The 52,734-nt window shown below is 50.2% G+C and carries 38 protein-coding genes; 17 read left to right on the plus strand and 21 right to left on the minus strand.

The features are described 5' to 3' along the window. Window positions 1-271 precede the first annotated feature (271 nt). Window positions 272-3,694, plus strand: a complete 3,423-nt coding sequence (locus tag BM123_RS22050; RefSeq protein WP_139212044.1) for a CHAT domain-containing protein — start codon at window positions 272-274, stop codon at window positions 3,692-3,694. Here the strand turns inward: BM123_RS22050 and BM123_RS22055 are convergent. After that, window positions 3,689-4,807, minus strand: coding sequence for a hypothetical protein (locus BM123_RS22055; protein ID WP_090173005.1), 1,119 nt, complete (start codon window positions 4,805-4,807; stop codon window positions 3,689-3,691). The two genes, BM123_RS22050 and BM123_RS22055, sit on opposite strands and share 6 nt — an antisense overlap. 840 nt (window positions 4,808-5,647) lie before the next feature. Here BM123_RS22055 and BM123_RS22060 point away from each other — a divergent pair. Together BM123_RS22060 and BM123_RS24080 are read left to right on the plus strand one after the other, a co-directional pair. After that, window positions 5,648-6,142, plus strand: coding sequence for a hypothetical protein (locus BM123_RS22060; RefSeq protein ID WP_090173007.1), 495 nt, complete (start codon window positions 5,648-5,650; stop codon window positions 6,140-6,142). A gap of 427 nt (window positions 6,143-6,569) precedes the next feature. Continuing rightward, a complete protein-coding gene (locus BM123_RS24080; protein WP_139212046.1) occupies window positions 6,570-6,914 on the plus strand; it encodes a hypothetical protein in 345 nt (114 codons plus the stop codon). Window positions 6,915-7,441: 527 nt separating this feature from the next. Here the strand turns inward: BM123_RS24080 and BM123_RS22070 are convergent. The 4 genes from BM123_RS22070 to BM123_RS22085 all read right to left on the minus strand — a co-directional run bounded on the left by BM123_RS22070 (window position 7,442) and on the right by BM123_RS22085 (window position 12,786). Then, entirely contained in the window at window positions 7,442-8,668 is a 1,227-nt protein-coding gene (locus BM123_RS22070) for a hypothetical protein (protein WP_090173011.1), read from the minus strand. A gap of 371 nt (window positions 8,669-9,039) precedes the next feature. Further along, window positions 9,040-9,765, minus strand: coding sequence for an MBL fold metallo-hydrolase (locus BM123_RS22075; protein ID WP_175489511.1), 726 nt, complete (start codon window positions 9,763-9,765; stop codon window positions 9,040-9,042). A 114-nt stretch (window positions 9,766-9,879) separates the two neighbouring features. Beyond that, complete coding sequence (galE, locus tag BM123_RS22080; protein ID WP_090173015.1) at window positions 9,880-10,890, minus strand: UDP-glucose 4-epimerase GalE; 1,011 nt, start codon at window positions 10,888-10,890, stop codon at window positions 9,880-9,882. 114 nt (window positions 10,891-11,004) lie between these two features. Beyond that, complete coding sequence (locus tag BM123_RS22085) at window positions 11,005-12,786, minus strand: MutS-related protein (protein WP_090173017.1); 1,782 nt, start codon at window positions 12,784-12,786, stop codon at window positions 11,005-11,007. Between the two features lie 150 nt (window positions 12,787-12,936). Here BM123_RS22085 and BM123_RS22090 point away from each other — a divergent pair, with 150 nt between their 5' ends. Both BM123_RS22090 and BM123_RS22095 read left to right on the plus strand, forming a co-directional pair. Further along, complete coding sequence (locus BM123_RS22090; RefSeq protein ID WP_090173019.1) at window positions 12,937-13,995, plus strand: trypsin-like peptidase domain-containing protein; 1,059 nt, start codon at window positions 12,937-12,939, stop codon at window positions 13,993-13,995. Between the two features lie 341 nt (window positions 13,996-14,336). Beyond that, a complete protein-coding gene (locus tag BM123_RS22095; RefSeq protein WP_139212048.1) occupies window positions 14,337-16,283 on the plus strand; it encodes a histidine kinase in 1,947 nt (648 codons plus the stop codon). A gap of 183 nt (window positions 16,284-16,466) precedes the next feature. On the opposite strand, the gene BM123_RS22100 is transcribed toward BM123_RS22095, so the two are convergent. The 4 genes from BM123_RS22100 to BM123_RS22115 all read right to left on the minus strand — a co-directional run bounded on the left by BM123_RS22100 (window position 16,467) and on the right by BM123_RS22115 (window position 21,098). Further along, window positions 16,467-17,894, minus strand: coding sequence for a T9SS type A sorting domain-containing protein (locus tag BM123_RS22100; protein WP_090173023.1), 1,428 nt, complete (start codon window positions 17,892-17,894; stop codon window positions 16,467-16,469). A 118-nt stretch (window positions 17,895-18,012) separates the two neighbouring features. After that, the gene (locus tag BM123_RS22105) at window positions 18,013-18,582 is read right to left on the minus strand and encodes a DNA-3-methyladenine glycosylase I (protein ID WP_090173025.1); all 570 of its coding nucleotides are present in this window, start codon (window positions 18,580-18,582) and stop codon (window positions 18,013-18,015) included. A 6-nt stretch (window positions 18,583-18,588) separates the two neighbouring features. Beyond that, window positions 18,589-18,879 carry a hypothetical protein gene (locus tag BM123_RS22110; protein WP_090173027.1) on the minus strand — a complete coding sequence of 97 codons (291 nt, stop codon included), beginning with the start codon at window positions 18,877-18,879 and terminating at the stop codon, window positions 18,589-18,591. 407 nt (window positions 18,880-19,286) lie between these two features. Next, entirely contained in the window at window positions 19,287-21,098 is a 1,812-nt protein-coding gene (locus tag BM123_RS22115; protein ID WP_090173029.1) for a T9SS type A sorting domain-containing protein, read from the minus strand. 199 nt (window positions 21,099-21,297) lie between these two features. Here BM123_RS22115 and BM123_RS22120 point away from each other — a divergent pair, with 199 nt between their 5' ends. The 7 genes from BM123_RS22120 (at window position 21,298) to nspC (ending at window position 29,732) form a co-directional block, all read left to right on the plus strand. Continuing rightward, window positions 21,298-23,709: a TonB-dependent receptor gene (locus BM123_RS22120; protein WP_090173031.1), complete on the plus strand. Its 2,412-nt coding sequence runs from the start codon at window positions 21,298-21,300 to the stop codon at window positions 23,707-23,709. Between the two features lie 104 nt (window positions 23,710-23,813). Further along, window positions 23,814-24,467 carry a transposase gene (locus BM123_RS22125; RefSeq protein WP_139212050.1) on the plus strand — a complete coding sequence of 218 codons (654 nt, stop codon included), beginning with the start codon at window positions 23,814-23,816 and terminating at the stop codon, window positions 24,465-24,467. 34 nt (window positions 24,468-24,501) lie between these two features. Continuing rightward, entirely contained in the window at window positions 24,502-25,704 is a 1,203-nt protein-coding gene (locus BM123_RS22130; protein WP_090173035.1) for a sensor histidine kinase, read from the plus strand. A gap of 73 nt (window positions 25,705-25,777) precedes the next feature. Then, window positions 25,778-26,533, plus strand: a complete 756-nt coding sequence (locus BM123_RS22135) for a LytR/AlgR family response regulator transcription factor (RefSeq protein WP_090173037.1) — start codon at window positions 25,778-25,780, stop codon at window positions 26,531-26,533. Window positions 26,534-26,803: 270 nt separating this feature from the next. After that, a complete protein-coding gene (locus BM123_RS22140; RefSeq protein ID WP_090173040.1) occupies window positions 26,804-27,328 on the plus strand; it encodes a GrpB family protein in 525 nt (174 codons plus the stop codon). A 226-nt stretch (window positions 27,329-27,554) separates the two neighbouring features. Further along, window positions 27,555-28,592, plus strand: a complete 1,038-nt coding sequence (locus tag BM123_RS22145; protein ID WP_139212052.1) for a hypothetical protein — start codon at window positions 27,555-27,557, stop codon at window positions 28,590-28,592. Window positions 28,593-28,616: 24 nt separating this feature from the next. Further along, window positions 28,617-29,732, plus strand: coding sequence for a carboxynorspermidine decarboxylase (nspC, locus tag BM123_RS22150; protein ID WP_090173044.1), 1,116 nt, complete (start codon window positions 28,617-28,619; stop codon window positions 29,730-29,732). Window positions 29,733-30,013: 281 nt separating this feature from the next. On the opposite strand, the gene BM123_RS22155 is transcribed toward nspC, so the two are convergent. Further along, on the minus strand, window positions 30,014-30,922 hold the full coding sequence (locus tag BM123_RS22155) for an EamA family transporter (RefSeq protein WP_090173046.1): 909 nt from the start codon (window positions 30,920-30,922) through the stop codon (window positions 30,014-30,016). Between the two features lie 93 nt (window positions 30,923-31,015). Here BM123_RS22155 and BM123_RS22160 point away from each other — a divergent pair, with 93 nt between their 5' ends. Then, a complete protein-coding gene (locus BM123_RS22160) occupies window positions 31,016-31,624 on the plus strand; it encodes an OmpH family outer membrane protein (RefSeq protein ID WP_175489512.1) in 609 nt (202 codons plus the stop codon). 68 nt (window positions 31,625-31,692) lie between these two features. Here the strand turns inward: BM123_RS22160 and BM123_RS22165 are convergent, their stop codons facing one another. The 10 genes from BM123_RS22165 to BM123_RS22210 form a co-directional block, all read right to left on the minus strand. Continuing rightward, window positions 31,693-32,307: a hypothetical protein gene (locus BM123_RS22165; protein ID WP_090173050.1), complete on the minus strand. Its 615-nt coding sequence runs from the start codon at window positions 32,305-32,307 to the stop codon at window positions 31,693-31,695. A 7-nt stretch (window positions 32,308-32,314) separates the two neighbouring features. Next, window positions 32,315-33,994, minus strand: coding sequence for a hypothetical protein (locus tag BM123_RS22170; RefSeq protein ID WP_090173052.1), 1,680 nt, complete (start codon window positions 33,992-33,994; stop codon window positions 32,315-32,317). Window positions 33,995-34,003: 9 nt separating this feature from the next. After that, entirely contained in the window at window positions 34,004-34,555 is a 552-nt protein-coding gene (locus BM123_RS22175; RefSeq protein WP_090173054.1) for an RNA polymerase sigma factor, read from the minus strand. 293 nt (window positions 34,556-34,848) lie between these two features. Further along, window positions 34,849-36,162, minus strand: coding sequence for a hypothetical protein (locus BM123_RS22180; RefSeq protein WP_090173057.1), 1,314 nt, complete (start codon window positions 36,160-36,162; stop codon window positions 34,849-34,851). 149 nt (window positions 36,163-36,311) lie between these two features. After that, complete coding sequence (locus BM123_RS22185) at window positions 36,312-37,019, minus strand: hypothetical protein (RefSeq protein WP_090173059.1); 708 nt, start codon at window positions 37,017-37,019, stop codon at window positions 36,312-36,314. A 228-nt stretch (window positions 37,020-37,247) separates the two neighbouring features. Further along, a complete protein-coding gene (locus BM123_RS22190; protein ID WP_090173061.1) occupies window positions 37,248-38,132 on the minus strand; it encodes an NAD kinase in 885 nt (294 codons plus the stop codon). A 6-nt stretch (window positions 38,133-38,138) separates the two neighbouring features. Then, window positions 38,139-39,587: a BamA/TamA family outer membrane protein gene (locus tag BM123_RS22195; protein WP_090173063.1), complete on the minus strand. Its 1,449-nt coding sequence runs from the start codon at window positions 39,585-39,587 to the stop codon at window positions 38,139-38,141. A 29-nt stretch (window positions 39,588-39,616) separates the two neighbouring features. Continuing rightward, window positions 39,617-40,513 carry a DMT family transporter gene (locus tag BM123_RS22200; RefSeq protein WP_090173065.1) on the minus strand — a complete coding sequence of 299 codons (897 nt, stop codon included), beginning with the start codon at window positions 40,511-40,513 and terminating at the stop codon, window positions 39,617-39,619. 25 nt (window positions 40,514-40,538) lie between these two features. After that, window positions 40,539-41,561: an FAD:protein FMN transferase gene (locus tag BM123_RS22205; protein ID WP_090173067.1), complete on the minus strand. Its 1,023-nt coding sequence runs from the start codon at window positions 41,559-41,561 to the stop codon at window positions 40,539-40,541. 330 nt (window positions 41,562-41,891) lie between these two features. Next, a complete protein-coding gene (locus tag BM123_RS22210; RefSeq protein ID WP_090173069.1) occupies window positions 41,892-42,668 on the minus strand; it encodes a LytR/AlgR family response regulator transcription factor in 777 nt (258 codons plus the stop codon). 304 nt (window positions 42,669-42,972) lie between these two features. Here BM123_RS22210 and BM123_RS22215 point away from each other — a divergent pair, with 304 nt between their 5' ends. The 4 genes from BM123_RS22215 to BM123_RS22230 all read left to right on the plus strand — a co-directional run bounded on the left by BM123_RS22215 (window position 42,973) and on the right by BM123_RS22230 (window position 50,094). Next, window positions 42,973-46,101, plus strand: coding sequence for a sensor histidine kinase (locus tag BM123_RS22215; protein ID WP_090173071.1), 3,129 nt, complete (start codon window positions 42,973-42,975; stop codon window positions 46,099-46,101). A 261-nt stretch (window positions 46,102-46,362) separates the two neighbouring features. Further along, window positions 46,363-47,229 (plus strand): M15 family metallopeptidase, encoded by an 867-nt coding sequence (locus tag BM123_RS22220; protein ID WP_090173073.1) that lies wholly within the window; start codon window positions 46,363-46,365, stop codon window positions 47,227-47,229. 87 nt (window positions 47,230-47,316) lie between these two features. After that, window positions 47,317-47,661 carry a hypothetical protein gene (locus BM123_RS22225; protein WP_090173075.1) on the plus strand — a complete coding sequence of 115 codons (345 nt, stop codon included), beginning with the start codon at window positions 47,317-47,319 and terminating at the stop codon, window positions 47,659-47,661. Between the two features lie 102 nt (window positions 47,662-47,763). Continuing rightward, complete coding sequence (locus BM123_RS22230) at window positions 47,764-50,094, plus strand: alpha/beta hydrolase family protein (RefSeq protein WP_139212054.1); 2,331 nt, start codon at window positions 47,764-47,766, stop codon at window positions 50,092-50,094. Window positions 50,095-50,645: 551 nt separating this feature from the next. On the opposite strand, the gene BM123_RS22235 is transcribed toward BM123_RS22230, so the two are convergent. After that, a complete protein-coding gene (locus tag BM123_RS22235; RefSeq protein WP_090173079.1) occupies window positions 50,646-51,677 on the minus strand; it encodes a hypothetical protein in 1,032 nt (343 codons plus the stop codon). Window positions 51,678-52,734 lie beyond the last annotated feature (1,057 nt).

Genomic DNA, 52,734 nt, shown 5'->3' on the forward strand with positions numbered 1-52,734 from the left:
TAGAGCGAACAGTAGAAAATTCGGCAGGATTCATTCTAGCGGCCAATATTCAGATGGTTCTTTCGTCGATCAGTAGAAACCGAGACTCAAATTTTTAGACATGCTCTAAGGGTTGAAGGACAAACAATGAGCACTTCATACAGGTACACAAGAAAAGACACAATGAGCAGAATTTGCAATACTTGAAAAAAATACTCATATTACCGCTCTTGCCAGACACAAACATGTAAAAATTACTACTCGCCACTATTAATGGCCATATCCATGTATTGTGACTTCTGAAGCAAATGACGATTCAAAAGACTTTCGGTACTACTTACATAACAACGCCTTCGAAGCCGGGGGTGATGAACTTTTTAGTAGAGTTGAAAGCGAACAAAAAAAGCTTACTCCTAAATCTGCTCGTTTTCTGATTGACGCAATGCGCTTGTGGCTATTCGTTCGAGGCCCTGAGTACATAAAGGAGAAACTTATTCCCTGGCAAGTTCGCATTCGTGAAGTGGGCTTTCTGGAAGATTGCGAAGTTGACCTGCTGTTTATACGCTGTGCTTACCAAAAGGGGTTTCACTACCGTTCTTATAACCTTGCGAGCCATCTTGACCAAAAGATCGAGCAAGCGCTAATCGATAAAAGTATCAATCGAAAAGTGCTCCTTCAGTCTTGTCTTCTCCCCAGAGTACACATCATGGCTGCTAAAGCACTGTACCGGCGGCTCGAACATTCTCTGGCCAGAGTCCACCTAAGCAGGGCTTATGATTGCTTAATTGCCTGCACTGACGCCACACAAAATGAATATAAATACCTATTCGGGAAGATCTATACGATCTTTGCACGGTCGTATTTTGATTACCCGGATCGGCATGATGAAATCATTGCCCTTCTCAATCGTGGTATTGAGCGATATGACACTTACTTTGGAAATACCTCACAGAGTGAGCGTACACAGCTTTTCTATGGTGAAGTTCAAGAGCTAAAGGCTTTATACCTCATTGAACAGTATAAAGAGGGCTGGTTTCCTGAAGCGCTCATCAACATTAGCAAAGCTATTGACTTAACCATAAATGCGCTTGGGAGAAATACTCATCGGCGGGTAGCTCATCTTTACCGTTATAAAGCATTAACCTACCTTAACCGTGCCAGACAGTTAAAAAGCCTGGAAAAGGATTTCACTACAGAGGTAATTGAGCTCTTAAATGAGGCTCTTAAGTTGTACAATGAAGAGATAAATATTCGTCTTGAGTATTTTAAGGACAAGCCCCACCCTACTCTGGCCAGAGCCTACAACTATCAGGCGAGTGTTTTTTTACTGCTAGCTGAATCCAAACTAAGTGGTCTTTCCATCAACATTGAAGATTCAAAAAGATATATTTTCAATGCGCAATTATCGATTAAGAATGCTATTGACTTTAATGAGAAATCAAAAGTTGCTAAACTTGGAGACATACTTACTACCAGATTAGGAGGAGCGCGATTCACAGAAGAAATGCTATTTCTGGAGGAGTTTATTGACCCTTTACAACGTTTTACTTCATCGGCCAGGCAGCTGAAACTTTGGAAAATAAGGTACAAGATAAAGGAGTGGAGAGGAGAAAGCTTCACCAGCCGGCATGAAGACTACCTGGCAGCCAAGGAAACTTATAATACTTGCAGGGGCTACCTTAAGGCCTGTGATTTCAATCTTGTTTGGGAGGGCTCCAAAGAAACCACTATTGCCCGTTTTTTACCGGTTCAGGAATCTTTTCTTGAGATTGCCCAAAGTCACTTAGAAGCTTGCGACAAATACGTTGCCGGAGATGAAAAAAGGGATGCAATCATCAATGATATATTTCGGGTTCATGTACACGGAAAGAAAAATGAAAACTGGGATGACCGACTGCCGGACTACCCAACTTACACGAAGGATGTAAAACTTCGTGACCGGCTCGTTATTATGGCTTCTCTGCAATCATACAGCCTTCATCGGTTTTTGATTCGCGATAAAGAGAAGAAGCAAGTCAAAAGTCAAAAACAAAACTACGGCCATTTCCCATCCGACGTCAAGATTATCATCGACAGTCACTTTGCTTTGCTTAAGCAGAAGCATCACCAGAGAAAACCAGCATTAGAGAACCAGAAAAAAATCACCCTTGCAAAGGCTAATGACATCATCAACGTTTTTGATGACCCTGTATGTCCAGCCGGCTTATTGTCCTATTTCATTGGCAGCAAGCATGTATTTGTACTCATCGTTTTAGAAGGCGACAAATTCGGTAAAGCACCCCTCAAAACATCCATTAGGCTCAATGCAAAGAATAACAGTTTTGCATTCGTAAACCAGTTGAAGAAGAAGGCAAGAGATCTCCGCGATGCCATTTCTCGTATCCATAATACTTACCATGACCTAAATCAAGAATTAAAAAAGCTGAAACAAAACTCCGAGAAATGGAAGAGCCTGAAAGACACAATAAAGCATCTGATCCAGTCTCCGGAGTTAAATTTCACAGAGACTACCTCCCAGTCTCCTGGCTACCTAAATGCGCAATGGCTCTGTCTCGCCTACGAATTATACCAACTGCTCTTTAGTGAAATTCTTACGGAAGAAACAGCCCACCTGGAAAGACTTTACCTATGCTTCAATCACGACGCCTTACAACGTATTCCTTTTGGTTTATTACCAATAGTTGACCCAAAGACTACCTTTAAGAATCCGAAGAAGGCGCGCTACGAAGAGCTAATTTACTTTGGAACGAATTGGCAACACGCAGTCATTCCGTCCCTTGCTGAGTTATGGAGACTACGCAGACCTGACCCCAGAAGTCCTGATGATACCTGTAGCGCCTATTTTGGTAAACCTTTACCCAAAAAAGATAGTCTGAAAATTTTCACTGGAGTCCGTGGGATAGACCGGCGTCGCAAAAGGTCCAGTGGCCTGCAACTACAACAACTTGCGGCGGCAGGAACAAACCACTTCAATGAACTTTGGAAGTATGTTCTAAAGCCAAAAGATGGAATAAGCATTAGTCAATTAAGCTTTTTCCCCATACTTAAGGGAACCGGCAAGCACCTCAAAGGAGCTAAAGAGAGTATTCTTCGTGCAGCACAGCAATCACTTATTCTTTATTTTTTCTGTCACCTACGAATTGATAAAAATAACAAATTTGATCAAAAAAAAATCGAGCTGAATGAGCCCGACCCAGCATTAGGAGCCAGCCCAAAGAAAGGCCCGATTCTCAAATCAAATCCTGATTTTTTCCATCATGAGGAGATTGCCTGCAACAACTTCAGAAATAATTGGCTGGTGTTCATTAATGGATGCGGAGCTTCCGAAGGTCCGGGCAGACGGGGTTACCTCCCCTTTTCTATGATGACGTCCTTTTTGAAGGCTGGAAGCAGAGCTGTTCTGGGAACCCAATACGAAACCTATACCCAACCTGCTCATTTTTTTGCTGAGCGTTTTTTCACCTATTGGATCATTGGAGAGAAAATGCATGCCCCGGAATCAGGTAAAAAGCCTGTAGGCCACATCCCCCCTTGCACACTGGGCGAAGCCATCAGAAAATCCAGCAACCATCTACTCCATGGCGTTGACAAGGATTATAAGGAATATGCTAACCCCATTCACTGGGGAGCTTATACTTTACTGGGAGACACTACGATGACCTACCAGCAGCTCATTGATTTTAACAATGCTCACCCCTCCGACGCCTTTCTATAAATCGTCGATACTAAAGTTCTGATCCGGGACTGGCACAAAACTGCCTTTGCCATCGGGCAACATATTAATGCCTTCAATGTCTCGCTCTGACACTCCTACTATGAAAGGAAACTCATAGGAAGGTTCTTTTGCTTTCAGGTCATCTTCACTTTTAAACATTTGGCCTAAATATATTCCCGGAATAAGTACAGTGTCTTTGACTACATCAATTTTAAGAATACCATTTTTTATTGCTTTTAAAGAAAAATATAGTGCTTCTACTCTGAAACCATCCTTATTTCTTATTTCAAGAAAAAAGCCATCATCTGGTACGGTTCCTTTTACAAATGGTATGACGATTTCTCTATCATACTCTTCAGCATCAAACTCGTTTTTAACCGAAGTTTTTGTTAAATCAACCTTAGGGCCGGTTTCTTCTTCAACGTCACCTAGATTATGGCGAGCCCCCATTACAACTCCCGGGTTATCCAAGGACTTTTCTGGCTGAAAGCTTTTATAAGAATCCAAAAATTCACGATACAACTTATTTACGGCTCCCTGTGAAATATTTTTTTTGTTTACTGAAAGTATATTATTTTCCTTTAAAGCATTAACAATTTCGGCCTCAGTATAATGAAGTGCCTTAAGTTTAACAATAGCTGTACGTTGCCTTTTCCAGGGGTCATCAAATCTGACATCCTGAATTCGCTTCATTTCCTCCCGCAATATTTGTTCTCTCAATATTTTCTCTTCTAACCTAATATCATCATCCTCTGGAATATCGTCGTCTTTCGGAATATAGTGAGCAGCCGTCACATCAGCCGTTCGAGTAGGCAGCATGAATAATTCCTTCATCCTTTCCCTGAGCCGTAGTTCTTCCTGAGAAAAAGGAAAGTCATCATCAAAAATTAATTTAGTACTTGTCAGGGCTAACAATCGACTCAGCTTTTCTCTTTTCTTAGTATTACTTCTAAGAAATAACTGATTAACCCCACGAATTTTTATTGCGTCTTCACTATTAAGCTTTTTCTGTCTTTTATTTAATTCCTGTTCTACTTTTCTGGAAGTCGCGTCTGGCGATATAATTAATGATTCGACGGCATCCAATTGGCGGCCCTTATTTGCTGATGACATATTTTTTTAATTTTGAGAGACATACGAATATTTCAGCAGGTGCTATACACCTTAAAAAATACTACCGTAAAGGACAATGAACAGCACAAGAGAGAATATCTCTTATTGTTAATGTATCGGCTTTTTTGAGTAAACCTAAAATACTATTTATTAAGTATGCAGATAGTGGCCTGTCTGTTTAGGTAAATAAACTGACAATATTCTAAATAAATTTTCAAAAGCCGCTCACTAAAGCTTGGAGTTGACAAGTGGCAATTCATTTGAAAATTAGTTTAATTAAGAATTAGAACACACTACGAACTGGTAGAAACCTGAAACAGGCCTACTACAAACAGTCAGCATTTGCACAAATATAGTCCAATAACGCTAATGTTGCAAATTCTATTACAATATACAAAATAAAAAAACAAATTCAAAAACTCTATTCCTCTCTTATTTCGCAACTGTGTAAGGGTTAACACACAGGCTACTTTAAGTAGAGCACGTACTCAAAAAATAGAAAACCCCTGAAAATACAAATTACTTTAATAGTCATTTTCGCATAGAATTTGCAAGTTTGACATAAAGTAACTAATTTTGACACAGAAGGTCCACGCTCCCAGTGGAAACGCTAAAGAAATTTAGCCATTGTGTTACAGTGGTGTCCGGAGAATAAGTGTTGGCGCACGTGCTCAGGACTCGGAGGAAACGTCCCCCGATTTTCCCTTTACGGATCGCGGTTGCGGTCCGGGACCTTCGTAACTAAACTCCGCCAGGCGCAATTTAGCCTCTACCACAAAGTTAGTGCCTGGTCCGGAGATTTTATTGTTTTAATCTCTACACTCAACATAACCAGTACAGATGTCCAGCAAAAAACACATCATAGTGGCAAGCTTGTTGTTTGCCATCGGTGGTATTGCCTTTTGGTGCACGTTCAATTCAACGGCTAGATCTCACCGCACTCAGATTGCCTCCCTCAAGTTAGAAATAACTGACCTCCAGCGAATTATATCCGTAATATCGAAAAACCCGGAAGAGTTTAATCAGATTCGGTCCCAACGGGACTCACTTCTTGGCAGAGATGCTTCCCGCAACGAAGATGACATTCGTAGTTCTAACTACCTCGAAGACCTGGAGGAAGAATATAATGCCAACATTCAAGACAAAATTGCTCTTGAGTTGGCGTTTCTAGAACTTCAGAAGCGCAACGACCACTTGGTGGAAATTAATGCTGGCTGGCAAATTCACGAAGATACTCTTCGTAAACGGATCGAGCTGCTTACACCATATTATCACCAATACCTGCAACAGCTCCAGGCTAACAGACGAGTAAATAAGACCCCACTGACCCGATAATTTAATAATAGGTCTGGCGGCCCGAAAAGTTCCACAGTGGCAACAAAAGTCACCGCCTCTTCAGCTAACTGAGCACCCTCAGCCCTCACCGGGTATGACACGAAAGCCATCTCAAAGCGGCTTCGCTACTGCGTCGATCATGGGGCAACTTCATAGAAAACAACATACACGAACAACATGAATAAAGTCATCCTCAAAGGAACCTCCGGGAGTGGAGGAAGGGCTCCACCCAAACAAAAACAGCACAAAGAATAATAACGCCAGACTTCTGGCAACAGATTTTTTCAAGGTCGACCTGGCCTTGAACGGTCATTCCCATGCCCGTTCCCGGCCATTTGCTAGCACAACACCCTCCGGTGTGCACCCGGAAATCTCGTCAGCAGCCAACCTGCAGCAAGCTGTCTGTCAATCGATTACAAAAACAACCATGAAAAAATTCATCAATGCTACTCTTGTAGCTATCTCCTTCTTTTGCGCCACCCTTACCGTTCAGGCGCAGATCACTGCGGACCTTGTGTTAAGGCAAGCTGCGAACTCTGGTACCGTTAACCCGAGCTCGTCAGAAAGTATCGACGCCAGCCAGCTATTAAGTTGGGTTCCGGCAGCAGCGGCTACCAGCATAGTCGTTCTCCAATTCCCTGATGGTAGCTTGGTAACCGTTCCAGGTTCTAAGCTTGTTGAAGTATTAGCTGCGTCTGGCTCACAGTCTACCTTCCGATACTTTTACCATGTCGATAACAAGATCGTAGCAAGCGAAGTAGTGATCCAGTAGCAAGACCCCGCAGAGAGCAGTCCATTTTCACAGCGATTTGCTCCAGACTCCGTACAGAAATAGCCGACAACCTCCAGGGGTTGTCGGCTATTCTTAATTCAGCGCAGTTGTGCTTGTACGGCAGCAGTTTGAAAACCGAAATGTTCCCGTTCAAGTCTTTTGAAAAGATTCATCTGATGGCGCAAGGGGATATTCCAGATCTATGCTCCAAAGCTTGTAAAATTTGCTTCCACCTCCATAAAAAACACCCTATACGAAGGTGGTCTAACCATCGTACAGGGCGGGGATTCTATTTACGCTATGAACAATCCAGATAAAACAATCATGAGAGGTAGTGCTTATTTCCAGAGGTCTACCGGCTAAAAAATTGAATTAATGAGGGTTAGTAACTTTTGCGCAAAATAAACCGCTTCCAAAGGCCTGTTAGCCTCACGTATCTGCTTGCACAAAGACGGCCGCCACCCAGGGCAAAAAAAAGCCCTCAACCCACTGAAATTCAATTGTTTAATTCCGGAGAAAAAACTTACTCACAATGAAAGTCGCGATCCACTTTTACATCGCTTTTCCAACAACTCCAATTGAGTCTGCATCCATGGCTTCTCCATGGCCAATCCTCCCTTTAGAAGGCTTTCCCGAACAACCAGCAAGTACTCCTCAATTTTTGCCCACACTTTTTCTGGTGAATCAGAGCGATTAGCCAGTTCATAGGCTTTGTGTATTGCCTGCATTCGTTCCAGGGCAACCTCATGCCTGAGAAGAATGGCCCACTCCCCTTCCAGTTTTTTCTTCTGATAGGCCACCCTTTTACGAAAGCGTTCCAGAATGACCGATGGGCGCAAATTGTTTCGTCGCAGAAACTTTCGCTCCGCTGTAGTCCCGTGATAATGCATGCTAAAAACACAGCAATAACTGAAACGAAGCGGTGACAGGCTAAGGATCTGACTATCCGGGAAACGCAGTTCTCTGAAAATTTTGAAGGCCTTCAGGTATTCTTCTTCCTGAAATAGAATTGCGGCTTTCAGGTTTTGCTGATAGGGCTTTCTGATCTTCGGATCAAGGAACGGGGAGTAAATCCTGGAAAAGCGCAAACTCCACTCTTTCACCGTGAAATTAGTATTGTGAGCCGGCCATTTTACCACGTGATTGATTTCCGGCAGGCGGTTACGCGGTATCATTAGTAAAACGGCTATCGTCAGGCATCGAAACACGCTCGCACTGAGGTAGCCTTCCTCTTTTACGCCATCATTGCTGTATCGCAGACCTACCGTGCGCGCCAGAATCAACAGGCTGTCAATGCCAAACTCTTTTCGCCCGATGTTGGTAAGACTAATACAGTAGCTGGATGCCATCATCAGGAGTTCAATCTGTTCTTCCAGGCTGCAATCTCCGGCGTGCAGGTCATAAACTCTCAGGTAATTTTGCAGGTCTTCAACACTTACCTCTGAAGGTCGCCTGGAGAGGAAGTCTAATACATTGGTGTAAAGAAAAAGTCCCTGGTCGAGTCCCAGGTATTCCTTTTTGCGTTCCAGCAGAGCAAAAGCTTCTGCGGCATCCTCTTCCCCTATTTCCAGGGCCTGCGGGCTGGTTTGCGCGGCATACAGCAACCTCCGGCAATGGAGACGAAGCTTCCCCTTTAGAAATGCCAGGTCAAGGGCCTGGTTGGCGGGTTTCAACCGGGGCACACCTTCGCCGAAGCCTTTCTTTTCGCTGGCCAGCAGATTGGCGAAAGCCAGGTCGACATCCTTAAATTTCATGGGACATAGATTTTCCCTCTTCGGTGGGGCACAACAAACGGACAACGGTACCATTCGGCAAGCATTGGCGGGGCCGTGGTTCCTGCGCTTGACGAATGATCAGGTGCAAAGAAAAACGTTGAGGAGCAATATTTAATCAACCCCGCTCTGACACCTACCTGAGACAGCGGAATTGTACAATAGTGTTTTTGTCTTGCAGGCAAGTTGCTTATATAAAAAGGAATACACCCGCCAATGTTGGGTAATGCCGTCGAAAATATTCACGAGCTCATGCATAGTCAGCTACTGCTGATGAGAATTCTACCTGTCCTGTCTGGGCTTCTCCTCATTCCACCAGGCTGTTTCTGCGGGCGAGAGAAAATATCAGGTCGCTAACCATCTTGCCCTATATCTATCCGCAGTCCGTCATGCCCCATCTCCCGGCCCGCCGGCAGGCGGGCATTTATCGCGGCGGTCTTCCCCATAGCATGGCTGAAGTGAGTCAGTATACCCCGTTTCGCTCCTAATACGTCCAGATAGTCCAGGGCTTCGCCAAGCCCCAGGTGAGAATGTGTTCCTTTCTGATGCAGGGCGGAGATGATGGCAGTTGTCACCCCCTGGCATCGCTCAATGGTTTTGGGAGGCAAGACCTTTACATCCGTCAGGTAGACCAGTTCCCCCCAGCGGATACCAATAATTGGCAAGGTACCGTGAGTAACTTCCAGAAGTTCTATGTCTTGCCCGCCAAAAGAAATGGTATCTCCAAAATTCACCTCCCGGATGTCTAAGCGCGGTACTCCGGGGTAGTCACTAAAGGCATAGGCAAAGCGCTCCCGCAATTCCTTTGCCACCCGGGGCAGGCAGTAGACGGGCATATTGATCTTTTGCCGGAAGCAATAGGGCCGCAGGTCATCCAGGCCGGCCGTATGATCCGCGTGTTCGTGTGTTAACAACACCCCCGACAAAGTTTTCACCTGCTCGCGAAGCAACTGAGTCCGAAAGTCCGGGCCGGCATCAACAACAAAGTTCTCCACTCCGGCCCGCAGCAATCCGCTGGCCCGCAAGCGCTTATCCCGGGGATCAGCTGACCGGCAGACTTCACAGTCACAGCCTAGCACCGGAACACCCTGAGAAGTAGCCGTGCCGAGAAAAGTAAATGAACGCTTGATACAGAGTTTTTTGGGAAAGTGGAATGCTGAAGGAATAGGTACGGCCCACGGAAGGTTCTACCACTACATGCTTTTCTCCCAGGCCCAGGCGGAGCGCATAATATCTTCTACGTCGCGCGTTGGCTTCCAGCCTAGTTGTTTTTCCGCTTTGGAGCGATCAGCATAGACGGCCACCACATCTCCTGCCCGCCGGCTTCCGAGTTGGTAATTGAGCTTTTCGCCGCTTACTTTTTCAAAGGCATTAATGGCTTCCAGTACGGTCAGCCCCTCCCCTATCCCCAGGTTAAAGAGTTCCGGGTTAGTGGAAACTTTACCCTCCAATAAGAACTTCAGCGCCAGCGTATGCGCGTGGGCGAGATCTTCAACGTGAATATAATCGCGCACACAGCTGCCATCGCGGGTCGCGTAGTCCGTCCCAAAAACCGTCATGGAGCCACGCTTTCCGGAGGCCGTCTGCGTAATCACTGGCACCAGGCTGGTGGCCGGGTTACTCGGATCTTCGCCAATGTGTCCGCTGCTGTGAGCACCGGCGGGGTTGAAGTATCGCAGGAGAATGGCCGCAAAGTCAGGCTGTGCCTTACAGTAATCGGTGATGATGTCTTCGCCAACCTGTTTGGTCAGGGCGTAAGGGCTTTCTGCTTCCTTGCGGGGCGTAGTTTCCCGCACCGGTAACTCATCAGCGTTGCCGTAAACAGAACAGGAACTGGAAAACACCAGATTAGAGCTCCCCTGAGCGGCGAGTCCTTCAATGACGTTAATCAGGCTATTGAGGTTGTTCCGCATGTAAGCCAGTGGCTTGTCCACGCTCTCCCCCACCAGCTTATAGGCAGCAAAATGAATTACTCCGTCAAACTGCTCCTTCACAAAGAGTTGGCTCGTTGCATCCGCATCAGCCAGATCGATGGCGTAGTTCTTTACGCGTACTCCGGTAATCTTTTCGATACCATCCAGCACTTCAGGGTGAGAGTTGTGGTAATTGTCAGCGCTAACGACCTCAAAGCCGTTTTCAATCAGGTCGACAATAGTATGGGAGCCGATATAACCGGTACCTCCGGTAACGAGGATGCGTTTCATAGAGTTTCATTTAAGTGGGTAAGATACGATGTTAGCTGCGCCAGCTCCCAAAAAAACATTGACATTTTACTACCTGAATGGTCCATTTATTGATCAGGCAGGCTCTTGTCTTGCTCAATCGTGCCGCAGCCTGATCTCCTCCTCCGGAATGTCGATTCCCATCCGGGCCATCAGGGCGGTAGCGTTAAAGCTTTGACAGACGCCGGGGTGTAGTTTATAGTCGAAGGTCAGTTGATCACCGTCCGTTTGTACTTCCATCGCGTAGTTTTCTACGCGGCTTCCCGGTTCATTTTCCAGGGCAGCCAGCTCCAGATCGTGGGTAGCGATGATGCCCGCGCCCCGCTCCCGGATAAGCTGACGAATGAGCGCCCGGGAGCCCGTGTGGCGATCGCGCGAATTGGTTCCTTTCAGGATTTCGTCCAGCAGGAAAAACACTTGTTGGTCCGGGTCGCTGACGGCTCCGATGATGGCTTTCAGGCGCTTGAGTTCGGCGTAAAAGCTGGAGGTACTTTCGCTCAGATCGTCCTGGGTGCGCATACTCGTCCATACTTGCAGTGGGCGCAAACGCAGGTGCAGGGAACAGGTAGGGGCGCCGGCATTCGCCAACACGATGTTGATTCCGACGGTCCGAAGCCACGTCGATTTACCCGCCATGTTAGATCCCGTCACCAGGTGGATATGCCCATCAGTACGCATCGAGAGATCGTTCGTTACCCGGCCGGCGGGGGATAAGAGTGGATGCCCCAGAGAACGTGCCTCAAAGATGGGGTCTTCCGTCCATTCCGCATCCGTCCAGCCAGGGTGGTTATGGCGCAGGGTAGCCCAGCTGACGAGGGCATCCGTTTCAGCCAGCGTATCCAGCCAGCGGGGGAGCTCTTCCCGATATTCAGCCCGCCAGACATCCAGTTTGCGCAGCCACTGCAGGCTCCATAAACCGCCTAATTCCAGTAACATGACAAAAGGGTTGTAGCGCACATCGAGCTGGCTGATGCGATAGGAGAGGGTACGAAGGGCGGGGGAAACCCCTTCCCCAACCCGCTGCTCTCCCGGCAGAGTGGAGATGTGTTCCAATAAGGCTGCGTAGCGGCTCAGCAGCGTCCCCATCTCTGCGGTGTAAGCGTGCTCGCGGGGAATGATCTCTTTATACTTCCGCAGCATCAGGATGGCCGGAACGAGGCCCAGCGCGCCGACATACCAGGGCCCGACAAAAAGCATATACACTAATGACGCCAGACTGAGAAAAGGGGCAAGTAAGAGCGCGAGGCTCTCCCAGCGGCCACTAACTACTGCCGGACGATCAAGCCAGGTCAGTAGCCGTTCAAAATGCCGGATATCATCGTTCAACTCATGTCCGATAGTACGAAATCGAAGGCACCAGTCCGGCATGTCTCCCAGAACCTTCCCCTGCACCTGCGTCCGCGCCCGCCCCTCTTCCGTTAGCCCCGACAGCAAGTGCTCCGCCAGGCGAGCCTGCCCCGGTGCCGTTACCGTTCGGTTCACGTATTGAAAGAGGCTGTGGCGGCCGAATATGTCAAGATCTAAAGCGTAAGGATGAGCGGAATTCAGAAAAGCCTTACCGTCCTCAAAATGCCCGAAATCGTGGTTCAGCGCCCGGGATTCACCGTCCGCCAGCCCCGCCAGAATGCTGGCGTCCTCCCCCGCCCTGCGGAGCGCCAGGTGATGGCGCACTCCCCACACAAGAACCGGAACCGTCAGTATCAGGAAGCCCAGCCCCCAAAAAAAATTCGTTGTAATCAACACGATAACGGCCGCCAGCCAACCGATAAAAACAACGAGCCGGACCAGCGCCAGTCGCTCGTAGCGCTGGGTATATTTTTCGGCCAGGGAGGTTTGCTCCTGAAAGGTTTGGCGGTAAAATTCGGATGGAGAGGGCATGGAGTAGTCTTGTGGTCTTGTGGTCTTGTAGGCTCCGCACTGGGGAGATTGCTGGAGGTGTTGCAGGCTCCGAACTTTGCAGGGCAAAAGTAGCACAATCGAGCTCGATAGAACGGTAATTGCTTACCTTGGGGCTACTAATTTGTTCACATGCTTTCCGACTACGTTTTTCAGGTAGCCACTCCCTTCAGTACCGGCACGGGTGTTTACCTGCCAGCCCACGGCCTGGTGGTCACCAATGAGCACGTTGTTCGTGACAACGCTACCGTAGTAATCGGCAGCGAGAAAGAAGCCGAGCAGCTTGCCACCGTTGTCTACCTCGATTCTTACTACGATTTAGCTTTTCTGCGCCCCGCTAAATCATTTGAGCTCCCGGCGCTAAAGCTGGCCGAAGCATTACCTGCCGCCGGTGAGCCGGTTACCGCCATTGGGCAACATTTCGGGCATCCAATCCGAATCAGCGACGGAGAGGTAATGGAGCCCGTGCATGAGCATCACGGTATACCCTTCATCATGCATAATGCCCTGCAGAAAGCGGCCCATAGTGGTGGTCCGCTATTCACCAATGATGGCACCCTGGCAGGAATTAATATGTACGATCTGCACGAAGGAAAAGGCCGGGCACTCAGTCTGCCCGCTACAACCTTGAAGCGATCGCTGGATCGCTTCACCAGCGGCAAGGGCCGCTCCGCCGCCCGCTGTTTCAGTTGCCGGGAAGTCATTTTCGAGATTCTGCTAAATCCCAAAGGACACTGCCCAAACTGCGGAAGTGAACTCGTTCTTCCGGATATGCTGGAGGATTATACGCCCACTGGCGTTCCCTCTACCATTGAGTCCATCATCACCTCGGGAGGCCACGATGCCCGCCTTGCCCGCCGGGGCCCTAACCTGTGGAGTATCCGCCAGGGCAGCGCAGTCATTCAGCTGGCCTACCATGAAGACAGCGGGCTGGTAACCGGAGACGCTTATCTCTGCTCCTTACCGGAGCTGCCCAATGCGGATCTCTTCGCCTTCCTGCTCCGGGAAAACTACAAACTCCCCCAGCTCACCTTCAGCACCTATGGGCGAGACATTATTCTCTCCCTCCTCATTTATGATCGTTACCTAACCGTGGAAACGGCACTACCCCGCTTTCAGGAACTCTTCCGAAAAGCTGATGAATTCGACAATATCCTGGTGGAACGATTTGGGGGGAAGTGGCTCGCATAAGTTTGCCTTTAGGAATGACTGGTTTTCAGAGACCCCGTTGCGTGTATTACCAAATGCACTAAATGGTGCCCCTCGACTACAATTTCGCTTCGCGGCTGGCTTCGCCGGTCGGCTCCCTGCGGTCGCTCGATTTTCGCTTGGGGACCCCGTATGCGGGTAAAGCCCGTCCCTGTGGAGGGCGAAGCGATGCACTGAGCTTGCCGAAATGTCGAGAGGCTTTTTACAGCCGTTTGTGCAATTTGTTATTCACACAATCCCATTCTCCTGTCTTCTGCTAACCTTATTTTTCTTACATTTAGTCAGTATTGCCTCTCATTCCAAATTTAAACTTACCCTCTTAATTGGCACACTTACCATTAAGAATTAGCACAATATCTGCCTTTTTCTCATTTTTCGCGCTTCTTGCCTGTAGCGATGAGAAGGCAGTAAACTATGCCTTCTCCCAAGGCCCGGGTGAATCCTTCAGTAGTGCTCCGTTACTCTTTCAGGTTAAATCATTACCTGACAGCACACTGCTTGGCTCGGAGGGTTTTCTGGATTCTGCCAGAAGGGTTTTTGTGGAAGATGGGAACCACTATGCCCTCGCCGTAACTTATGACAGGCAGGCCGCTGTTGCTCAGCAAAAAGAGGAAAGAGAGAAATCTGCGGACCTTAGTCTATTGGCAAGCTCCGCCTATGAAACGGCTGACTCCATAAACCCGGCGATACTTAATGCCGGTATTGCGGGCATGAAATACGTAGAGCTGAGTGCTTATGCTAAATCTACTCAGGCACTACAGTACCGGCTGGAACTTGCCACTACAAAAAACGATTCCTCAGCCATTGGCTGGTCCCTTAATGCTCTCTCTCTGCCCTATCAGTATTCGAATAATATGGATCAGGCAAAGGACTACCTGATGCAGGCAAAGGAAATAAATGAAACTTTAGAAGATCAGCGACTCGAAGCTGCTATTTCGCTCAACCTGGGAAACGTCTATAGTGAAAAGGAAGAATACGAACAGGCTCTTACCTTTTTCAAGGAAAGTTATCGGATAAGTGATGCCGTAGGCCATGAAGGGATGAAGTGGCTTTCCCTGAACAATATGGCGAATATTAATCTTAAGCAATCCGAGTATACTGCAGTTATCGAAATGCTATCCGGATGGGATAAAGGGAGGTTTGATAATATCGCCAGGCAAAACAAGTCACTACTTCACTACAACCTTGCCCGTGCCCATTTAGGGAAGAATAATGTAGTGGAAGCTAACTACCACGTAGACCGCGCTTGCGAAATGGCGGCTGCCGTCGGTAACGAACGTGGTGAGATCGACTGTATTGAATTAAAAGCTTTACTGGCGGAAAATAAGGGAGACCTGGCGGCAGCCCTCTCTAATCTTAAGGAGTTTCATCGGCTGGAAGAAGAAACTACGGGGGAAGAAGCCAACAAACAGTTAAAGACTGTCCGGGAATCCTATGAGGTTAAAATCAGAGACCAGGAAATCGCCGAGCTAAAGGAGCAGGAGATCCTTCGCCAACAGCACGAAAAAAATCAGCGTACCGCCATGATCAGTTTCGTCATACTCACGATCCTTACCATTGCGGGCATTACGTTTAGCATCCGTTATTCTCTGCGGTCGCGGATTGCCCATCAGCAAAAGGAAATCGCCGAAGCACAATTACATTTCCTACAGGCCCGGATGAGCCCCCACTTCGTTTTCAATGCACTAAATGGTATCCAGAACCAGGTTTTACAGGCTGACCCCTTTAGCGCTTACGAGTATATCGGTAAGTTTTCCGGTCTTCTCCGGGCAATTACCAATACCACCTCAAAGCCTGAAATATTATTATCAGACGAAATCGCTTTACTACAGAATTACCTGGATCTCGAACAACTACGATTTCGAGATGGCTTTAGTTATACGATCGAAACAGAAGAAGCGCTCTCATCCCTTAACCCCAGGATTCCAGCCATGATGATACAGCCCGTCTTAGAAAACGCCATTGTTCATGGCCTGGCAGGATTAAAAGAAAAGGGTACTATTTCCGTAGCCTTAAGCTTACAGGATGACACCGTCTGCTGTGTGGTAACCGACAACGGGATTGGAAGAAAAGCCTCCGCAAAGATTAGTAAACAGGAGAAAGAACAACATTTATCCATCAGTACTGACAACCTTAAGAAGCGCTTTAAAGCGCTCGAGCGATTAGGTTACCCCATGAAGTCTTTCACGACCGTTGATTTGTTTGCTGATGAAAAAGCCTGTGGGACGCAAGTGACGCTCTATCTGCCTATCATTAACGCCAGCTTCTGATCTTGGTTGGGCTAGCGCACTAGTGCAGTTTACCTTCCCACAACAGAAACCGCCCTCCAATCGGCTAAGCCATTTGGAGGGCGGTAACGAAACTTCACCGTCTTTGACTCGCTGGATTAGAGTCATCAAACTTTACGGGAAGGTTTTCATAAAGGAGGATTCTGTGCCATACCTCTCAGGAAACTATTCCACCAGAAACCGTCGCACGACCGAACTTCCGTTTTCAAGGCCGATGCGGAGGACATTCCAGCCTTTGGGCAGGGAGTTAGGCAGAGTGATCCGGCCATTGGCCGAGCTTTGCCCGAGAGCTGCCTGCCGACCACTGATGTCATAGATCGTGTATTCGTAAGTTCCTGCCGGAAGGCCATTCATCCATAACACATCACCGGCGGATACGGGATTGGGCACCAGTGTCAGGTCGGGTCTGTTAGCAGGCTCGCCGAGGCTGACACTGTAAATATTGGCAAAGCCCTGAAAGAAAGCAATGGCGCGAAGGGCGGCCGGGATGGCACAGTCACCGTGGTCGAGTGCTCCTCCATCTTCCAGCGTAACTTCCAGTGCGCCGAGGCTGCGCATTACGGAGTCAGCAAGAATTGAGTTAGCAGGGTCGACCGTCATGTCCGCATTGCAGTAGTAAATGAGGGTGGGCGAAACAGGGGCAAAATTGAAAACATCGTTAGCTTCAAAAGACTGGATCAGGGTTTGGTCACCGTCCAGCACGTCCGTCAGGAATTCGTCGGTGTACATCGCGCCGAGAACGGCGTTGTCCAACCGCAGGAGAGAATCGAGCGCATTACCCAGCCCAAATACATCGAGCTCTTCTGCCAGAAAAAGCTGCGCCTGCGTCAGGTAAGGCTCTACGAACAAGCCTTCTACCCCACCATAGAGGTCATACACGTAGTTGTAACTGATCAGCGTGTGATTAAAGAAAGCCAGGAGAACGGGAGGAGCATTCCGGATACCGAGGACCTCAGGGGTTGGCACCACGATGTCAAAAGGTGCGGATAAATGGGCCGCGGCAGTAACCTCAATGCCATCGTCCAGGTCAGCTTCCAGCCGCTCGTGAAGGGCCGCAGAGGCATGGCCGCCCTGGCTGTAACCCGTAACAAAAACCTGATCGTTGTAGCGAATCCCTTCGGCATCGAGCCATTTTCTTACGGCGATGATCATGTCCCGGCCAACACTCGCTTCCGTATCAGCGTGGAGGTAAGGGTGCTGCCCGTCGCTGTCTCCCAGCCCAAGATAGTCGGGTGCCATGGCGATGAAGTCGTTACCGGCCATCCCCTGTACGATAAAGCGCTCCAGAACGCCCTCCACACTGGGCGCCAGCTCCCGGCTGGCGATGGTGCCGTGGTTATAAACGGCCAGCGGACGGACGAACTCGTCGTTGTCCGGGATGCTCAGCAGCCCCGTAACCGTATCCGGTTGTCCGAAAGCGTCAGTGGTTGTGTAGGTGATTTTGTAGTTATTAACGTCGTATTTAACCCCGATCGGGATCACCAGGTCAAGAACGAACTTAATGGACTTTGTCTGAGCTTCGGCACTAATAACTTCCTGGGCAGAAACTACACAAGAAAACGCAAGAAGGAGAGGGAGTAATAGTCTTTTCATATGGCTTATAACCCCGCTTGGGGTGGTTGGTTTGGAATGGAGAGAGCTAAGTTACAACTAAGAGCATGTTTGGGCGCCGGAGCGCTGGTGCAAGCGAAGGAATAAATGAGCAGTGTCTTTACTTCTTCTTTATCTCCTCATACCGGAAGCAATCTGTCGTATGGTCGTTCACTATACCCACGGCCTGCATAAAAGCATAGCAGATGGTAGAGCCGATGAATTTGAAGCCTTTCTTCTTGAGGGCTTTGCTCATACGGTCGGACAACTCCGTTTTGGCGGGTACTTCTCCGGCAGTGGCCCAGGCATTCTGGATGGGCTTAGCGTCAACGAAAGACCAGATATACTCCGAGAAAGAGCCGTATTCCTTCTGCACGTCGAGAAAGACTTTCGCATTGGTGATCGTTGAGTTGATCTTTAGCCGGTTCCTTACAATACCGGCGTCCTGCAGGAGCGCCTCCACTTTCTCCGGGCCGTATTTCACTATCTTCTCCGCCACGAAATTGTCGAACGCTTTACGGTAGTTCTCCCGCTTAACAAGGATCGTCGTCCAGCTCAGGCCCGCCTGAGCACCTTCCAGGGTGAGCATTTCAAATAACAGCCGATCATCGTGCACCGGCAAGCCCCATTCGGCGTCGTGGTAGATTTCTTCGAGGGGGTGGTCAACGCACCAGGTACACTTGGTTTTCATGGGGTATTATTCTGTCTCTTTTTCCTCCTGTTTTCTATCCAACTCGAGCTTTTGACCAAAGAGATTGTTATCCATTTTAAAAGCAGATTTCGATGGTAACCGACCTCTACCTGGCTCAAAGGGGGAGGTAATTACGTAAACTTCTTCCCCAACCTTAAGATTATAAACTTGCATTTTAATTTTTCCCGACAAGGTCATGCTAATAATCTCTTGATTGAACATGTCCTCTACCAAGTACTCAAATTTGCCTACTTTCTTTTTTATTCTTCCTTTCCTTAATCTTAGGGGTTTGTTCATACTTCAAATTTTGGTAGTCGGGTGGGAATTTACGGCTTTTCTAAGCCCAAATACCAAGAGGGATGGTATTGCCCCAGAGCAATCGCTAGCTAGAAACCGGACACTCAAAGGATCGTTTATCCTACGCTACGCTCCGGAAACGAACGCTTCGAGGTCCTAACGTCCAGTTTCAGGACCTCGAAGCGTACTCAATCACGTAGCCGGAGGCGGAGCAGTTGAGTTCCTTTGAGCGTCCGGTGAGCTTGCGATTACCCTGGGTATTGCCCTGCGCCACTACCAGCTACACGAACAAAAAAACTCATCTGCCTAATTTCAGAATAGTCAGCAAGTGGTCGACCTGCCTTTGAGATTACCACGGGCAATATCCATCGTTTGCCGTCATATTCAAGCGGTCAAAACCGCCGACGTTACTCCTTCAAAACCTTAAACGCCTTCGACACCCCACTAATACTGGCCACCAAAACGTAAGCCCCTGGTGGGTAGCTGGACAGGTCAATCACCGTTCGCTGCGAAGTTAAACCAGCGGAGAAGAGTTGCCTCCCCAAAATAGAATAAACCTGCAGCCTGTCCTCCTCCCCAAATGAGGTATGCGTAGTCTCAAACATCAATTCATCACGGGTTGGGTTCGGATACACGAAGGCGTTGTTCTCAAAGCCAGGATTCCCATTTCCAGTAGAAACCAAGCCACTAAAACACTCATTCGTAAAGGCAGTGCTTAATTCAGTACTGACGGTTAAAACTGCGGTAGAATCTTTGCAGATACATCTTCCGTCATTGAAGTTGTAGGTCATGTAAGCGGCGTCCGTCTCGAAAGCCTTGAACGTACACTGTTCAAAAGTCAGCGAGTCGCTGGTGAGCATTTGATCCGGGTGGCTCCAATTGGTGAACAGTGTATTACCCCGGTTCCAATGATTAAAGCCGGGCTCCTGGGTGAAGCCGCAGGGTTTAAAGAATAACAGATACATGGTTCCGGTGCCTCCGGGGCCTACGCCTCCGCCGACGTTTACGGCAATGGTTCCGTCGCCGCGTAAGTCTCCAACGAAGGAGAGAGAACGGGAAAAACGTTCTTCATCGCCAGCATCGAATATCAGGTCAAAGCCACCTTCGACCTCATCAACCTTAGTGTAGGTTTTCACTGTTTTGTCAGCATTAAGGTATAGGATGTACAGATCACCCAGACCTTGTTGATTGGCGCCCGTGATCAGGTCAATGGTGCCATCGCCGTTAAGATCACCGGCCGCACACATGGCGTGGCCAAATTGAGCACCCGCGGTTCCGTTGGGGTTTGCGCCGGTTGTCAAGATATCCTCAAAGCCATTTAATCCTTCCGTTATTTTCAATTTGGAGACTACGTTAAAATTGTCCGGGTCAAGGGAAAGAATCCAGACCGCTCCTTTTCCGCCGTCAGACATGAATGCGCCTACGGCCATCTCCTCCGTGCCATCGTCATCTATGTCTCCGAGCATGGCCACTTCCCTTCCGCCAAAACGATCGTTATTCAGCAAGCCTTCGCCAAAGCCGCCGGTGTCAGAACCAATGGTGACAGTGCTATTGGGCATAACCTCTGAGTCTTCGTCGAAGAACAAGATGTCTATGGAACCCCGGTTAGTCCCACCTGTATTTGAATTAGGGTTGCAGGCCACCAGATCAATTTTTCCGTCTTTGTTCAGGTCACCGATGGCGGAGAGCCCCTGCGCGATAATACCTTCGTTTTTGACGAAGCTTTGGACCGTTCCATCCCGGTTGAGGTGGACGATATACAAGGCTCTGTTCGCCGAAGAAGGCGCTGACATGGCTACGTCCGGAATGTCGTCATCGTTGTAATCTCCGATTCCCGCCACACCGTAGCCGAAAAAATTGCCGCTGACTAAGGTTTCATTAAAGCCGCCTTCCAGCATGGATATTTTCTGATTATCCTGAACCGTGCCGTCATTGTTCATAAAAACAATGTAGGCTGCACCGGCATCCGTTTCCCCATCATCATCTGAGCGGGCACCAATGATGATATCGAGAATTCCGTCCCCATTCACATCACCAATAACGTCGTGGTCCCGGCTGAAGCGATCGCCGGCATCGAGGTCCGCAACAAAGCCGCCAGAGCCTTCTTCGATTCTTACGTAGCCATCGGGGCCGAATTGAGTGCTTACTTGTGCGTGGCTGAAATTTGAAACGGCGAGTATTGTGAGCAGCAGGTATAGTTGGGTAGTTCTTTTGGTCATACGGAGTGTGTTTATGTTTGGACCTCGCCACCACTGGAAGGTTTAGTCCTGCGATGAGCATATCCCCTTATTTTGGCTGGGGTATGGCTTTTTGGTGCGTACAACAACTCACCCCGCCAAAACGACGCTTCACCTAACTCCCCCTTGCACCTGCGGCCGCGCCCTGCCCTTCTTTGTGTCGAACAAAAAACCAAAGAAAATGCCACAGCCTTACCCCATTCACCGTGCGAACCTGATTAGCAAACTCATTCTGGTACTGGTTTTATTACTGGCGTTGTCGATTGCGCTATCCGCCCAAACCATTAAGGGGCAACTTATTGACGGGCAGTCAGAGATGCCGCTCATCGGCGCCACGGTCGAGCTCGTTAGTGTGGAGCCCCGCCGCGGAGCGACGACGGATCTTGATGGCTACTTTTCCCTGGCGGACATCCCACCCGGCCGGCATACTCTCCGGATGAGCTATCTCGGATACGAAAGCCGCAACCTGCCCAACGTGCTCGTCACCACGGGTAAAGAGACCATCCTGAATCTCAGCCTCGAGGAAAGTATTGCCCGGCTCGACGCCGTTACGGTGACAGCTAAAACCAAGCCTGGTGAGGCCATCAATGAGATGGCTACCGTCTCCAGCCAGACCTTTACGGCTGAGAGTGTTAACCGTTTCGCCGGCGGCCGCGCCGACGTGAGCCGCATGGCCTCCAACCTGGCGGGCGTAGCCACTTCGGACGATAGCCGCAACGACATCGTTATCCGGGGCAACTCCCCCGCCGGGCTACTCTGGCAACTCGAAGGCATCCCCATTCCAAACCCCAATCACTTCTCCACGCTGGGCACCACCGGTGGCCCGGTCTCCGCCCTGAACCCAAACATGCTCGGCAACTCCGACTTCGCGACCTCCGCCTTCGCCGCAGAATACGGTAACGCCATCGGCGGAGTTTTCGACCTCAACCTGCGCAAGGGGAACCGCGACCGCTACGAGTTTATGGCGCAGCTCGGGACTTTTTCCGGGCTGGAAGCCATGGCTGAAGGCCCCCTCAACGATAATGGTGGCAGCTTCGTGGTCAGCTTTCGCAACAGCTTCGTCGGCTTCGCCGAAGCCATCGGTATACCCATCGGCACCAACGCTACACCCGACTACCGGGACCTGACCTTCAACGTCGACTTCGGCAACTCCAAAGCCGGGAAATTCTCCCTCTTCGGGATTGGTGGCACGAGCAACATCGACTTTCTGGGTACGGAGACAGACTCTACGGACCTGTTCGCCAATCCGGGAGAAAACGCCTACGCTGATTCCTACTTTGGCGTACTTGGTCTGCGGCACAACCTCATTACGGGAGACGACACTTACATCAGAACCGTGATCAGCGGTTCCATCCAGGGGGGAGACTTCCGGGTGAACGAACTCAATGACCTGGGAGAAGATGACCTGCTGACCACTAAGGTGGACGATGAAACCACCCGCTACAGCCTGAAGACCTACCTCAACAGTAAGATCAACAAACGGCTGACCGTACGCACCGGGGTTCAGCTCGAATCCATTGGCTTGGTTACCACCGTCGATGACCGCGATGGCTCCCCGGATCTGGACGGTGACGGGGTACGGGATTTGCTCCGCCTTCGGGACTTTGACGGTGCCTTTGGCCTCTATCAGGCCTTCGGGCAGCTGCGGTATCGCCTGGGAGAAAAAGCGACCGTTAATGCCGGTCTCCATGCCCAGTACTTCAGCCTCTCCGACGCCTTTGCCCTGGAGCCCCGCCTGGGCCTCCGCTACCAGGCAAGCCAAAAGCTGACCCTCACCGCTGGCTACGGCCGCCATAACCAGACGCCCGCGCTGCCCGTCTTCTTCTTCCGCGACCTAACGACCGGCAGCCCCGACGCCAACCAGAATCTTGGCTTCCTCACCGCTGATCATTACGTCGTTGGTGGTGACCTGGCCTTCGCCCCTAACTGGCGCCTGAAGACGGAAGTTTACTACCAGAATCTGAGTAATATTCCGGTCGACAACTTTTCTTCCTCCTTTTCGATTCTTAACGCCGGCGCTGACTTCGTGTTCCCCGAGCGGGGCAGCCTCGTCAACGACGGCACGGGCACCAACTATGGTGTGGAGCTGACGCTGGAGCATTACTTCGCCAACAACTGGTATCTGCTGTTCACCGGCTCTCTCTTTGAGAGCAAATACAGCGGTAGTGACGGTGTTGAGCGCAATACGGCCTTCAACAACAACTATGTAGCCAACCTGCTGGCGGGCCGGGAGTGGGCCTTCGGCAAGCAGCAACAACATCGCTTCACGATCAACCTCAAGGTGACCGGTAGCGGTGGCCGCTACTACAGCCCGGTTGACCTGGAAGCCAGCCGGGAGCTGCAAACTGACGTCCGTGACGAAAGCCTGGCCTTCACCGAGCGCTATACGGATTACTTCCGCACCGACCTGAAGTTCGGCGTGCAGCTCAACAGCGCGACCCGAAAATTCAGCCAGAGCTTCTTCATTGATTTTCAGAACCTGACAAACCGGGAAAACATCTTCCAGGAGCGCTTCAACCCCGTAACGGGCGAGGTGAATACGGTGCTGCAGTCGGGCTTCTTTCCGGACTTTCAGTATCGGGTGCAGTTTTAGCAGGATGGGCGGAGGACCTCCAGGTCCGACCCAAACCAAATGCCATCGGACCTGAAGGTCCTCATCCCAAGAGTTTTCCTATTTTGTATCAAACTCAATTCTCTGTGGCCCGCATCCATGACAACCTGACGCAATTCCCTTACCACATAAGCTATCGCTTATTCGGTAGCGTCCCCAAAAGCGAATTAGCAAATCTAACCTTTCAACGTGACCAGCAACTTTCCTTGTTAGCGGAGGACTTAGTTAGATTACCGGATCATCTACGGCAGGAGACTAGTTTTAAAGAAAAACATGAGATAAATGCAAGATATGAACTGGCCGTTGAGAAGGCATTACACAACAAAAACACTCCCGGCCCACGTCATTTAAGCAGGCCTGATCTCGCAAAAATTGTGCTGGACTCCTGGTTAAACATGCAGGAGCGTGGCCTTATCTATGTGTACGCTATTTGTGTAATGAGCAATCACGTACACGCTATAATCCGGGCGCCCGACGGCACTGAAGAAAGTTCTCTTCCGGCCGTCATGAAATCACACAAAGGATTTACTGCGCGAAAAATCAATAAGCTCCTGAATAAAACCTTCAACAGTTTCTGGGAGCCCGATTATTTTGACCGGCGAGTTCGTACTGGAAAGTTTAACACCGTAATGTGGTATGTCTTAAATAATCCAGTTACCGCAGGCTTGATCAAAGATTGGAAAGACTGGCCACATACGTATCTTAACCCTGATTTTTCTTCACTCTTCGGCGGTGAATAAATCGGACCTGGAGGTCCTCCACCCAAACAAAAACATGAACCTCTTCCTAACCAAAGCCGAACGCATCAAATACCTCGGATTCGACGATCGAATTGCGGCGCTGATCGGTATTCCGTTGGTATCGTTTATGGCTTTCCTGCTATTCTCCAGTGGCAAGACGGACATTCCGGTTCACCTGTCATTCGTCTGTTTTTGGGTGGGTACCGGGTATACCGTTTTTTACTGGCTGATCAATCGTTTTTGGGTTATCCGGTTGCGGTCCTGGTTGCCTGGTGAAAAAGACACTACCAAGCGTATACTTCTGATTGCGGGCTTCGCCTTTTTTTCCGTGATACTGCTGGAACTGGGCACTTCGGACCTTATTCTTAAGTGTATCCCGATGTTGGCCCAGGTGGGTTGGGGCGAGCAGGAGTTTGTCTTTAAAATAAGTACGACCTACACGCTTTGCCTCATGGTATTGGCGATGTACGAATCGGCCTGGTTTTTCACTAAACTCCGGAAGAGCCAGCTGCAGCAGGAACAGCTGGCCAAGGAGAACATGCAAACCCAGCTGGCCGTATTGAAGCAGCAGATGAACCCTCACTTTCTGTTCAACAGCCTCAACACGCTGGTCAATGTCATTCCGGAAGACAGTAAAAAGGCCACCTTGTTCACCCAGCGGCTGGCGGCGGTTTACCGCCGAATTCTGGAATACCGACATAAAGAGATGATTCCGCTGGTGGAGGAGTTGACGGCTCTGCAGGACTATATTTTTCTGATGCAGACCCGTTTTGAGGACAAGCTGATCGTGAAGTGGCACCTGAGCGAAGAGACGATGAAACAGGTGATGCTTCAGCAAGCTCAATGGGGGGCGCTGGCGCAGGTGCAGTGTAAGGAGGAGGAGAGCAGAGATTTGCCGATTATTCCTCCTCACCTGACACATCACCTGATTGTCCCGCTCTCCGTTCAGCTGCTGGTGGAAAACGCTGTTAAGCATAATACCGTCAGCAATGAGCACCCGCTACAGATCGATATTACACTGGGAGAAGACCGGGTGACCGTTAGCAACAAACTTAACCTCCGTAATCGGAAAATGAGTTCTACCGGCTGGGGGCATGACAACCTGAAAAGTCGCTATTCCTCTATATCGTTCCGCCCGGTAGTCATCAGAAAGACCAAAGACAACTATAGCGTCTCCCTCCCCATTTTACCACCCGCTGAAGTTCGGGAACTGGCAGAAGAACGACGTACGGGCTAAGCACCATCTCTCCGGCTCGCAGGGCTACCCGGAACCTGCCCATTCTCTCACTCACTCATTCCCCCATTCACTCATGACTGCCTGGATCATAGAAGACGAGCCGCCGGCCCTCCGCCGGCTCACCAAGTTACTGGCGGAGGTCCGTCCGCAACTTAGCATTGCTTTTTCGACGGATTCCATTGCATCCTGCGTCCGCGCCCTGCAATCAATGCCCCATCCTGATGTTATTTTCAGTGATATCCACCTGGCGGACGGGCTGGCCTTTTCCATCTGGGAAACAACGCCCTGCCTGTGCCCCATTGTTTTCACGACGGCCTATGACCAATATGGTATTCGTGCCTTCCGGGTCAATGGCATTGATTATCTCCTAAAGCCCATCGAAACGGCAGATTTAGAGCGGGCGCTCGATAAGCTCAACCGTCTCAGCCATCCTCCCCTGCAGCAGGACTGGAGGCGCATCGCCGCCCTGATCGAAGGCCGGCAGCCTTCTTACCGGGAACGGTTTCTGGCCCAGAAGGGCTCTGAATGGCTTCCGGTCCGGGTCGAAAACCTCCGACAGATTTACTCCTCCGACGGGCTCACCTTCGCCCTTACCGAAACCGGACAGCGGCTGATCCTCGATGATACCCTGGACCGCATTGTTGAAGAGCTCGACCCCAAAGACTGGTTCCGCATCAACCGCGCTCAGATCGTACACGCCTCCTCCATCCGAAAAATCCAGCCCTATTTCAATCACCGCCTCGTACTGGAGCTCAGCCCCAAAGGCGAAAACGAAAACATTGTGAGCCGGCAACGGGTGAAAGCCTGTAAGGAATGGATGGGGGCTTAGGACTTGGTTTTTTGATTCTTTGGTATTGAACCCAAAAATTGTCATGTAGCTTTGGCTATACTCCAGTTTCCGCACCTTGCCAGGAAAAACCAGGACTTCGGAGCGGCCAGCTCAGAGCACGAAGTACTGCGCAGCAAAAAGTTTAAACGGGTTCATTTTGGGGCTGTGGTGGGTTAGAGCACGGGGTATTATAAACGCTATCTCCTGACAGCAAAGACCGAACGGGCCTGCCCCCCTGATGTCTACAAAATACGGTCAAAAAAAAACAACATGTTAATCCTCCCCTACTCCCCTGAGTGGCCATCTCAATTCCTCCTGATTGGCGAGCTACTCACTACGGCCCTCGGCCCTGCACATCTTCGCATCGAACACATTGGCAGCACGGCGGTACCCGGCCTGGCGGCTAAGCCCATCATTGACATTGACATCGTTTACGCCCAGGATGCTTCCTTACAAGCCATCATTGAGGCCCTTAACTCCCTGGGCTATTTCCACAATGGCGATCAGGGCATCCCCGGCCGGGAGGTATTCAAACGAAGAAAGCCTTCTGCCGGCCATCCCGTCCTCGACCAGATTCAGCATCATCTCTACGCCTGCCCGGAGGGCAATCCGGAACTGCGCCGGCATCTCCTCTTTCGGGATTACTTGCGGACAAACGAGGAGGCGCGGGAGGAATATGCTCAGCTTAAAAGCAGCATCGCTACCGCTGCCGCGCAGGACCGCAAGCAGTATGCGAAGCTGAAAGAGGAGGGTGCCCGCGAATTCGTGGAGCGGGTGCTGGCGGTGGCGGAGTAATCGTAAAGTCAACTGATTTGTAGTCTTAGATTAAAAAACGCCTAGCGTTTTCAATAGCCCTCCCCCGTGGGGAGAGTTGGAGGGGGGGGCTTGCGATTCCCCCTGATGGCAGCGCAGAATAGCTCCCTCTTCTCCCGCCTTTCGTATATTTGATTTTCCATTATGAGTCCGCAAAACGGGTTCTCCCCAAGCGCATTAGCCCATATTTTCTCCCAGTATTCAGATTATGCTTACTCAAATTTTAGCTGCGGGCGCCATGGGCGTCAGCATTTTTTTCATTTTCAAGGTCTACGATCTGCTGAAAAATGAGCAAGGTAATGAGAACCCTCGTCCGGTTTTCCTGCGGTCCATTTATATCTTTATGGGCTTTGCCGTTTTAATGACTTTGCTTTCGCTGGGTATTGAGTTTGCGAGACATTCCATGAATCTGGATACGGAAGGACAGGGCGGATTCACGAAAGAGCTTCAGGAGCTGACCAATAAAAGTTACTACGCCCTGGACCGCAATGGCAACCCTGAGCCAATTGAACTGGAGATTGGCGGTCAAAAATATACTCTGGCAAAAGCCTTTCCCGATGCTTTCTTCAAGGAGACGCACCTCAAACTGAAACCTGCTGGAAACCAGAAATTGCTGGCCGTAAAAAACAACAACGGACAGGAAATCACCTTCGGCTACTTTGACAAATCGGACATTGATGATTTCGCGACAACTCCTGCCATCACACCTCCTGGGCCGAGCTCCCCGTCAGATCCGATTCTGGACCGGGAAAAACTCATGGCGACGGGTTTGATGTATACCCCTCCCTCTAAAGTACGCCAGCAGATACAGACTACTATCTCTCAGAAGAAGGCTGATGAAAGCATTGCCAATAAATACCTCGTCGAGTTCGTGAACGGGCAGAACCTGGACCGCAAACTGCAGGAGCTGGCCGTGAAAATTTTGATCCAGCCGGAACAAATGAATCAGATGGATACCCTTCAGTACGGGAAGCTGATTGCAGCACTTTCTTCGGACGGTCCCCGGAAGCAGCCCTGGCGCCACTTCGAATTGGCGCAGGTTTACCTCAGTCGTTCTATTCAGCAAAATTCTGCCGCCGATCGCCAGAAATACTTTGAATCTTTATGCCGGTACCGGAAAAACTATCTGGCGCAGGCATACCTGGTAAATGACCCGGAGAAATATTCTGTAGAAAAAACCTGGTACGAGAATGCGGAGAAAGAACTGCAAACGATGAGCTGTGATGACAATTGTAATTGCGGATAAAGTGTACGGTATTACCTTCGCATTATGGCTCACTTTACCCTTCATGAAGACTTGCTCCGGAAGAATCTGGAGTTAGTTGCCGACGTTGCCGCGGCAGCCGATGTACGCATCATTCTGGCCTTGAAAGCCTTTGCTTACTGGCCGGCTTTTCCCATTTTCGCGGAGTACCTGACGGGGGCTACGGCCAGTAGTCTTAACGAGGCCCGGCTCATCCAACGGCACTTTGGCAAAGCGCCTCACGTGTACGCACCAGTATACCGACCGCGGGAGTTTGCGGAGGTAGCGGCCCTTGCGGGGCACCTCACCTTTAACTCCCTTACGGAGTTGGAGCGGTACCGCAGCAGCTGGGAAGAAACGGGCACCAGCGTTGGTCTGCGCGTTAACCCGGAGTACAGCCCGGTGGAGACGGAACTCTACAACCCCGCTAACCCACATGGCCGGCTGGGAGAGACTTTGCCCAACCTTCCCACCAAGCCTCCAAAGGGCTTAAAGGGCCTGCACGTCCATACACTCTGCGAGTCTTCAGCGGAAAATACCGCGACGCTGATCGAACGGGTCCGGGCGCAGTTCGGGCACTACCTCGAACAGGTCGAGTGGCTCAACCTCGGTGGTGGGCACCTGATGACGAAGCCCGGCTACGATGTAGCCGCCCTCATCAAAACCCTGCGGTCTTTACGCGAACGCTACCCCCACCTGGAGGTCATCCTCGAGCCCGGCAGCGCCCACCTCTGGGGGGCGGGCACACTTACGACCTCCGTGCTCGACATCGTCGAAAACTACGGCCGCCGCACCCTCATGCTCGACGTAAGTTTCACCTGCCATATGCCAGACACGCTGGAAATGCCCTACCGCCCGGAAGTACGACAGGCCAAAACGACAGCAGACCCCGACTTCCCCTACGAATATCGCCTGGGCGGGATGAGCTGCCTGGCCGGTGACTACCTCGACACTTACTACTTCCATCAACCCATTCGCGTTGGAGACACCCTCGTTTTTGAGGATATGGCGCACTATACTACCGTGAAATCAACCATGTTCAACGGCGTCCCACACCCCGACATCCGGCTCGTAGACGATCACGGAGAAATCATCCACGAACGGGCCTTCTCCTTTGCGGATTATGAAAGGCGGATGGGGTGACGAGTCAAGGAGTCAGATAGTCAAGGAGTCAAATAGTAGCTGCCGCACAGGGCAGGCACGCCGCTTTGCGGCTGGGGGAAGCAGACCGGAGGAGGCAGAAACACCCCCGAAGCGACCAGGAATCCGGGATTAACACCTATCTGCGCAGCAGCACGCGCTCTCCTACCCTCTCCTGTTTTCTGCGTTCTCTGCGTGCAAAACCCCTCGCTGCGAAGCAGCCTGCCAGCATACTGCGCAGCTACTCTTTGACTGTCTGACTTCTTGACGATTTGACTCCTTGACTATGTAACTTCCTGACTCCCTGACTTCTTCGTAGAATTAATAAACCAAACCCCCGCCAGTAATATCGCCCCGGCGATCATCGTCCGTCCCGTAACGATTTCATTATTCAGTAATCCACCAAGCAGAACAGCAACGATAGGATTCACGTAAGTATTCGTAGAAACCTTCTCGGCACTCACCTTCGACAATAAAAAATTGAAAGCGGAAAAGCCCAGAATAGCCCCAAAGACCACCAGATACAACCAGGCATAAAAAGATTTGGGGGTGACCTGATCCGGAGACCAACCCGCCCATTCTCTGATCATAAAACTGAACAGAAGCAAAACGCCGCCGCCGGTCAGCATTTGCATCGCATTACTACGAAACTTGTTTTTGCCCATGTCAAGTTTCGGGCTTAAAATCATGCCCACTCCCCAACAAGACATGGCCAGCAGAATAGCCAGCAGTCCCTTTACGCTCCCCTCTCCGCTAAGTGTAGCGGGTTGGTCGATCAGGAGGTACATACCGAAGATGCTTACCCCAGCGCCTACGAAAGCCATCATGGGCGGCCGGTTAGAAAACAGCCCCCACATCATGAGCATGACGATCAGTGGCTCGAAGGAAATAATGAGTGCTGTCGTGCTCGTAGGCACCCATTGTTGAGCCCACACTACGGCCCCGACCCCAATGGACAAAAACAGCAAGCCAATAAAAGATGCGTTTGCCCATTGCTTAAGGCTTGGCCGGCCAGCGGGGCCGATGAAAAAGGACATCGCGTAGAGAATAACTCCGGCGACCAGAAAACGCATCGCCCCCATCCCGAAAACAGGAATGGTATCAATGGCCCAGTAATTCGCCAGGTAAGTTGATCCCCAAATAAAATAGGTACAGGCGAAAGCTCCGATGATGAGCCATTGTTCTTTGGTCATAAGATGGGTATTTGAAGGAACTCAATTTTTAGTTAGGCGAAGGTAGTCAGCGAACAAGTCTATCTTTGCGCAAAATCTACTACTATGCCATTTATGAGCAGAATACTCACGAGCCTCCTCTTAGTTTCCGTTTTCGCCCTTTTTCTGGGGTGCCAACAGCAAGAGGCCGGGGGGACCACCGCCGGAGCAGCAGGCGCGGACGCAGGTGCAATGAAAGGTCCAAGCATCGTTTTTGTCCGCCTGGATAGCCTCCAGACCGGATACACCGAGCTCGCCACCGAGCTAACTCGCCTGGAAGCTAACTTCCTCAAAGCACAGGAAAACCATCAGGGACGGGTATCCTCCCTTCAGAAGGAAGTACAACGACTCCAGAACAAGGTGCAGCAAGGACTCATGACGCCCAACCAGATCCAGTCCGAACAACAGCGTATCGGCCGTAAGGAGCAGGAGATTATGCAGCAGCGCGACATTGCGCTGGCCAGCATTCAGGACGACCAGGTGAAACTACAGGCTCAATTCGGTGAACGGGTGAAGGAAATCCTGGAAGATATTCAGGAGGAGAAAGGATACGATTACATCCTCAACGAAGGAGGAGGCTCTGCGGTCCTCGTCGCTAACGATTCCTATGACATCACGGATGTTGTACTGGAACGACTCAACGCTTCGGCATCCGTTACTATGGAGAAAGACTCGGTACAGTAAATTAGCAGGATAGTTTGACAGTAGTGATAGTATGATAGTAACTCTACTACCATACTATCATTACTAAATCACTCCCAGTAAGCCAGCAAACGCTGGATGGTGTCCTCTGGTAGTCCTACCAGTGCGGAAGCATCGTTGAGCCCTTCAGCATCCCCACTCAGGCGCACGTCCGGGGTGCCGGAGGCAGCATCAATGACGACCATAGACTTTTCTGATTCCCCCTGGCAACTAATCTCGTAGCGCAGTAAAAACTGTTGGGCGTTGATATTCGTTATGCTGGCCGGGCGGAGCTCCGGCGAGGAATGCGAGATAACCACCCCTGCACCTGCGGTTGCGCCCCCCGCTGCGCCTGCTGAAGTACCACAGGATACAGAATCCTGGTACGTCCATAATAACTCCGGAGACTGTTCCCCTACCCGATAATGACGGAGGTACAATCCACTAAACTGCGTTTTAGTATCTACTTCACGGCTCAGGAGCGTATAGACATCCTTATCGCCCTGGACCCACTGATGGGCTTCCAGAACATCCCCGTTTATTGCTGCCCGAAGGGAGGCCAGTTGTTCGTTCAGGTCCTCCCCCATCAGGTAGCGCCGATCCATATTAACACCCTCCGGTTCACCACCACAGGCCGTCAGACCGACCAAAGCAATCAGAAGGAAACCAAAAGCGCGAAAACCCATTAGTTCGTTATTTTCTACTTAGCAGATAACGGCCACCAAACCGGATGCTTCCGGTGTGAATACGATCGTTGTAGGGCCCGATGCCCTGTTTTTCGCGTAGGTAGATAACGCGACCAAAGGAGGGAGAAACATAGATACTCCACCTTGGCGTAATCAAACGCTCAACTTGCAAGCCGCCGCCCAGATAGAAACTGGAGTTGGCTAACATGGAGCCTCCCTCCAACCATCCCGGATCAGGGTTGACCAGTTTGCGGGAACTGGAACCGGAAGTCGTCACGGAGCGCCCGCCACTGGCCTCTTCTCCGGCAACTGCCGGAGGCGGTCCGGGAAGGTCTGCCCGACCGTTAAAGGCATCGATCAGCAATTCCTGATCTTCCGTAGGAATGGAGAACGAAGAGCGGGCAATGACCGTCATGTTCATCCCTACCCTGCCGGAAAAACGCCACTTATCACTTTCCGTGAAGGTTCGCTGGTAGCTGAGTGGGAAGCTGATCGTTTCGTAGATAAAGCGGCTATATCCCTTCACGGGTTCGATCAGGGGATAAGACTCTTCCAGATACCACTTCAGGGCGGTAGGGATGTAAGACCGACGACCAAAGATGGCACCGATTTGCAGGCCGTTTTTCCCCTGGCTGATGTCCATCAATAAACCAAAGGACATTCCGCGGGTGATGCGATCATCTCCACTGATGTCAATTTCTCTAACTGCGTTTGCGGGTGTAACCACCTGGTTAAAGTCAAACGGAGAAGAGTAGACGTTGGCGTAATAACGCACGGGCTCCGAGTGATCGACTCTGGGCAGTTGTACCGCCGGGCTCGGTAAGCTTAAGCTTCTGGAGAGCGGGCGAATGTCCAGCCCTTCAACCGAAGCAACGGGATCTACCTTAGCTGACTGCTCATTGTCTTGTGACACAGCAACTGGGGCAGAGGTCTGTTCTTCTTCACCGGCGAAAGCGGCGGGCATGGGCAATACCAGGGCGGGAGTACGGCGCGCAGCAAGGCCGGTACGAGGCCTGGTCTGGCGCGTCTTCCCATCAGGGGTTCCCGTGCGGGCAATATCGTTGATTGCTGTTACAGCAGTGCTAACCGCCACCTCCGGGGTAGCTTTCGTCTCTTCGACTTGCACGTCAGCTATGGGGAAACTCACATACTCTTCCGCCAATACGGGTGCTGGCAATACTCTTTCGGGGCCGAAGCGAACGAAGAGTAACAGTAAACTCAACAACAGGGAAACTTCGGTAATTTTCCAGGCTGCCACCATACTTCTCCGCTGGCCGATGAGCTCCAAACGGGCAGCGAGAGCGGCCCACCCGGACGGTGCTCCCGCCAGTTCACGGCTAAGTTGGGAGACGAGCACGGCGTCTACTTCCTGACCGACTTCGTCATCAATTCTTGCGGAGAGCTTCTCCCAGCTTCCCGCAGGGGCTGCCGGCTCAAGTCCCGTCAGTTTATCCGCTAATTGCTTATCAGCGATAGCCAGCGGATCGAGTTTTTGTTCTAAATGCTCCCAACCCGTAGCATGTTGACCAATGCTGAGGCCACTAAGAGCGGCTCTTAGCTGAATGTCAGTGTCAGCATCCATCTTCTCAGACAGACGCTCCCAACCATCCACCGGCTTTTCCGGCGGGACGCTTTCCCCGAGCCGTTTCCGGATCAGGTCATCAAAGTCTTGGTTTTGCTGGTTCATAGTTCAATACTAGCGGCCGGGGGTGGTCAGGGCTTTTTGGAGTTTGCCCCGGGCTTTCACCAGGTTGGAGCGGCTTGTACTTTCGGTTATTTGTAATTGCTCTCCGATTTCCCGGTGGCTGTAACCTTCCACAACGTAGAGGTTAAAGATCGTCCGGTAAGTAGGAGGTAGTTTCTGAACAGCAGACAATATCTCCCGGGCACCAAAACTGGCAAAAACATCGGGGGCATCGCTACTGACGTGATAGGCTTTGTCAATATCTTCGGTCCGGCGACGCACATTACGCCGGTATTGATCGATGGCCGTGTTGACGGTGATGCGACGCATCCAGGCCAGCAGCGCTGTTCCGGATTCGTAACGACCAATTTTTTTAAAAATCTTAATAAAGCTCTCATGAAGCAAATCCATCGCTTCATCTTCCGTGCCAGCATATCGTTGACAGACGGACATCAAAGGACCGTAGTACTCTTCGTACAGTAGTCGTTGCGCTTCCCGATTACCGCGAACCAGCGCGGCAACGAATTGCTCTTCGTTTTGATGTAGACTTAGTGAATGGTCCATGATGAAGGTGAATGAGGTGATTCCGGCCAGAAACCGGGAATAACCGTAAGATAAACGATTTTTTTTGCCCGAATGCTGCTTGGTGGCAAGATTTAAGGCTTGTTAACGACAAAGACGGTTTTGTGGGTGCTTCGGCAAGCTCAGCAGGGGCCGCAAACGCTGGTGCAAAGTAAAATTTAAAAGAGCAGAGTAAAAAAAAGCGGTCAGCATCCGGCATCGGGCGTTTTACTGCCTGAATACTGGTTGCTGACCGCCATAAAACCTTATTTAGGTTTTGGGGTAAACAGAATTACTTACCACTTGATAGACACGGTGTAACTGTCGTTATTACTACTGGCAACGAAGTTTACAGCATCAATACGCAACAGGTAGGAACGATCTCCCCGACGGATGACAAAAACATCGCCTTCCTGAATGGGCAGAGAAACTTCTTCGTTAGCGCTTTGGTCACCGTCAGCATCCGGGAAGTTGTCATCACCGGTCAGGTCAGCACCACCGTCAAATACGGAGGCAATCTCTTCCGCTGTGGAAATATCATCGAAAGAAACACTCTCGCCAAGAACGCTCAGGTCAGCTACTTTAACGACAGCGTCGTTAACGGAGCTGATTTGCGTCCGCCAGTTTTCACCGGTAAGATTCAGGTTGATGCCTTCGTCCTGCACTTCTGCAGCGGCACTGTTGAAGCCAACGGCCATGCCGTTGTCCAGATCCAGCCCTCCGTTCATACCACCACTGGCATTGAAGAATACGCCGGTAGTATCCAGGCCTAATGCCGTACCTGCTGGCGGGTCAAAGGTGATCACTACGGAGCGCTCTGCCGTAATGCCATTGACGTCGGCCACCTGGAAAGTGTAGGTCCGGGTTGTCATCATATCAACGTCGGGGTCGATAGTGATGGAGAAGGTTCCGCCAAGAGCCTCTTCGGGAATGAAGTTAAGCGGATTAGCCGCCGCAAACGCCGGAGCAAAATAGGTCAGTTGAGCAGCGTCCATAACAACACCGTCTTCCAGAATCGTCAGGGTAGCCAGTGAATCCTCGGTGTTATCAACGTTTACTTTTACGTCAAAGCTCGTACCGAAATTGGTCACCGTAGCGTCTCCGCTAACAAATCCATCTTCGACCAGAAGATCAATAACCGGTGGGCTGGAAGTGTAGGTAACGGTGACGGAAGTGGAAGCAGTTTCGTTGTCGACGTCCGTGAGGCGGAAAGTAAATTCCACCGGCCCGGCAACCACGTTAGAGGGAGTTATTTCGATTTCATAGGTAAACCCTTCCTGATCCACTGTAGGAATCGCGAGAGGATTATTAGCCGTTTGCCCCGTACGGAAGTTCAACTGGCTGAAGGGAATGTTCACGCCTGCTTCCTGAATAACCAGGTCACGTAGCAAAGCGTCTCCGTCCTGCCCGCTAACGCTGACAATGAAAGAAGGAGTTCCAAGGGGAAGCTCCTGGTTAAAGCTAACCAGGCCAGCCCCGCTGTTCAGGCTAACGATGGGGGGAAGGGTTACGCCTCCGGGCAGACCAGGTGTATCCGGATCACAGCCAGAAGATAAAAAGACGACAAAAGCTGCCGTAATTAATAAGGTGATTCTAGAAAAAATACGCATGTATGGTTGGTTTTGTTAGATAGTATTTTTTTGATGAGAGGAATGGCTGGACCTGGGTCATGAATACAAGTTGCCATGAAAAACAAGGAACCACGCCTTCCTGGAGGAAGACGTGGCTCTCGAACCTTAGTAACGGTTTTAAGATTTATTTATTTGGCAGCGGTGGCAGCTTTGCGGTAAGCGTCCATTTTAGCAGCATCAGCGTTCCGGTAGCGGGGACCGCACTTCTCCAGAATAGCGGCCATTTTCACGTTGGAAAGCTTAGCCATTGCTGCGGGGGTCTTAACACCCGCTGCTTCAAAATGCTTGGCCATTGCCGGTCCTACGCCATTGATGGCTTCCAGCGGGCTCTTTGGCGTGGCAGGCTTCGTACGTGGACGACCCGGGCCTTTCTTTGCTCCGGCAGCGGTGCTTTTCTTAGCCGTGGATGCAGTAGTAGTCTTCTTCGGACGACCAGGACCTTTCTTAGCTACGGGTGCATCAGCCGTCTTCTTCGGGCGACCAGGACCTCTCTTAGCTGTCGTTGTCGTTGTCGCAGTGGTTGCCTTCTTTGGGCGACCCGGACCTTTCTTTGCAGTAGAGGTTGTAGACTTCTTGGCAGGACGTCCACGACGTGCAGTTGTTTTTTTGGCCGGAGCACCTTTCGCCTCTGCTAATTGAATTTTTAATATTGCTACTTCAGCTTTGAGCGCTTCTACTTCCACGAGCGCATCTTTAGCTTCTTTTTTAGCACTTTTCAATTCTTTTTTATGCTTTTTCGCAAGTTTCTTAACGTCGGTAGAATTAGCGGTAAAAGCTTCTTGCGCCGCGTCAAAGCGACTGATGAGGCTCATCACCTCTTTCTTTAAATTAGCCATTAATCTGTTTTGAGTGAAAAAAAATAGTACTGAAAATCAGCGTATAAATTCTGCTTTCCAGTGTTTAAAGTTTGTTTCGTGTCTGGTTAAAAATTGTTGTAAGCCCAAGGTGTAAACTCCTAATAAAGTACAAATATATGGAGAATAAGTACTAGAACGTAAATTACTTATACCAAAAAATACGTTAGCCCTTTAATAATGTTTCGTTTTTAGCAACAGTTTTTCTGCCTAATGGTTTCTTTTATCGGTTCCCCAGGCGAGCTTGCCTCTCAAAGTGTCCATAAAATTAATGTTACTGAGCTTAACCAAATTGAGGCCGTACTCATTTTTTCGAACGGCCAGATTATGGACTGAAGTAATGGTTTCAAACCTACTATCCAGGGTAGCTAAAAAGTTTTCGGCCCGGCCTTCAATTTCAAAACTTATTACCGAATCATCGGAAATAACAATGGGTCGAACATTAAGATTATGCGGGGCTACCGGCGTAATCACAAAATTTCCGGAGCCGGGAAAAACGATCGGTCCACCACAGCTAAGGCTGTAGCCCGTGGAGCCCGTAGGGGTAGCGACAATGAGCCCGTCTGCCCAGTAACTGGTAAGGTAAGCACCATTTATATAGGTATGAATGGTAATCATTGAGGAGGTATCCCGCTTGAGTAAGGTAAAATCATTTAAGGCGAAGGGAGTATCTCCGAATATCGGCAAATTACTCTCTACGTAGAGCATTCCTCTTTCCTCGGTTTCGAAGCGCCCCCGAGACAATAATTTCAGGGCTTGAGACATATTGGTCTTTTCCACCCTGGCCAAAAAGCCGAGGCGCCCCAGGTTAATTCCCAGAATAGGAATACCCGAATCTTTAACCAGCGTAGCGGCCTTTAAGATTGTGCCATCACCGCCAAGGGTGATCACCATATCAAACCGCTTGATTTTAAAATCAAGGTAGCTTTCAAAAACACCTACGTCACGCGAGAAATTGATATGAGGCCGTATTTCTTCCAGATAAGGGCCGTACACATAGGTCGAAAAGTTTTCTTCAGCCAGCAAGTCAAACAAGGTTTGCACGTGCGGAATATCCTTCTCCTTGAGTAATTGACTATAAATAACGACCTGCATAAGCAATTAGAAATTGAGACTCAAAGCTAAGAAAACACCGCCTTCTCCCAAGTGGTTACGGTTATACTGAAGGCTGCCAACCATATCGTAGAACAAGACAACGTCCAGGCCAAGGCTGGCCCCGGTCAGTAAAGTGTTGTTAAGCTCATTACTTTCATCCACAAAGGGAGAGTTACTGATACCCTGGTTAAACTGAAAGGCTAATAATACCCGAACGGGGATATAGCGGAAGGCAGGGATGAAAACAAGTTTGCCTAAATCCAGGTTTGTTTTAAATAATTCTCTCCGGATCCCGAAGCGCCAGATGGCCATATCCAACCCATCTACTACATAAAACTGGTAACCGACGACTCCGTTATTCCCAAACCCGATGGCCCGGTTTTCAAGAAATGGTTGTTTACTTCTTATCAGGCTTAGCTTACCGGCAACCCCCGTATTAATGCTGTATTTATCATTTAGCGGCCAAAATTTCCGGTAAGTGACTCCTACAGTCAAGCCACTACGCTCTCCGGTTATTCCTAATCCGTCCTTTTCCAGAGAGGCCTGCAGGAAGGTTCCTTTCCAGGGGTAGTTCCTCACGTCCCGCCGGTCATTAATAAATCGATAACCGATACGAAAGAAAGATTGGCTGTTTCGGCCACCACCAAAAAAATCCGGATTCAGCACATTCGCGATCGTGTCCGCAATGGTAGCATCCCGATACCCAAGATCGATTTTATGAGAGACATAGAGCCGACGGCGATAGGTAAAAGACAGGTCTGCTTTGGTCTGCCGGTAAACGAATTCATCGGGGTTGTTATAGAACAGTTGTTGATTTTCGGAAGTAGCGAAATTCTGTTCCCGCCGGCGCAGGAACTCGTAATTGATTTCTGCCCCCAGACTGCCCGCCTTGTTTAAATAAGGCAGGCGATAGCCCGCTTCATATTCACGGGTATAGCCGGTGGTAAAACCTAATTTGAACCGGTCTCGTCTTCCCGTAAAGTTGTAATAAGAAAGTTTCCCTCCGATGTTAACCCGGTCCAGGGAGCGGCCCTGATCTCTCCACCAAACATTAAAGTTACGGTCAGCCAGGCTGAATACGGGAACCGGATAGATATACCAGGTTTCCCGAATGTCAATAGTAACGGTTTCTTTCCCGGGCCCCAGCAGGGTATCCGAATGGCTTATATCCACGCTTACGAACAGGCCGGTATTCATCAGTGCGCTGTAGGTAAGCTCAATTTCTTCCGCTAGCTTGTCCTTCGCAATACGGCTCCCCTTACCGAAGGTCATTTCCCGAAAAATAACCTTGCTGCGGGTACGCTTATGTCCCCTTAGAAATATATCAACAATAGTGACCGTATCCGTTAAGGGTATTTCCTCACTTTGATGGGCTTCACTACCCCGAAGCTCTGCTTCAGCTTGCAGGCTGCCACAAAAAACCAGAAGAAGAGATAGTAATACGAAGCACTTCATAATCGCTCAATAACGGCATAATAAGTCAATTACTTGCCCCGACTGAGAAAGACACCCGTAAGGACGAGGACAATTGCCGGGATTTGCCACAGCCCTATCCCTTCCCCATCCAGCAATCCCCAGCTTAAAGCCACCAGGGGGATAATGTAACTTACCATTGAGCTGAAAATTGCCCCCGTACGCTGCACCATCTTGAAAAAGATAATACTGGCCAAAACGGTACTGAACAAGGCAAGGGCCGCTACGTAAGTAAGGGCCCACCATCCTTTTCCATCCACTTCCATTGCCGCTGTCTCCAACACGGCACCTGCGGTGAGCGCCCAGATTAATGCCGGAACCCCTACCAGAAAAAAGCTGGTGACCGTAATGGTCAGTGAGGGCATTTCCTTAAAATAGGCCGCTACCAGATTTGAACTCGTAGCGTAACAAAAACAAGCCAGGAGGATAAACCCGGCGTAGGCGAACTGGGTGGTTTGCCCTGCCTGCCCCGGAGCGGCCCAGGCCAATAAACCGGCTCCAACAAGCCCAAGAACCACCCCTGTCAACTGCCGTTTACCGGCGTCCCTGCTTTTAAAGAACAACCAGGCGATCAGGAAAGTACAAAGCGGTGTGAGACCGCTCAGCATGCCGGTAAGGCTGCTGCTCAGTTCTGTTTGTGCAAATGGGAATAAAAAAGACGGGAGGCCCGTACCCGTAATCCCGATCAGCATCAGCAAAGGCACATCTTTGCGGCTTATCTTCTTCAGATGCCGAAAAGCAAAAGGAGCCAGGGCAAGGGCTGAAATTCCTAAGCGGAGAGTAGCCACCTGTGCGGGGGAGAACACCTCCAGGCCTTTTTTTATGAGAATATAGCTGGTCCCCCAGATGAGACTCAGAAGGACCAATATCATAAAATCAATGGTCGTCGGGGAGGAGTTTTGGCGCATGGAGCGAAGGTAAACCCTTAGGCGGTTATTCTTTTAAGCCATCAGTCGTTACCGTTTCCAGCTCATCATTTTGGTTCAAAATGATGAAGTAACCTTCTAATTCCGGCTGCGTATTGATCAGCTCTAACGCTTCTTCGGGGCCCAGCACTAAACAAGCCGTGGCGTAGGCATCAGCCGTAGCACAATCAGGTGCCAGAACACTGGCGCTCAGCAGGCGGTTTCGTTCGACTTTCCCCGTTCGGGGATCGATGGTGTGGCTAAGGGTCTTGCCCTCCACCTTATAATAATCGAGATAATTTCCGGAGGTGGCGATGGCTCGCCCGCCGCTTAGTGGCAGCGTACCGGCACTGGCCACTTTGGCCCGGTTTTCATCCGGCAATCGAATAGCAACGTTCCAGGGCCGTCCGTTTTTTTGGCCGCCGCCACGCATTTCTCCACCAATATCAATCAGATGATCCGGACGCCCCCGCTGGCTTAGCAGTTGGGACAGCAGATCGACACCATAGCCCTTTGCGCTGGCATTAAGGTTGAGTTCTACCCCCGGAGGTTTACGTAAAAACTCCCCGTCAAGTTGTAATTTTTCGATGCCTACCAGTTTAAGCAGGCGGGCAATTTCGGCCGGATCACCATCAGCGTCCGTCCGTTTTTCCGCCGTACCGAACCCCCAATACTTCACCAACGGGCCAACGGTGGGGTCATAAGCACCACCGGTTTTTTCGCTGATCGCCCGGGCCAGGGTAAGATTGGGAATAAAATGTTCCGTACCGGCCAGGCTGATACCGCTTTCGCTTTCGTTGAAGGCATTGATTTTACTTCCAGGCACCCAGGCAGACAGTTCCTGATTATACGCATCCAGGAGGCTGTCCAGGCTGTTTTTCAGTGCAGGAATTGTATCGCCCAAATAGGTTACCCGATAATACGTTCCCATAGCCGCGCCTTCCAGAATATGGAGCGGTTGTTCTGCCTGACCGGCAACAGCAGATGATACAGAGGCGCGGTCGCAGGTGCAAAGGACAAGACCGAGGAGCAGCAAGGGTAAAATTCGCATAGCGCAAATTTAGCGAGAAAACGCAAGTGAAGCCTCGTATCAACCAAAACGCCCCTTCCGACGGAAGGGGCGAAAAAATTCGAATTGGCTATCGTGGTGTATTTCTAGTACAACGTGTTGTTCATAGAGTTATTAGTGAAATAAATAAGGCTTACTACACCAGACAGAAAAATGGGGAAAAAGAAAGAGGGAATACGGGTGTGTTTTAGTGTGTGAGTCTCAAAGATATTCTCTCCGGGTTTAATGCGTCATTTCATTCCATAAACGGTAGAGATGATTGGACAAGCGGTAGGAAGAGCAGCAAACACATCAAAAAAAGCCAACTAAACACTACTTTCTGCCAGCTGACAACCACCTCAGGACATCTTCTCTTCTACGCCGGCTCACCACCAGTTCGACCTGATTGCTTAACACCATTCGCCCGGATCGTTCATTCCTTACCACATGTTTACGATTCACCAAAGACGAGCGATGAATCGCAAAAAAGCCATAAGGTTCCAGCATTTTCCGGTATTCTCCGATGCTGTAGGAGGAGAGTCGGTTACTTCCATCTTCCAGGTAGATGTAGGTATATCCCTTTTCGCCTTCGCAGTATACGATGGTGTTCGTATCCACGTATTCCAACCCTCTCTCTGAGGGGATACCAACTCTTTTGTTTTCGGGGTTGCTTTGTTCAAGGTTGGATAGTAGAGCCTCCAGTCGCTGGTCAGAGCTTTTTAGCCGAATCCGCTCACGAGCCAAAGAGACCGCCCGTTGCAGTTCATGCTCTTCCACGGGTTTGAGAATGTAGAACAAAGCGGACACCCGGATAGCTTTCATGGCATGTCTTTCTTCACAGGTCACAAAAATGACCTCTGGCCGGTTCTTGGGGTTTAGCTGTCGCAGCAACTCAAATCCACTACCGCCAGGCATACCAATATCCAGAAAAATAAGGTCCGGCCGAAGCGTTTCAATTTTTTGTAACCCCTCTCGTATATTCATGGCTTCCCCCAGGATGTCTACCGCCAGCTTAAGCCCTTTAATCTGTTGGCGCAAATCTGCCAGAGCAGCGGGTTCGTCATCGATCAGAATTGCAGTAATTGTGTTTGGTGTGGATGTTGTGTTCATAGTACTTAGGGTTTAGCAATAAGGTGTTCTGTCTATTGGAGTTAAATCGCGACGGGTTTTCGGGGCCTTATCTGGGTTAACCGCCGGAGGCAGCTGCGAAGCAAAACCCAGAGCTGTGCTACAGAGCTCTTGCGAGCTGGCACCTAAAAACCGTCATGCCCGTAGCTCAATAAAGGGAACACACTAGGTTTAGCAGCTATAAAAATAAGGATAGCTCGCTGTTTTTCAAGGATAAAACAGCACCTTTACCATAAAGCTACTAAAGAATACACCCACAGCCTTTACCAGTTATTTTGAGTACTTCATGAAATTTCAGTACTTACAATGGTTTTTCTACTTCTTCATTCTCTGGCCTGTCTCAACGAATGCGGCGGATTTCAGCCCGCCGTTTACCATCCGACAGCTGGGCCTGGAAGATGGTCTTCCCCACCGAAGTACTTATGCCTCGACCCATGACCGGCATCATTTGCTTTGGCTAGGTACTGAAGCTGGCTTATGCCGATTTGATGGCTATCAAATTAGTGCCTTCAATCATTTTCCCCAAAAGTTCAGCGGATCATTAAAGAACGATCAGGACAGTCTGCTGCTTTCCATAGTTCCCGGCTACCGGGACTCACTGGAGATATTTGACCCCGTTCATCGAACGGCAAGCGGCAAACGGCTTGCTGGTTTGGGGGTAGGCTTATTTGCGGGCATTTGCCATCGCTCCGGGTTCCCCCCATACTTTGGCCAGGGGGCAACGATATATCGCTATTCCGCAAAGGATGGAAAAGCCGTAGCTGCTCACACACTTAAACGGGAACTGAGGAATGGAGACAGGTTGATTAATGCTTCTGTTTCCGGATATTTACTTTATCGCGCTGACCAGAACGACCTCGAAGAATTTTTTAATGGGCAGTTGATTATTCATCCTCCCCCCTCCGATAGCCCCATCGAATTTATTTTCCAGGAAAAAAGTGGCAAAATCTGGGTGGGAACGGAGCAAAACGCCTTCACGAAAAACCGGGGACAAGATATCTTCCGCCCCGTACCTCCCCTACCAAATGGCGACCCCGTCAATAAAGTATATGAGGATGATCTGGGCCATATCATAGTGGCACACCTGCAACCTTATATGTTGACGATGACGGACATGATCGCCTACCTCGGTCAGGACACCGTATCTCTGGAGGGCCTACTGGAAGAAGAAAAAAGAGTAATCCACGTTGACGGTCATGACTTCCGGCAGGAAATCCGAGCGGCGACTCACGGAGGATTGTACACGCTCCAATTCCCCCAGCCGCAGAAATCCCCTTTTTACAACTTCCTGGCGGCTGAAGATATGCCCTCCGGCACTTTTGGACACGTTATGAGGGGCTTCACCGCTGACAACGACGGCAACGTGTATGCCAATAAAGATTCCAGTAAACCATGGTGGTTCCGGGTAAACATTAAGGACTATTCTCTGGACACCCTCCTGATGCAAAACGATCAGGGGCAGGTCGTCAAACAATTTGGTTGTGGCACCAACCTGATTAATCATCAAGGGGATATTTATGGCATGAGCTGCTATCGAGGCGATGTAGACACCGGCCACGTGTACCGTTACCGCCCAAAAACTGATAGTTGGCGGCAATGGACACTTCCTGAGGTCAATCAGGTAGTCCGATGGATTATGAAAGGCCGGTCGGAGAACGAACTGATGCTGATTACCCAAGACAGCAAAACTGACCAAAAGGGGCAGCTTTACTATTTTTATCCGGCCCGGGATTCTTTCGCCCTTGTTCTGCCGGCGGGGCCGGAACATTATATAGCCGGATATACCAAAAGCGCCAAAGCAGACAGTGCCCGCTCCTGCATTTGGATTGCTTCCACCCGGGGGCTTTACCGGTTTAACTTACTGGACGAAAAGCTGGAACACTTCACCTTCCCCAGTGGCCAGGCGACTTCTATTTCAGACATAGTTATTCGAAAATCAGGAGACCTTTTACTTGGAACCTTTAAAAACGGACTGCAGCGTTTCTTTCCAGATCAGAAACAGTTCGAGCATGTGGGCGGGATCGCTGTAGACGGTCCTTTCGTTCAGAAAACCGATGGTTTCTTGTCTCTTCCCAGCAGCTTTGTCGCAGCCATTCAAGTGACTCAGCCGGATAATTACTTACTCATTACCACTTTCAACGGCCTGTATTTTCATGGCCCGGAAACCAGCCACACCTACACTACTAATCAGGGTTTACCCAGTAACGAGTTCAATACGCCCTCCCTTTTTTTTAACGAAACTGACCAAAGGTGGTATGCTGGTGGCATTAATGGGTTTTGTTCTTTTAAAACGGACGATTTATTATCGACAAAAAGCCCCCTTGAGCCATTACTTCTCAGATACCGGCTAATGGATGAATTAACCGGTGTTGAAAAATCCATCCCGCTTACCCCCCGGCACAAGGAAGAGATTACCATCCGCCCCAATGTTTCTTATTTTGCTTTTGACTTCACTTTGCCCGACTATCAGAATGCAGAAGCTAGAAAGTACCAGACCAGACTGGTTGGGTTTGACCGGGACTGGCGCTCGGCGACCACAACCAATTTTGTCAGGTACACCCAACTACCGGCGGGTTCTTATACTTTTCAGGTCCGGGCCATTGATGGCATTGGCCGGCAAACGGAGATCATCCGGGAGGTGCCCGTTACCGTTTTGAAGCCATGGTATCAAAAAAGATGGGTGCATTTTCTGATGGTCCTTAGCCTGGCGGGTATTTTGCTGACCTGGCACGGGAATCGATTAGCCCGGCTGGAAAAAGAACACCAGGCAGAACGCAGAGTCCAGAGTCTGGAATTAAGGGCTCTTCGGCAGCAGCTCAACCCGCATTTCATTTCTAATGCCATGAACGCCATTCGGGAGTATATCTCCAGCCAGGAAGCACAGCATAGTAAAAAAGCTGGCGACTACCTGACCGACTTCAGCCAATTAATGCGCCTGTTTTTGGAAGCCTCCCGAAAAAGATTTACCAGTGTAGCCGATGAGGTGGACATGCTGGAACGCTACCTTAGCCTGGAGCAACTCCGATTCCCCGACAAGTTTGATTATCGCATAGAAGTAAATGAAGACATCGACCCCGACATGGACGAAATCCCCTCTCTGCTACTACAACCGCTGGTGGAAAATGCGATCAATCACGGCTTGTCCCCAAGAGACAAGAAAGGTTTTTTGCATATTCATTTCGAATTAGAGGATGATGATGAAGCCATTAAATGCACAATCAGTGATGATGGAGTAGGCAGAAAAATTGCTGCGGCGACTCCCCGAAGGCGGGATCATATTTCCCGCTCCACCCAGATCATGGAAGATCGCAGGATTCTGCTATCAGAATATGACGACATAGAATTGCGCATAACGATGCGTGATCAATTTCCCGAACGGGAGCATACGGGCACGGTGGTAACGGTACGCTTCTAGTGCAGTGTAATTTAAGTTAAGCTAGGCTTTTGCGCTGGGACGCCTTTAGGTCCTTTTAACTGAGCTAAGCGGTCCTCGAAGCGTCCTGGAAGGACCTTCGAGCGTCCGCGCTCTCCAAGCTTGCGACGGCGCGCAGGTGCAAAGGAGGTTAATAGAGCAAGGACCTTCGAGCGTCCGCGCTTTCCGAGCTTGCGACGGCGCGCGGGTGCAAAGGAGGTTAATAGAGCAAGGAGCCTTCTCCCTGATTACCTTTGTCTTCTTATGAAACAACTCCTCTCTTTCGCCCTGCTCTTATTACTTTTTTCCTGTGGCAACGAGTCCGGGCCCGCCGCTACCGAAACAGGCCCGGAGGTGGTAGCTGCCGCTGCGCCCATACCCGACACGGCACCTGCGGCTGCGGCCCCAAAAGCCGTTGCGATAGATACGAATGCCCCTCCCACCATTCCCAGCTATACTTTCCTGACCGGAAAGTTCGATCCGCTGGTTCACCCGGACTTTGTGCCCGTTGCTCCCAAATATACCGACGGCGATCCTTACGTATTGCACCAGGATACTTATGCCGCTTTCGAGAAAATGCACGCTGCTGCCGCCAGGGATGGCGTCCAACTCATCATGGTCTCCGCTACCCGGAACTTCGCCCGACAAAAACAAATCTGGGAAGCTAAATGGAACGGCCAGCGACTGCTCGAAGGCAAGGAAAAAGCCAACCTCGCTTTCCCCGATCCGGCTGACCGGGCACGGGCCATCCTCCGCTATTCCTCTATGCCTGGCACCAGCCGGCATCACTGGGGCACAGACATTGACCTGAACGCGCTGACCAATGGATACTTCAAGCAGGGTGAAGGCAAAAAGATCTACGACTGGCTGCAAGCCAACGCTGCCGCCTTCGGTTTTTGCCAGCCATACACCGCCAAAGGAGACGAGCGCCCCAACGGCTACGAAGAAGAGCGCTGGCACTGGAGCTACCTTCCTCTGGCCACTCAACTAACGGACTATGCCGCCACCCAACTTCAGGACGAAAACATTACCGGCTTCGCCGGCGCAGAAGCTGCTTCTGCGATCAGGGTTATCGATAATTATGTGCTGGGGATTAACCCCGAATGCCGAAGCCCGAAAAAAGCCCACTGATTATCCGGCTTTTCAACTCCGCTTTCTGCCGCCTGGCGAACCTTTCCCCTGTTACAACTTGTTATCTTATCAAATCACCACTGCACTATGGAACTCTACGATATTAACCGGGTTGCCCTCATCGTTTCACCCAGCACCGCTTTATTGAACTGGGCGATTAGTGAAACACCCGCCATCGCTGAAGACGTTGACCCGGATGACCCTTCCGACCTGAGTAGCGTTTACCTCCTGCCTGATTTTGATGACATCGAAGAAGCAGACGATTGGCTGGAGGATAACTTCCAGGCCGTGCTGGAAACCTTACTGGAAGAATGGATTCCCGATGACAGCCTCTGGCCGGAGCGACTAGAATTTAAGCATCTTGAAAAATACGCGGAGTACAGCTTCAGTAACATCGTTATTGATACCGTTGATCCGGACTATGATGAATAGTAAACAGCAAGCCTGGTAAATAAACATCTTCAGATAAAGCCATGGTAAGTAATGATAAGCTTACTTTAGCCTCCCTTTTCAACTTTGCTACCGTACTGAGACTTGCTCTATCAAACACCAACACCGGCTATTGCCAACCTCGTCAACCTGAAGCCAGACCCTCTGATGCTGTTCGGGTCCGACCGCAACGTTATTCTGCTGGCTGACCGCCCCAGCTATCCCGGCATTGAAGATTTGCGGCAGCCTAAGCTTAAGCTGGCGGGTCGGCAAATCAACCCTAAACTCTGGATGCCCTACGGGCCGCAGGGATACCGAAATCCGCGACTCCGCAGATTAGACAACAATGAAGAACGCCCCTTCCGGGGCCTGCCTGAAGGCAGCCGTTTCCGGTTCTTCAACTGGTCTCCGGACGGCAAGCGGATCGCCTTCTGCCTCCTGACACCTACCGGATTACAACTTTGGACTTGCCTGGCGGAAACCCTTGAATGTTATCCATTGGGCGCAGCTGACATCAACAACTCTCTCGGCGGCACCCCCTTTGACTTTTTGGGCAATGAGGGCATCCTCGTAAAACGCCGCATCGCGGGGGCTGAACCACCAAAAGACGATGCCCCGACGCTTGGCCCCAACGTACAAGACACCTCCGGCATGGAAGGGGTGAGCCGTACCTACACCAACCTGCTCAAGAATAAGTATGACGTTGACCTCTTCCGCTATTACGCCAGCGGGCAACTTTGGCGGATTGACCTCAACACGAAGAAAGAAGAACCATGGGGCAGGGCTGGCATATTAAGTGGCCTGTCCGCTTCCCCCAGCCGGGAGTACTTTCTGGCGACCTACGTTGATGAGCCTTTCAGTTTCAACGTGCCCTACGAGAAGTTTGCTGATCGCGTCGAGGTACTCGACGCTCAGGGTAACTCCCTTATCGTGCTTGAAGAACGGCCCGCCCAGGAGCAACTGCCGCCAGCCTTCGGCTCCGTCATTACCGAACGCCGCCGCTTTACCTGGCGCAGCGACCACCCCGCTCAGGTCTACTGGACGGAAGCCCGGGACGGCGGCGATGCCGCCAACGAAGCCGAATTCCGGGATCAGCTGTTTTACCTGGAGGCCCCTTTTACCGGCACCCCGGTGCCGAGTGTTAAGCTCCCCCTTCGCTTCGGCGCCATCCGCTGGTGCCGGGGCGACCTGGCCCTGGTGTATGACTGGAGCTGGCAGCAACGGCGGCAGGTAACCCGCCGCTGGTGGCCCGATGAGCCCGAGCGCGAGCCCGTCGTCCTCTTCGATCACAACTGGGAAGACAACTACAGCGACCCCGGAGACTTCGCCACCATTACGCTGCGTAATGATCACGTCGTGCTGCTCACCCGTGAGGAAGGAAAGAAATTAGTTCTGACGGGCAATGGCCACCACCCCGAAGGCAGCCGTCCTTTTATCGACTTTTACGATTTGGAAAGCGGGCAAACAAGCCGTCGGTGGCAGTCTGCTCCCCCGCATTACGAGCGATCCTTCTTCTTCCTGGATGAACACCCCGACTGGTTCATCATGGCGCGTGAACAGCTGACCGAACGGCCCAATTATTTTTTACGCAACCTGTTATCGGGTGAAGAGATCCAGCTTACGGACTTTGAGCATCCCTACCCACAGCTGCGCGATGCCAACCTGGAGAAAGTCCACTACCAAAGGGAAGACGGCGTAAAACTCCTGGGCGACTTACACACCCCCGCCGATTTTGTGGCGGGTAAAAGCGAGCCCCTTCCCGTTTTGATGTGGGCCTACCCGCAGGAGTTTAAGAACGCCGACAAGGCGGGGCAGGTCACCACCAGCCCGCACCAGTTTACGCAGATCTCGCCGCTGTCTCCCCTACCCTTTCTGGCGGCGGGGATGGCCATTTTTGATGACTTCGCCATGCCCATCGTCGGCGAAGGCGACGAGGAGCCCAACGAAACTTTCATCGAGCAGGTGCAGATGAACGCCCGCGCCGCCGTAGAGAAGCTCGTGAGCATGGGCGTAGCTGACCCTAAACGAATCTACGTCGGTGGCCACAGTTACGGTGCCTTCATGACGGCTCACTTACTGGCGCACACCGACCTGTTTGCGGGCGGTATCGCCCGCTCCGGGGCTTACAACCGGACGCTGACGCCCTTCGGCTTCCAGGCCGAGGAGCGCTCGTTCTGGTCCGTTCCTGAGACCTACATTAAGCTCTCCCCCTTCGTGCACGCCGACAAGATCGACGCGCCGCTACTGCTCATTCACGGCGAAGAAGACGCCAACTCCGGCACCTATCCGATCCAGAGTAAGCGGATGTTTGCGGCGCTGAATTCCCTCGGTAAAACGGCGCGGCTTTGTATGCTCCCGCATGAGGATCATGGGTACGCGGCGGAAGAATCCATTTTGCATATGTTGTGGGAGATGGAGGGGTGGATGGCGAGGTAGTCTGGTAGTTTTGTAGTCTGGTAGGACTACCGTAAGGGGAGATTGCCCACCAAGCAACATGAGGAGGGGCGTACGTTGACTAACGAAAACGAGGGGTTGCGGTCGCTAACGAAAATGTAAGGGCGACGTTCACCAACGAAAACGAGGGGCGACGTTTGGTCCTGCGGACCGGCACTCACCCCTCGCTATGAGAGGCGGCCCTCCGGGCCTATACTACAACATTTTATGAAGGGTTGTGTGTTCGAGTTTTACGGCGGGTCCGGAGACTTCTCCGGCCAGCTCTCACTTTACCTTTAACTGGTGAAAGCCTGCTGCTTCCCTGGTCTCGGCTTTACCCTATTCTCTTTTCCAGGAATAGAAGGTAGCCACTTTCAGATCATTATCCTCACAGAAATTGGCAATACTCTATCCGCTTCGCAGCTGATCGGCAAAGAAATCCCGGATGGCATCCGGGATATGGCGCATAAGGTGACTTTGTTTGGGACAAAGCTCTGGCGTTGTTTCTCTTGGGGGAAGAGAATGGATTGGTCAAACGGTAAATATTTCAGAGACTATTCCACCTTCTCCATGTAAGAACTTAATCTTTCGAACAGCTCTTTACTCGATTCAAGAGTATTAAATCTTACGTCAAATACAAAAGGAGAATCGGGGTTCAAGAGTACGTATTTCACTTTTTCCCGGTATTCTTCCAATGATTCTAAGTGAAGTAATTTCCGGTATTGGTTTAGAAGGATCAACTTTCGGCCTGAAAATTTATCAAAATAAAAATCAGTCTTTTTCCCCTCTACGATAAAGGAATACGTAGACCTGCTTCCTGCCTCAAAACCATCATTTTGTGACTCTAACCAAGCCGCACATTTATTGGGTAGGATCTTTCCTTCGAATACTAAATTAAGTAAAAAGGGAGTGATTTTTGGCCGACTTGGGTTGACGCCTACCGACTGGGTGTAGTGGAGAAGTGCAATATCGTAGTACTGTTTTCCTCTTAGGTTTACCACTCCGATCTCATCCTCCCCAGGGAAGCGGCCCGCTTCTAACAGACCAAGTAAATAATCCACATGCATGCTATCAATCGCAGCAATCGTATCCCCGTATACCCGGTACGAACCTTTTTTCTTTCGATACAATTGATCCAGTCGCTGTATCTGTTTCATGGTGTCGCGCATAGGCTGATCGATACCGTTATCCATCCGGTTTCTTTCCATGAAATCACTCCAACGTGGGTCACTGCGGTACGCAGAGAATTTTTCCACTTCCATTAGGTACTCATTTGGGAGTCCTTTCGGTAACAACAGATCAAGATGGCCAAAGAAAGCATTTGCATCCTCTAGCTCTACTGCAAGAAGAAGCGCATTATAGACATCCTTGACAAAGTTCCCTTTTGAGGTAGAAAGAATATCCCGATAAAGAGATAGGGCTTTTGTCTTATCGCCGCGAACAAGCTGGATTTCGGCTTGGTGGATCGCTTTTTGGTAGTGGGGGTAGTTAGCTATTTGAGCGAATAGAAAAAAGGGAAAGACAATTGCGCATATTGAAGCAAATACTTTGCGAAAGGTGAATCGATAATTGGATAGGTTGTTCATATGGATTATGGTACTAAGTTGAGCCCGTTACATTTTTACTTCAGCTTCAATAGCCCGTTCAAAATAACCTATTAGGTCTATCTCACTCATAGACGGCCAAGGTGGAACTTCCTTTTTTGAAGGCGAGCATTACTTTCAGATCATTATCCTCACAAAAATCAGCAACGGTTAGTACGCTTAGCAACTGCTCGGCAAGGAAGAGCAGGACGGCTGGGAGGATGGCGCATGGTGGCAGCTTTGTTTGGGACAAAGGTATGGTGCTGTATGGGAGTGGGCGAAATGGGGTTGCCCGGATGCTTACGCACTTATAAGGTCATTAAGACAATCGTTTTAGTAGTCCTCATATTAACCAAAACATCATCCTGATATTCTTCTTCTTTTTCTTCCATGACTACCCCTTTATCCATGAATACATGTTCATATAGAGTAATTTCGTCAGCAATTGCAATGAGCTCTTTATCCTGACAGACCCATCGATACCACACCTCCTGATACGTTGCCTCCAAACCTTTTCGCTTAGGGCTCTTTCGCACTAGCTCGACGCAAGTCCTACCCAATATTTTTTTCTTGTTACCCGTTTTTTTTCACTTAACTTTCTGAGCATTTCGGACAGGGGCATTAACCCTACGAACTAAACTCCCCATATTCTTCCACTCATTTCTATCAGCGTCAAACATCATTGAACCAGACAATCCGGTACGATAGATTGTAGTTGTATCACCCAGGCTGTAGCTAACATAAATGTTTGCGCTATCCAAAGTATAGTAGGTGGCATCGCTTATATGAAAAGCATTAAGTTTTTCACGATAGCTTGCCAGATCTATACCTTCTCCCAGGTACTCTCCTTCGACTTCGGTTACTATCCTAATTAAAGGCTTCTGGGCCCACATAGTGGCTGAACAAAATGAAAGAGCGATGAGTATCCTGAGTAAAAACATTGTATTTAATTATGTAAACATCTAAGAGCGTGTCTAAAATTATGATTTCTTCGATATAAAGGCTGTCAGTCGTATTTTGTAAGTCGCCAAACTATACAGAATATGACCAAGCAGTGGGC

Origin of the sequence: Neolewinella agarilytica, assembly GCF_900110645.1 — a bacterium.
GTDB classification, from domain to species: Bacteria; Bacteroidota; Bacteroidia; order Chitinophagales; family Saprospiraceae; genus Neolewinella; species Neolewinella agarilytica.

Bases quoted from the DNA above. Each gene is read 5' to 3' on its own strand.
- BM123_RS22120 (WP_090173031.1), top strand. From the start codon at position 21,298: ATGCCACAGCCTTACCCCATTCACCGTGCGAACCTGATTAGCAAACTC.
- nspC (WP_090173044.1), top strand. From the start codon at position 28,617: ATGGCTCACTTTACCCTTCATGAAGACTTGCTCCGGAAGAATCTGGAG.
- BM123_RS22170 (WP_090173052.1), bottom strand. From the start codon at position 33,994: ATGAACCAGCAAAACCAAGACTTTGATGACCTGATCCGGAAACGGCTC.
- BM123_RS22070 (WP_090173011.1), bottom strand. From the start codon at position 8,668: ATGAAATTTAAGGATGTCGACCTGGCTTTCGCCAATCTGCTGGCCAGC.
- galE (WP_090173015.1), bottom strand. From the start codon at position 10,890: ATGAAACGCATCCTCGTTACCGGAGGTACCGGTTATATCGGCTCCCAT.
- BM123_RS22185 (WP_090173059.1), bottom strand. From the start codon at position 37,019: ATGGCTAATTTAAAGAAAGAGGTGATGAGCCTCATCAGTCGCTTTGAC.
- BM123_RS24080 (WP_139212046.1), top strand. From the start codon at position 6,570: ATGAAAAAATTCATCAATGCTACTCTTGTAGCTATCTCCTTCTTTTGC.
- BM123_RS22155 (WP_090173046.1), bottom strand. From the start codon at position 30,922: ATGACCAAAGAACAATGGCTCATCATCGGAGCTTTCGCCTGTACCTAT.
- BM123_RS22060 (WP_090173007.1), top strand. From the start codon at position 5,648: ATGTCCAGCAAAAAACACATCATAGTGGCAAGCTTGTTGTTTGCCATC.
- BM123_RS22090 (WP_090173019.1), top strand. From the start codon at position 12,937: ATGCTTTCCGACTACGTTTTTCAGGTAGCCACTCCCTTCAGTACCGGC.
- BM123_RS22200 (WP_090173065.1), bottom strand. From the start codon at position 40,513: ATGCGCCAAAACTCCTCCCCGACGACCATTGATTTTATGATATTGGTC.
- BM123_RS22115 (WP_090173029.1), bottom strand. From the start codon at position 21,098: ATGACCAAAAGAACTACCCAACTATACCTGCTGCTCACAATACTCGCC.
- BM123_RS22130 (WP_090173035.1), top strand. From the start codon at position 24,502: ATGAACCTCTTCCTAACCAAAGCCGAACGCATCAAATACCTCGGATTC.
- BM123_RS22180 (WP_090173057.1), bottom strand. From the start codon at position 36,162: ATGCGTATTTTTTCTAGAATCACCTTATTAATTACGGCAGCTTTTGTC.
- BM123_RS22055 (WP_090173005.1), bottom strand. From the start codon at position 4,807: ATGTCATCAGCAAATAAGGGCCGCCAATTGGATGCCGTCGAATCATTA.
- BM123_RS22145 (WP_139212052.1), top strand. From the start codon at position 27,555: ATGCTTACTCAAATTTTAGCTGCGGGCGCCATGGGCGTCAGCATTTTT.
- BM123_RS22140 (WP_090173040.1), top strand. From the start codon at position 26,804: ATGTTAATCCTCCCCTACTCCCCTGAGTGGCCATCTCAATTCCTCCTG.
- BM123_RS22215 (WP_090173071.1), top strand. From the start codon at position 42,973: ATGAAATTTCAGTACTTACAATGGTTTTTCTACTTCTTCATTCTCTGG.
- BM123_RS22190 (WP_090173061.1), bottom strand. From the start codon at position 38,132: ATGCAGGTCGTTATTTATAGTCAATTACTCAAGGAGAAGGATATTCCG.
- BM123_RS22195 (WP_090173063.1), bottom strand. From the start codon at position 39,587: ATGAAGTGCTTCGTATTACTATCTCTTCTTCTGGTTTTTTGTGGCAGC.
- BM123_RS22165 (WP_090173050.1), bottom strand. From the start codon at position 32,307: ATGGGTTTTCGCGCTTTTGGTTTCCTTCTGATTGCTTTGGTCGGTCTG.
- BM123_RS22220 (WP_090173073.1), top strand. From the start codon at position 46,363: ATGAAACAACTCCTCTCTTTCGCCCTGCTCTTATTACTTTTTTCCTGT.
- BM123_RS22175 (WP_090173054.1), bottom strand. From the start codon at position 34,555: ATGGACCATTCACTAAGTCTACATCAAAACGAAGAGCAATTCGTTGCC.
- BM123_RS22105 (WP_090173025.1), bottom strand. From the start codon at position 18,582: ATGAAAACCAAGTGTACCTGGTGCGTTGACCACCCCCTCGAAGAAATC.
- BM123_RS22135 (WP_090173037.1), top strand. From the start codon at position 25,778: ATGACTGCCTGGATCATAGAAGACGAGCCGCCGGCCCTCCGCCGGCTC.
- BM123_RS22100 (WP_090173023.1), bottom strand. From the start codon at position 17,894: ATGAAAAGACTATTACTCCCTCTCCTTCTTGCGTTTTCTTGTGTAGTT.
- BM123_RS22110 (WP_090173027.1), bottom strand. From the start codon at position 18,879: ATGAACAAACCCCTAAGATTAAGGAAAGGAAGAATAAAAAAGAAAGTA.
- BM123_RS22210 (WP_090173069.1), bottom strand. From the start codon at position 42,668: ATGAACACAACATCCACACCAAACACAATTACTGCAATTCTGATCGAT.
- BM123_RS22235 (WP_090173079.1), bottom strand. From the start codon at position 51,677: ATGAACAACCTATCCAATTATCGATTCACCTTTCGCAAAGTATTTGCT.
- BM123_RS22085 (WP_090173017.1), bottom strand. From the start codon at position 12,786: ATGCCCTCTCCATCCGAATTTTACCGCCAAACCTTTCAGGAGCAAACC.
- BM123_RS22225 (WP_090173075.1), top strand. From the start codon at position 47,317: ATGGAACTCTACGATATTAACCGGGTTGCCCTCATCGTTTCACCCAGC.
- BM123_RS22205 (WP_090173067.1), bottom strand. From the start codon at position 41,561: ATGCGAATTTTACCCTTGCTGCTCCTCGGTCTTGTCCTTTGCACCTGC.
- BM123_RS22160 (WP_175489512.1), top strand. From the start codon at position 31,016: ATGAGCAGAATACTCACGAGCCTCCTCTTAGTTTCCGTTTTCGCCCTT.